Source organism: Nocardioides fonticola, from assembly GCF_039536805.1.
Taxonomy (GTDB): Bacteria; Actinomycetota; Actinomycetes; order Propionibacteriales; family Nocardioidaceae; genus Nocardioides; species Nocardioides fonticola.
The window spans coordinates 1-57,671 of the sequence record NZ_BAAAZH010000026.1 but is presented as its reverse complement, the minus strand read 5'-3'; the positions used below and the strand labels follow the sequence as shown (position 1 = coordinate 57,671).

Here is a 57,671-nt window from a genome sequence, read left to right as displayed (position 1 = left end):
CGACCTCGTGGCGCTGCGCGACGCCGGACTCCAGGAGCCGCTGCCGCTGCCGCTGAAGGCCTCGATGTCCTATGCCCGCAAGCGCCGCACCCACACCGCGGTCGCCGAGGCGCTCGACGCGGTCACCCGGTACGAGTGGGCCGACGGCCGGTTCCCCGGCGAGTGCTCCGACCCGGCGCACGCCCTGCTGTGGCCCGACCGCGCGTTCCCGGGGCTGGGCCCCGCGCGCCCCGGCGAGCAGGCCGACGGCGAGACGACCCGGTTCGGGTCGCTGGCTCTGCGGGTGTGGAGTCCGCTGCTGATCGCCGAGCAGGGGAGCTGGTGAGATGAGCGCCCCCGAGACGTCCGCCGAGACGTCCTCCGAGCTGCCGGTCTTCGACCTCGCCGGCGACCTGCCCGCCCCGGCGGCCACCACGCTGCTCGAGGCCAGCGCCGGCACCGGCAAGACCTACACGATCGCCGGCCTGGTCGCCCGCTACCTCGCCTCGGGTCTGGTGCGCATCGAGGAGGTCCTCGTCGTCACCTTCGGCCGCGCCGCCAGCCAGGAGCTGCGGGCCCGGGTGCGCGAACGCCTCGTCGCCTCCGAGCGGGTGCTGGCCGACCCCGAGGCGGCTCCCGACGGCCGCGACGTCGTGCGCGATTGGCTGCTCGCCTGCGACCCCGCCGAGCGGGCCGAGCGGCACGACCGTCTGCGCACCGCCCTGGCCGGGTTCGACGCCGCCACCATCGCCACCACCCACCAGTTCTGCCAGCAGGTGCTGCGCTCGCTCGGTGTCGCCGGCGACACCGAGCCGGGCGCGACCCTGGTCGACTCCCTCGACGACCTCGTCATGGAGGTCGTCGACGACGTCTACCTGCGGTTCTTCGGCGAGCGGCAGGGTCCGCCGCCGTTCACGCTGCTCAGCGCGCGATCGCTGGCGCGGGCGGTGATGGGCGACTCGCTCGCCGACATCGCACCGCCCAGCCCCGCCGAGTCGGCCGATCCCGACGCCCCGGGCGCGCTGCGGGTGGCCTTCGCCCACGAGGTGCGCGTCGAGGTCGAGCGGCGCAAGCGCGAGCGCGGCATCCTCAGCTACGACGACCTGCTCGCCCGGGTCGCCCGCGCCCTGGCCGACGACGACGCCCCCGCCCGCGCGCGGCTGCGCTCGCGGTGGCGGGTCGTGCTGGTCGACGAGTTCCAGGACACCGACCCCACGCAGTGGGAGGTGCTCGAACGCGCCTTCCACGGGCACGCCACCCTGGTGCTCATCGGCGACCCCAAGCAGGCGATCTACGGCTTCCGGGGCGGCGACGTCGTCACCTACCTGCGGGCGGCCGGCCTGGCGCACCACCGCGCCACCCTCGGCTTCAACCACCGCAGCGACGCTGCGCTCGTCGAGGCGCTCCAGGTGCTGCTGGGCGGGGCCGCGCTCGGCGACGACGAGATCGTCGTGCGGCCGGTGCGTGCCCGCATCGAGGAGCGCCGGCTCGAGGGTGCGCCCCATCCGGCACCCGTGCGGGTGCGGCGTCTGGCCCGCGAGGGCCTGCCGCAGACGAAGAAGCGGGAGATCCGCGCGGGCGACGCCCGCGAGGCCATCGCCGCCGACTGCGCCGCCGACATCGCCGAGCTGCTCGCCGCCCGCCCCCGGTTCGCCGGCCGCGAGCTCGAACGCGCCGACATCGCGGTCATCGTCAGCACCCGCGACCACGGCGTCCTGGTGCAGACGGCGCTGGCCCGGCTCGGCGTCCCCGCGGTCGTCGCCGGCGGCGGCCACCTCTTCGCCACCCCGGCCGCCGACGCTTGGTCGACCCTGCTGGAGGCGCTCGAGCAGCCGCATCGCGGGCCCCGGGTGCGCGCCGCCGCGCTCACCTGCTTCCTGGGACACACCGCCGCCGAGCTGGCCGCCGACCGCGTCGCCGGCGAGGCGGTCGCCGACGCGGTGGCCGACCGCCTGCGCGGCTGGGCCGCCGTGCTCCGATCCCGCGGCGTGGCCGCCCTCGTCGAGGCCCTGGAGTCGGCGGGGCTGACCCCCCGTGTGCTCGCCCTCGAGGGCGGCGAGCGGCTGCTCACCGACCTGCGCCACCTCGGGCACCTCCTGCACGAGACGGCGGTCCGCGAGCGGATGGGCCTCACCGCGCTGCTCCAGTGGTTCCGCGAGGAGCGTCGGCGCGTCGAGGTCGCGGGCGGTGAGCGTCCGCGGCGCCTCGACTCCGACGCCGCCGCCGTCCAGATCGTCACCGTGCACGGCAGCAAGGGCCTCCAGTACCCCGTGACCTACCTGCCCTTCGCCTACCAGACCTTCCGGCACCCCACCGAGGTCGCGCGCTACCACCACGCCGGACGCCGCACGCTCGACGTGCGCGGGGCCGGCGCGGCCTGGCCCGAGCATCTGGCCCGCCACGTCGCCGAGGAGTCCGGTGAGGATCTCCGCGAGCTCTACGTCGCGCTCACCCGCGCCCAGGCCCAGGTCGTGGCGTGGTGGGCGCCCACCCAGAACACCGTGGCCGGTTCGCTGCACCGCATGCTCTTCGGACGCCGCCCGGGTGCGGCCCACGTGCCCGACGAGATGCTGGTGCGCGACGACGACGGCGCCGTCGAGGTGCTCGCGGCCTGGGCGGCCGCCGGTGCCCTCACGCTCGAGGACGCCGCACCGCACCGCACGCCGTCCGCCCCGCCCGCCGCCGCCGCCGAGCGTGCCCTCGGCGTCCGCACCCTCGACCGCCCCATCGACACCGCCTGGACCCGCACCTCCTACTCCGGCCTCATCCGCATCGAGGAGCAGGCGCCGCCGCAGGTCGGCACCGAACCCGAGACGCCGCTGCGCGACGACGAGCCGGTCGCCGACGAGCCCGCCGTTTCCGGGTCTGCCGTCTCCGAGACCCGGCCCGACCTGCCGCTGGCCACCGCACCGGCCGGCGCGACCTTCGGCAGTCTCGTGCACGCGGTGCTCGAGCACACCGACCCGGCGGCACCGGCCACCGGCGGCGACCTCGAGGCCGAGCTGCGCCGCCACATCGTCGAGCAGCAGCGGTGGTGGCCCGTCGACGTCGACGCCGACGAGCTCGCCGCCGGGCTGCTGGCCGTTCACCACACCTCGCTCGGGCCGCTGTGCGAGGCCCGCACGCTGGCGCAGATCGCCCGCACCGACCGGCTCTGCGAGCTCGACTTCGAGATCCCGCTGGCCGGCGGCGACCGGGTGCGCGGCGCCGAGCGTCCGGTGCCGCGGCTGCGCGACCTCGTGCCGGTGCTGCGCGCGCACCTCCCGGCCGACGACCCGCTGGCCGCCTACGCCGACCGGCTGGCCGTGCCGCCGCTGGGCGACCAGCCGCTGCGGGGCTACCTGTCGGGGTCGATCGACGTCGTGTTGCGCGTACCCGACCCCGAGGTCGGTCACCGCTACGTCGTCGCCGACTACAAGACCAACCGGCTCAGCGCGCCGGGCGTCGTCCCGGTCGCCGCCGACTACGCCGCGCCGCGCCTGGCCGAGGCCATGCTGCACTCGCACTACCCGCTCCAGGCGATGCTCTACTCCGTCGTCGTGCACCGCTACCTGCGCTGGCGGGTGCCCGACTACCACCCCGAGGGCCACCTCGGCGGCGTCCTCTACCTCTATCTGCGCGGCATGGCGGGCCCGGCCACGCCCGAGCACGACGGGCATCCGGCCGGCGTCTTCTCCTGGCGCCCGCCGGCCGCCCTCGTCGTGGCCCTCTCCGAACTGCTCGACGGCGAACCCGCATCGGCCGTAGGAGGGCACCCGTGATCGAGCGTTTCGAGGCCCTCGACGCCCACGACCCGCGGCTGGCGGCCGGGGCCACGGGCGTGCTGGCGCAGTTCAACACCGCGGGCGTGCTGACCGCCGCCGACGTCCATGTGGCCGCCCGCACCTGCGCGCTGGCGGGGGAGAGCGACGACGCCGTGGCCCTTGCCGTCGCCCTGGCGGTGCGCGCCGTCCGGCACGGGTCGGTGTGCGTCGACCTCGCCGAGCTCGTCGCCGACGATCCCGATCTGCCCTGGCCCGCGGGCCTCGACCTCGATCGGGTGGCGGCCAGCCCGCTGGCGGCCGCCTCGGTGGTGCGGGTCGAGGGGCACCTGCTCTACCTCGACCGGTACTGGCGCGAGGAGGGTCAGGTGCGCGACGACCTCGTGGCGCGCGCCGCCGCCGCGCCGCCGGTGGTCGACGCCGCCGCGCTGGAGGCCGGCGCCGCGCGCCTCTTCCCGGCCGGCTTCGAGGAGCAGCGGGCCGCCGCGGTCGCCGCCGCGGGCCAGGCCACCACCGTGCTCACCGGCGGCCCGGGCACCGGCAAGACCACCGCCGTCGCCGGACTGCTGGCCCTGCTCGCCGCCGACGCCGAACGCGACGGACGTCGGCTGCGCGTGGCGCTGACCGCGCCCACCGGCAAGGCGGCCGCGCGCCTCCAGCAGTCGGTCGAGGAGGCGCAACGCGCCGACCGGTTCACCGACGCCGACCGCGCCGCGCTCGCCGGCCTCACCGCCTCCACCCTGCACCGCCTGCTGGGCTGGGTGCCCGACTCCCGCACCCGGTTCAAGCACCATCGCGGCAACCGGCTCCCGCACGACGTCGTCGTGGTCGACGAGACCTCGATGGTCTCGCTCACGATGATGGCCCGCCTGCTCGAGGCGGTGCGCCCCGACGCCCGGCTCGTGCTCGTCGGCGACCCCGACCAGCTCGCTTCGGTCGAGGCCGGCGCCGTCCTGGCCGATCTGGTCGCCGGTCTGGCCGACCATGCCCCCGGCGCGGTCCAGGCGCTGCGCACCGGACACCGTTTCGGGGCGCGCATCGGGGCGCTCGCCACCGCGCTGCGCGACGGCGACGCCGACACCGTGCTCGACCTGCTGGCCGCCGGCGGCGACGACGTCCGCTTGCTCGACCCCGACGACGCCGGCGACGCCGCGCTGCTGCGGGCCGAGCTGCGCGACCATGCGCTGGCGATCCACAGCGCCGCCAGCAGGGGCGAGGTGGAGGCCGCGCTCGCCGCGGTCGACCGGCACCGCCTGCTGTGCGCCCACCGCGACGGCCCGTACGGCGTCACCCACTGGAACCTCGAGGTCGAACGGCTGCTGGCCGACGCCCTGGGTCGCGGCATCGGACGGGCCGGCGGCGGCGAGTGGTACGCCGGCCGGCCGCTGCTGGTCACCGCCAACGACTACGGGCTGGGCCTCTTCAACGGCGACACCGGGGTCACGGTGGCCGGCGACCAGCTGAGCGCGGTCATCGCCGGGGTCGGCAGCCACAGCCGGTTCGCGCCGTCGCGGCTCTCCGACGTCGAGACGATGCACGCGATGACGGTCCACAAGAGCCAGGGCAGCCAGGCCGACGAGGTCACCGTCGTCCTGCCGCCGGAGGACTCCCCGCTGCTGACGCGCGAACTGCTCTACACCGCCGTCACCCGTGCGCAGTCGCGGCTGACGATCCTGGGGCGGCCCGACGCCGTCCGGGTCGCCGTCGAGCGGCGCGCCCTGCGAGCCTCGGGGCTGCGGGCGCGCTTCAGCGGCTGAGCGCCTCTGCCCTCACCCCAGGGCTGCGGCCACGACCTCCCGCGCCTCGGCCTGCACCCGGGCGAGGTGCTCGGGTCCGGCGAAGCTCTCGGCGTAGATCTTGTAGACGTCCTCGGTGCCCGAGGGGCGGGCGGCGAACCAGGCCGAGGCGGTCACGACCTTGAGGCCGCCGATGGGCGCGCCGTTGCCCGGGGCGGCGACGAGCCGGTCGAGGATCGGCTCGCCGGCCAGCTCGGTGGCCCGGACGTCGTCCGGCGACAGGGCGGCGAGCTTGGCCTTCTGGGCGCGGTCGGCGGGGGCGTCGATGCGCGCGTAGGCGGGGTCGCCGTAGCGCTCGACCAGTGCGGCGTAGCGCTGGGACGGCGTCTCGCCCGTGCGGGCCAGGATCTCCGAGGCCAGCAGGGCCAGGATCAGGCCGTCCTTGTCGGTGGTCCACACGCGGCCGTCGCGGCGCAGGAACGAGGCACCGGCCGACTCCTCGCCACCGAAGCCGAACGAGCCGTCGATGAGGCCGGGCACGAACCACTTGAAGCCGACCGGCACCTCGACCAGGTCGGCGCCCAGGCCGCCGGCGACCTTGTCGATCATCGAGGAGGAGACGAGCGTCTTGCCGATCCGCGCTCCGGCGGGCCAGTCGGGGCGGGCGCCGCCGAAGAGGTGCTCGATGGCCACGGCCAGGAAGTGGTTGGGGTTCATCAGCCCGTCGGGGGTGACGATGCCGTGCCGGTCGGCGTCGGCGTCGTTGCCGGTGGCGAGGTCGAAGGCGGCGTCGGCGCCGTCCATGCGCGCCACGAGCGAGGCCATCGCCGAGGGGGAGGAGCAGTCCATGCGGATCTTCTCGTCCCAGTCCAGGGTCATGAACCGCCAGGTGGGGTCGACGAGCGGGTTGACCACGGTGAGGTCGAGGCGGTGCCGTTCGGCGATCGCGCCCCAGTAGTCGACCGAGGCGCCGCCGAGCGGGTCGGCGCCGATGCGCACCCCGGCGGCGCGCACGGCGTCGAGGTCGACCACCGCGGGCAGGTCGTCGACGTAGGTGCCGAGGAAGTCGTAGGCCTCGGCGGCTGCCCGCGCGCGGCCGAAGGGGATGCGCTTGACCTCGGCCAGTCCGCCGCGGATCAGCTCGTTGGCGCGGGCCGCGATGACCTTCGTGGCGTCGGTGTCGGCGGGGCCGCCGTGGGGCGGGTTGTACTTGAAGCCGCCGTCGCGCGGCGGGTTGTGGGACGGCGTCACGACGATGCCGTCGGCGAGGCCGGGGCCGGTGGTGCGGCCGGCGTTGGCACGCAGGATCGCGTGGGAGACCGAGGGGGTGGGGGTGTAGCGGTCGGCGGCGTCGACGAGCACGGTGACGTCGTTGGCGGCCAGCACCTCCAGGGCGCTGGCCCAGGCGGGCTCGGAGAGGCCGTGGGTGTCGCGTCCGATGAACAGCGGACCGTCGAAGCCCTGGCTGCGCCGGTAGTCGCAGATCGCCTGCGTGGTGGCCAGGATGTGGGTCTCGTTGAACGCGCCGTCGAGGGCGGAGCCGCGGTGGCCGCTGGTGCCGAAGGCGACCTGCTGGTCGACGTCGTCCGGGTCGGGCACCGTCGTGTAGTACGCCGTGACGAGGTGGGCGATGTCGACGAGGTCGGCGGGCTCGGCGGGCTGGCCGGCGCGGGAGCTGGTCATGGCGGACATCATGCTCTCCCGGGCGGGTGCGCGGGGGATACTCCTGCGGTGAGCAACGTGACCTGCACCGTGCGCGACGGCGTCGCCCATGTCCGGCTCGACCGGCCCGAGAAGCTCAACGCGTTGACGTTGGACATCCTCGACGATCTCGTCACCACCGCCCGCATGCTGCGCCGCGACCGCACGCTGCGCGCCGTCATCGTCGCCGGCGAGGGCGACGCCTTCTGCGCGGGGCTCGACTTCGCCACCGTGCTGCGCGAGCCGCGGCGCATCCTCACCAGCTTCATCCCGCGCCCGTGGGCCGGCACCAACACCTTCCAGGAGGCGTGCTGGGCGTGGCGTCGCCTGCCGGTGCCGGTGATCGCCGCCGTGCACGGGCACTGCCTGGGCGGCGGTCTGCAGCTCGCGCTCGCCGCCGACTTCCGCATCGCCACCCCCGACTCCACGTGGTCGGTGCTCGAGGGCAAGTGGGGGATCATCCCCGACATGTCGGGGGTGCGCAGCCTCTCCGAGCTCGTCGGCATCGATGTCGCCAAGCGGCTGACGATGACCGCCGAGCACCTCTCGGGCAAGGAGGCGCTCGACCTGGGCCTGGTCACCGAGCTGGACGCCGACCCGGTGGCCGCGGCCGAGCGGTTGGCCGCCGCCCTCGCGCTGCGTTCGCCCGACCAGCTCGCCGCCGCCAAGCGGCTCTTCGACGACACCTGGTTCGCGGGCTCGCGCCGCACCTTCGCCCGGGAGCGCATCGAGCAGGCCCGTCTGCTGGTCGCCCGCAACACGAAGATCGCCCGCGAGGCGGCCTTCGCCAAGGCGGTGCCGCAGTTCGGCCCGCGCGGCCGCTGAAGCGCGTCCTCGGGGTCGCCGGGCTGCTGCTCCTGTGGTGGCTGGCCGGCCCGTTCGTCGTCCTCGTCGCGGCGGTCGCACCGCTCGTCGTCCCGTGGTCGCGGCGTCGGTGGACCGGGTGGTGGGCCACCGGCTGGTCGTCGTGGCCCTGGCACCTCTCCCTCCGCGGCCGGCGGATCGCTGTCGCCGCGGCGCCGGCGCTGCTCCTCGCTCTGGTCGCGACCGTCCTCGTCGTCCCCGACGGGCGGCTCGGCATCCCGCCGGGTGCGGGGCGCTGGGTCACGCCGTCCTACACCGGGCGGCCGGTGGAACCCGCGCCCGTGCCGGGCGGCACGCCGGGGGAGGCGCCGGTCGGTGACACCACCCGCGTCAGCACCGGATGGTCCGGTCTCGACGCGTGCCGTCGCACGCTGCTGGACGCCGAGGGCCGGATCGCCGCCGTCTGCACGAGTCCGCGCGGCACCCGCCTCCAGCTCATCGACCCAGGTTCGCTGCACCCTGACGCCGTCCGCGATCTGCCCGACCCCGGCCGGTGCGGCCGCGGCGTGCTCGCGCTGCGGGACGACGGTGTGCTGGTGGCCGGCTCCGCCCGTCGGCTGCTCCTGCTGCGTCCCTCCGGCGACGGGCTCACCACGGTCGACGCCGTCGACCTCGAGCTCGCCGCCGACGACTGCCTCCGCGACGTCGCGACCTCCGGCGCCCGGGTCTGGTTCGTCAGTGCCGACGGCGTCGTCGGCGCCCTCGACGCCGGCCGGGTGCGCACCCGCGCTCTCGGCGAACCGGTCGTCACCGGACTCGCCGTCGACGCGACCGACCTCGTCGTCGCCACCACCCGCGCGGTGCACCGACTCGGCCCCGATCTGCGCCCGCGGTGGCGCGCCCCGTACGACGTCGGCAGCCGCACCAAGGTCGGCCAGCCCGGGCCCGGCACCGGCACGCGTCCGGTCGTCCTGCCCGGCGGGCTCGTCGCGGTCACCGACAACGCCGACCCCCGCGAGCAGCTCGTCGTGCTCGATCGTTCGGGCGAGGAGCTCTGCCGCACCGAGCTGTTCGACGACGGCAGCGCCACCGGTGTCGATCTCGTCGCCGTCGGCTCCTCGGTCGTCGTCCTCGACACCGCCGGGTGGTCGCGCTGGCGCACCGCTCTGGGCCGCGCCCCCTCCGGCGCGGTCGCCCGCGTGCTCGTCGAACCCGGCCCCGACGGCGTCCGCTGCCGCGTCGCCTGGACGGCGTCCGCCTCGCCCGCTCCCGTCGTCCCCGTGGTCGCCGCACGCACCGGGCTCGTCTACGTGGTCACCAAGCGGCGTTCGTGGTGGGGCGTCCAGGCCTGGTACCTCACCGCCCTCGACGTCCGCTCCGGGCGTCCGGCGTTCGCGGTGCGCCTCGGGCTCGGGGAGGCCCTCCGTCCGGTCGCCGACCGGCTGCTGCTCGCCGACGGCGATCTCCACCTCGCCGTGCGCCTCGGGCAGGTGCAGGTGGGTGACCGACCGCCCGGCCGCGCTCGATAGCAGCACGACGGGCCCGAACCCGGGTGGGGTTCAGGCTGTCGTGGTGAGCTGCGTGGTGCCGGTGGGTGTGCGGAGGTACTGCTGGCCGTGGGGGCTGGTCCAGCGGTAGCTGCCGGGTGGGCCGCTGGTGTCGTTCGGATCGACGGGTGTGTAGGTCCAGCCGTGGTGGGTCTTGATGCGGTGGTGATGTCTGCAGAGCGCGGCGAGATTCTCTGTACTGGTGGTTCCGCCTTCGTCCCACGGGACGATGTGGTCGATGTCGGCGCTGCGTGCCGGCCTGGTGCAGTGGGGGAAGACGCAGGTGACGTCTCGGAGGATCACCTGTTCGCGGAGCCGGGTGGGGATCTCGTAGGACTCGCTCGACCGGTGTTCGGCGAGGTCGAGGACGGGTCGGACGTGGAGTTGGGTGTCAGCGTCAGCGCACCAACTGCGCAGGGTGTCGAGGTCGAGGACGGTGCGGGTGTTCTCCACACGAGCGGCCGTACCGAAGGGGTTCTGGCCGGGTGCGTGGCTGATGTGGACGTAGAGCTGGAGGGTCCGCTTGGACCGCGCCGGCGGCCCCACCTCGCCAGCCGCGTCGAAGGTCAGGGGTGTTTCGCGTCGGGCGAGTTCGCCGAGGGCCATGGCGCGTCGGGCGTCGAGGGATTCGGTGCAGCCGAGGTCCTTGAGTTGGGCGGCGATGGCGGCGAGGGCGTCCTCGAGGTCGAGGGCGTCGGCGAGGTCGAGGGCGCCTTCGATGTCGACCCTGCCGTGGAAGTCGACGTGCCGGGAGTAGATGGTCACGTGCCGCTTGTCGTCAGCCGCTTCGCGCCTCGCACGCAGGACCTCGGGGTCGACTTCTGCTTCAGCTGCTCTCACTGTCTGCTCGATCCCGCGTCCACCGATGGAGTGCGCGAACGACGCCAACCGCTGGTCGACCAACGCGACGGCTTCGGGTGAGAGGAGGCGGGTGGCTTGGGCGATCTTGCGGGCCCGCCACACCGGCACCTGACCAGCCTCCACCCGTCGCCAGCACCGGGGAAGGCGAGCAGCGAGTTCGAGGGCGTCGCCGATGTAGTAGTGCCCGGCGTCGGTGGACAGGCCGATGGCGGCAGCGAACTCGTCGATGCAGAACTCCGCGACCAGGGGTGCTCCTTGGCCGGCGATGGCGAGTTCGCGTTCGGTGCCGGGAACACACGCACTGTCCCATTCGTCAGCCGCGGGGTGGGCGAGTGCCCAGCGTGCGGCGGCGATGAAGACCTCGCGACCGTGGGCCTCCTCGGCGGCACGCGCGTCGCGTGCGTGGACCAGGAGGGACCGCGGGTCACGCGGGTCCAGTTCTTCCTGGTGGGGGGTGGAGGCCATGCCTCAGTCTACTCGAACATGTGTTCGAAGACAAGGGTTCTGGGCGACTGAATGTCGCGGGTTTCGGCTGCTGTGCGGCTTGCTGGGCTTCGAGACCCTCGCCTGGGGGCTCGGGCACCTCAGCCACCGGCCGGGAGCCGTAGATCGTCCCTACTGCGAGCGGTCGTCTTGCTGGGTCTCGCGGCTCGGCGCCGGGGCGCCTCGCACCTCGACCACCGGAAGCGATCGGTGGTCGAGGTGCGAGCGCATGCGAGCCGCGAGACCCCCGCACCCGAGAGTCAGCGGCAACCGCCCACCTGCGTAGCTGGCGCCTTTCAACCCAATGCCGACGGCGACCCGAACGCCGAGCGCAACCGCCCGCCCACGTAGCCAGCGCCTTTCAACCCGGAGCGAACGGCGACCCGAACACCGAGAGCCACCCGGCACCGCCATAGCCAGCGTCTTTCACCCGAAGCGAACGCCGTAGCCGGGAGCCGACACCGAGCGACGACGGCGTCCCCGCCGTCAGCGTCCACCTCGCCGGGTCTCGCGGCTCGGCGCCGGGGCGCCTCGCACCTCGACCACCGGAGCGGCTCGACGCCAGAGCACCCCGCACCTCGACCACCGCAGCACCCCGGCGCCAGGGCCCCCCGGGGAAGCGCCCCTACCGCTCCCCCCGCAACCTCGCCCACACCCCCCGCCGCGGCTCTGCCTCATGGCCGGCGCAACGATCGGCCTTCGGGACGCCCGCCATCACCTGGGCGACATGCTGGCCGCAGCCCGACCAGGTGGTCTTGCCGCAGCGGCGGCATCGGACGGCTCGACACATGGGTGACTCCTTCGTAGGTCGATCGATCAGCCGTGGGAGAAGTGGATCTCGGGCAGCACGCGGCGCAGCCAGCCGGGCACGGCCCAGGCGGCGGTGCCGGTGAGGCGCAGGAGCACCGGCAGCAGCACGAGCCGCACGAGGAAGGCGTCGAGCAGGACGGCGGTGCCGAGCACGATGCCCATCTCCTTGGGCGGCAGCGGGCCGGCGAGGGAGAAGGTGAAGAACACGGCCACCATGACGGCGCCGGCGGCGAAGATGACGCGGCCGGAGTGGGCGACGGCGCCCACCATGGCCTCCTTCGGGTCGCCCGAGCGCTCGTAGTGCTCCTTGGCCGAGGCGAGCAGGAACACCGTGTAGTCCATCGCGATCGCGAAGATCATCGCGAAGAAGAACACCGGGGCCCAGGCGTCGAGGAAGCCCTGGTGCTCGAAACCCATGAGGCCGGTGCCCCAGCCCTCCTGGAAGACGAGCCGGGCGACGCCGAAGGCGGCGGCGGTCGAGAGCAGGCTGACCAGGGTGCCGAGCAGGGCGATGAGCGGTGCCTGCAGGGCGATGAGCAGGAGCAGGAACCCCAGGGCGAGGACGACGCCGATGACCAGCGGCGTCGAGGCGTCCAGCTGGGTCTTCAGGTCGAGGTTCTCCACCGCGGCGCCGCCCACCTGGGCGCCGGACGGCAGGTCGGCGCGGAGGCGGTCGACGGTCGCGGCGAGCCCAGGGTCGGAGGGGTCGACGGTGGGCACGGCCTGGATCAGCACGAGTCCGGAGTCGTCGGCGGCCGGCATCGCGGGCATGACGCCGGCGATCCCCGGGTCGGCGGCCAGGGCGGACGCCGTCGCGTCGGCCTCGGCGGCCGGCGCGATCACCTGGAGCGTGCCGGGGGCGCCGTCCCCGAAGGCGGCCTGGACGACGTCGTACCCGACGCGGGCGGAGGCGTCCTCGGGCAGCACCTTGATCGAGGGCATCGCGGTGCGCAGGCCGAGCACCGGGGCGGCGAGCGCGACCAGCACGACCAGGGCCGCGGCACCGAAGAGCACCGGACGACGCCAGAGCAGCTCGCCCCAGGCCTCGAAGCGGGGCGAGCGGTGCTCGCCGGTGTGCACCCAGGGCAGGGCGAGCTTGTTGATCCGGTCGTCGAGACGGTGGAGCACCAGCGGCAGCAGGGTGAGCGTCGCGGCGAGCACGAAGACGACGGCGAGCATGATGCCGGCGGCCATCGAGCGGAACGCGGGGCTCGGCACGAGCATCACGGCGGAGAGCGAGACCAGCACGGTCAGCCCGGACAGCAGCACGGCCTTACCGGCGGTGTCCATCGTCTCGGCCACGGCGTGCGCCCGGTCCTCGTGCGCACCCATCCGGGCGGCGCGGTACCGGACGACGAGGAAGAGCGCGTAGTCGATGCCCAGGGCGAGCGCGAACATCATCGCGAAGTTCATCGCCCAGATGGAGACCGGCACGACCTGGTTGATGAGCACGAGCGAGCCGGCGGAGGCGACGAGGCCGGCGAGGGTCAGCAGCAGCGGCAGTCCCGCGGCGACGAGCGCGCCGAAGGCGAGCACGAGGATCGCCAGCGTGACGGGCCAGGAGATCATCTCCGAGCGGAGCATGGCCGACAGGTTCGCCTCGTTGAAGTCCGACCAGAGCATCGACGATCCGGTCGGGTTCACCGTCACCGAGCCGGCCGAGAGGTCCTCGAGCTCGCCCTTGAGGTCGGTGGCCGCGCGCACCATCTCGTTGGTGTCGGCACCCGCGCCCGCGAGGATCACCGCGGTCGAGCCGTCGGCGCTGATCGACATGCCCGGCTGGGGTGCGACGATCTCGCCGATGCGGTCGTCGCGGCCGAGGATGGCGGTCGCCTCGGCGATCACGCGGGCCCCGGTGCCGGTGGTCACGTCGCCGGCGGAGTCGTGGACGACGACCTGGATCGCCGACCCGCCGGTGCCGCCGAAGTGCTGCACGGCGAGCTCGCGGACGCCGACCGACTCCGAACCGTTCGCCTGCCATCCGGCGCCGGACAGCTCCGCCTCGACCCGTGGCGCGAAGACGCCGAGCCCGACGACGAGCAGCGCCCAGATGATCGCGACCATGCGGCCGTGACGCGTGACGCCGATACCGATCCGGCCGAGCAGGCCGTACTCGGTCAGTGGCGGCAGGTCGGAGGGGGCACCGGCCGATCGGTCGGACGGGGAATGGATGGTGGTCATGACGACGCTCCTGATGGATGGAGATACGTGCTGCGGTGACGGCTACCTGCCGTCCCCGCGGGAAGGTTCTAACCCCCCCTGGGGTTTGGACATTAACCCCCCCGGGGGTTATGGTCAATTCATCGAGGCGCACCCGCGCCGCCACCACGAGGAGGGCCGTCATGGCCGCCGACGCCACCGCCACCGTCACGCTCACCGCTGCCAACTTCGAGCAGACCGTCACCGATAACGAGGTCGTCCTGGTCGACTTCTGGGCCGCCTGGTGCGGTCCGTGCCGCCAGTTCGCCCCCGTCTTCGAGCGGGCTGCCGAACTGCACGGGGACGTCGTCTTCGGCAAGGTCGACACCGAGGTCGAGCGCGAGCTCGCCGGCGCCGCGCAGATCACCTCGATCCCGACGCTGATGGCCTTCAAGAAGGGCCATCTCGTCTTCGCCCAGCCCGGCGCCCTGCCGCCGGCCGGACTCGAGCAGGTCATCGCGGCCGTGCGCGAGCTCGACGTCGACGCCGCCCTCGCCGAGCACGAGGCGCGCGAGGGCGGACCCGCCCCCGAGAAGGAGTAGTCAGATGACCCAGGCCGCCACCGGCGCACCCCGCCGCCGCCATCTCATGGACCCGAACAACCTCCAGCGCGACGAGTCGAACAGCGCGAGCATCTCGCGGGTGCAGACCTGGGTGATGTCGACGCTCGCCGTCACGAGCATCCTCCACATGAGCGGCGGCCTGCTGGTCGCGGCCTGGTTCATCGACCCGGCCTTCCAGGCCTCACGAGTCGGCCTCGCGGTGATCGCCGGCGCCTTCGGCGTCCTTGCCGTCGTCGCCGGACTGGCCATCCACCGCCGTCCGGTGGTCTCGCCGTGGCTGCTCCTCGGGGTGCTGCCGACCGTCATCGGCCTGCTGGTCCTGAGCTGAGGCGGATCACCGTGACCATCGATCGCGCCGTCCTCGCCCTCGCCGGGACCCTCGTCCTCATCAGCATCCTGCTCGCCGTCCTGACGTCTGCGTGGTGGCTGCTCCTCACCGGCTTCGTCGGACTCAACCTGCTCCAATCGAGCGTCACCGGGTTCTGCCCGGCCGCACTGATCCTCGCCCGGATCGGCGTCCCCGCGGGGTGCGCCTTCCCGAGTGGGCGGTGAGCCTCAGCCCACCGGCAACCCCGCCAGCCCGGCCACCAGGCCGAGCCCGGCGCACAGCCCGAGCACCCGCAGCGGCGACCACTCCCGGCGCAGCAGGAGCCACGCCGCCACCACGGTGAGTGCCACCGCGACCCAGCGCACCGACGACGGGTCGGGCACCTCGAGGCCGAAGGGTCCGCTGCTGCGGCGCTCGACGTCGGCGAACAGCGTGTGGGTGGCGAAGTACAGGCCGAGGTGGGCGATGACGCCGACGACCGCGGCGGTCACGCCGCCGAGCGCGGCGGCGAGCGACCGGTTGCCGCGCAGCCGCTCCATCCACGGGGCACCGAGGAAGACGAGCACGAAGCACGGCACGAAGGTCACCCACGTCGTGAGCAGCGCCCCCAGTACCGCGGCGACCCACGGGTCCAGCGACCCCGGATCGCGGTAGGCGCCGACGAAGGCCACGAACTGCACGACCATGATGAGCGGGCCCGGCGTCGACTCGGCCAGCGCCAGCCCGCGCACCATCTCGCCGGGCGCCAACCAGCCGTAGACCTCGACGGCGCGTTGGGCGACGAACGCGAGCACGGCGTAGGCGCCGCCGAAGGTCACCAGCGCGGTGCCGGAGAAGAAGAGGCCCTGCTCGGCGAACACGCTCGAGCGCCCGGTGAGGGCGATGACCAGGCCGAGCGGCACCGCCCAGGCGAGGAGCCCGACCCCGAGCACCCGCAGCGTGCGCCCGCGGGAGGGACGGTCGTGGTGGAGCGCGTCGTCGGGGATCAGCGGCGTGCGCGCGTCGTCCGGCTCGACGGTCGTCGGAGCTGCCGGACGTCGTCGTCCGACGGCCCAGCCGATACCGGCCGCCACGCCGATGACGAGGGGGAAGGGGACCGTGGTCACCGTCAGGACGCCGAAGGCGGCGACGGCCAGCCCGATCGCCGTGCGATCGCCGAGGCTGCGCCGACCGATGCGCACCACGGCCTGGGCGACGATCGCCACGACCGCCGGAGCGAGACCGCCGAGCAGCGAGACGACGGCGGTCGTCTCGCCGTACCCGACGTAGAGGGCGGAGAGCGCGAGCAGCGCCGCGACACCCGGCAGGACGAACAGGACGCCGGCGATGAGGCCGCCGCGGATCCCGTTGAGCAGCCAGCCGGTGTAGATGGCCAACTGCTGCGCCTCCGGGCCGGGCAGGAGCGTGCAGAAGGAGAGGGCGTGCAGGAACCGGCGCTGGCCGATCCAACCCCGTTCCTCGACGAGTTCGCGCTGCATGACCGCGATCTGCCCGGCCGGTCCGCCGAAGGTCTGCAGGGAGATGCGGAACCACGCCCGGGTCGCCTCACGCAGCGGGACGGCGTCGCGAGAGCTTGGCTCGCGCGGGTCGGGGTCGCGGGGCACGGGGCCACTATCCCTGCTCCGCGCCGGAAGACCGCTCCCACCCCGCCGGGCGATGGGATCCGCAGGGGGTTCCTGTCCGCCACGCGGCCGGTCCGGTCCACGTGACGAGCCTCATAGCGCCGCCCCGGGCTGCGGTCGTCGGCCCGGCCGACAGGAGGATCTCCGGACCGAACGTCCCGGGACGAACGAACCTCCCGGTGGCGCCTCGTGGCCCGCCGCAGCACCCACGGCGCGCCGCCCGGCCGTCCCGCCCGGGAGGTCGACGGCACCCGGGGGTGTAGACCAGTGCCCGATCGGGCATGTGACAGGCCTGGCACCCGGAGCCCTAGGATGCCGACCGAGAACATCGGTGCCCCGACTCCCTCCCCCACAGTCTCGGGATCGCAGCCGGGTCACGATGCTTTCCCAACCCCCCTGGTGGCTGTTCGTGGGGACATCCACCACACGAGAGGAATGTTCATGAAGAAGACGGGCATGAAGGTTGCCGCGACCGGCCTCGCCGCCGGCCTGCTGGTGGCCGCTGCCGGCCCCGGCTACGCGGCGACGATCGTCGCGCAGTCCAGCGCCACCGCGCTGACCCTGTCGATCGCGGGCTCCGGGTTCGACACCGGCACCTACGCGGCCACCGACGACGGCACGGGCGAGAAGGTCACCGGCGAGTCCAACCCGCCGGTCGACGTCCTCAACAACCAGAACCTCGTCGACGTCGGCGTGCTGGCCCAGGAGGCCTCCACCAAGATCGTCGGCAAGGACGGCACCTCCAAGGCGTGCTCCGGTGTCGCCGGCCAGGGCGGTGCGGTCGGCCAGATCGGCGAGTCGGGCTGCCTGACCCCGGGCAACTCCTTCGGCGTCAACTTCGCCAACCTCGACCTCTCCGACGTCGTCACCATCGACCCGGCGTCCGCGCTCGGCCCGCTGGCCCAGCTGAACCCCGTCGTCCAGGCCCTGCTCGGCCCGCTGACCTCCGCGCTGTCCAGCGCTCTGGGCGGCACCCCGATCGGCGACCTCAGCATCGGCGGCACCTTCGGCGCCATCCAGGCCGTCTGCTCGGCCACCCCGGGTGCGGCCACCGGCGCCGCGAACATCACCGACGCCACGCTCGGCGCGACGATCGCCGGCCAGAGCGTCAACCTGGTCACCCTCCCGACCCGCCCGGCGCCCAACACCGAGGTCGTCACCGACCTCGACAAGGTGCTCGACGTCGTCCTCGACGGTGTCAAGACCGACGTCACCGAGTCGCTCAACGGCGTGCTCTCGCCGCTCGGCACCCTCACCGACGCCATCAAGACCCAGATCGTCGACACCGTCGTCGCCCAGGTCGCCGACCAGCTCGCGCCGCTGGAGGACAACATCCTCCGGGTCACGCTGAACAAGCAGTCCAGCTCGGGCAAGGGTCAGATCACCGTCACCGCGCTGCACGCCGAGGTCCTCCCGGCCGCCGCGCAGGTCGCCGGCAGCCCGCTCGTCGAGGGCGACATCGCCACCGTCAACTGCGGTCCGAACGCCCGCGTCACCGGCGGCAACCCGACCCCGGGTCCGAACCCGACGCCCGGTCCGAACCCGAACCCGAACCCGGGTCCGAACGGTCCTGACGTCCCGACCGTGATCGACGCCGGCGGCACCGCCTCGGCGCCGTGGGGCGCGGGCCTGCTCGCGCTCGGCGCGATCACCGCGGGCACCGCGGCCGGCCTGGTCACCCAGCGCCGGATGGCCACCGCTCGCCGGTGACCGATCCCGACACCACGCCGTCCGGCCCGGATCACTCCGGGCCGGACGGCGCGTCCGTCTCCGAGGGCCTCCCGGCCGATCCCGGCCCCGTGGGCGACGACGCTGACGCCGTCGCCGACGGCGAGGAGGAGGCCCTGCCGGTCTCCTTCGTGCGACGTCACCTGCCCTGGCTCGTCGGCGCCGGCACCGCCCTCGCGGTGGTCCTCGTGGCGCTCATCGTCTCCCTGCTCACCGGGGGTGAGGATGCGCCCGCTCCCGCAAGCCCGGAGAGCTCCACCGTCGCCTCCTCGGAGCAGCCGCGCAGCCTCGCCGTGCCCTCGATCGGGCTGAAGGCGGCCGTGGTCCCCATCGCGATCGACCCCGCCGGCGTTCTGACGCCGCCGGCCAGCCCGCTGGTCGGATGGTGGATGCGCAGCGCCGTCCCCGGTCAGGCCACCGGCCAGATGCTCATCACCGGACACACCATCCACGACGGCTACGGGATCATGAACCGCCTCGGCGAGGTGAAGCCCGGCGACCTCGTGAGCGTCACCAACGACGAGGGCACCACGCGCTACGAGACCGACAAGGTCGAGGTGCTCTCCAAGCAGGAGCTCGCCGACAACGCCCAGGAGCTGTTCGGCCAGGACCACGGCGACGGCCGCCTGGTGCTCGTCACCTGCGACGACTTCGTCGACGGGGAGTACCTCTCGAACATCGTGCTGTTCGCCCACCCGGTCGACGACGAGGAGGACTCCCCCTCCGACGCCACGGCCGCCGGGGCCCGCTGACCCGTGGCGGCACGCGAGGACATCCGCTTCGCCAGCGGCGACGCCGACTGCGCGGGCTGGTTCTACCCGCCCGTCGGCGACGACCGCGCCCTGACCGTGGTGATGGCCCACGGGCTGTCGGGGGTCAAGGAGATGCGCCTGGACGCCTACGCCGAGCGCTTCGCCGACGCCGGATACGCCGTCGTGGTCTTCGACTACCGCGGCTTCGGCGCCAGCGGAGGCGGGCCGCGGCAGGTGCTCGACATCGGTCGCCAGCACGACGACTGGCTCGCCGCCGTCACCTACGCGCGCACCCGCACCCCGGGGTCCCGGCTGGTGCTGTGGGGCAGCTCCCTCTCCGGCGGCCACGTTCTCGCCCTGGCCGGTCGCGCCGGCGCCGACGCCGTCGTCGCCCAGGTGCCCCACGTGAGCGGGCCCGCCTCGGTGGCCGCGCTGCCGGTGCGCCAGGCGCTGCGCCTCAGCGCCCACGGCACCCTCGACCTCGCGCGCGCCGCGCTCGGGCGCACCCCGCACTACGTGCCGGCGTACGGGCGGCCCGGTGAGCTGGCGCTCATGACGGCTCCCGAGGCGATGCAGATGGCCGGGCTGGCGCCGGCCGGCCTGGAGGTCGACGACCGCGTGGCCGCCCGCTTCGCCGTCCGCATCGGCACCTACTCACCCGGACGGCGGCTGCGCGGCGTCCGGGTGCCGGTGCTGGTGCAGGTGGCCGAACACGACGAGACCACGCCGCCCGGTCCGGCCCTGAAGCTCGGTCGTCTGGGCCGCCACGTGCAGGTGCGCACCTACGACTGCGGGCACTTCGAGCCCTACGTCGAGCCCGCCTTCTCCGGGGTGGTCGCCGACCAGCTGGAGTTCCTGCGCGGCCTCAGCCGATGACGCTCACCAGATGACGCCGCGATCGACCACCAGGTTGGCCCCGGTGATCGAGGACGCCGCGTCGGAGGCGAGGAAGAGCACGGCCTGCGCGACGTCCGAGGGCGGCATGAAGCCGGGGATCACGCTCTGGCTCTTGGCGATGAGGTTCCAGTCGACGTCGGAGGGCAGGCTGTGCGCCGCGCCCTCGACCATGGGGGTGTCGATGCCGCCGGGGGAGACGCAGTTGACCCGGATGCCGCGCCCGGCGAGTTCGACCGCCAGCGCCCGCATGCCGAGCAGCAGCGCGGCCTTGCTGGCGCAGTAGGCGGCGTTGTACGGCTGCCCCATCAGCGCCGAGATGGAGGCGATCGAGACGACGTTGCCCCGTGCCTGCGCCAGCGCCTCGACGAAGCCCTGGGTGAGCAGCAGCGGGCCGACGGCGTTGATGTCGAGATGGCGGCGCAGCTCGGCGCCGGTGAGCTCGCCGACGCGGGTGAAGCGCTGGACGCCGGCGACGTTGCACAGCACGTCGAGTCCGCCGAGCCGCTCCAGCGCGGTGCCGACGAACCGCTCGATCTGCTGCTCGTCGGAGAGGTCGGCGATCTCGATGTCCTCACCGGGCACGACGTCGGTGGCCACGACCTGCGCGCCCTCGGCGCGCAGCAGCTCGACCAGGGAGCGGCCGACGCCGCCGGCGGCGCCGGTGACCACCACCCGTCGTCCGGCGAAGCGGTGGGCGGAGGCGAGGCGGGCGTCGGTCACGGGGACTCCTGGCTGCTGGTCGGGGGGAGGGGGCTGGACGCCGGCGCGAGGCCGAGCGCGGGGACGAGGGTGCGGTGCAGGAACGCACGCAGGCGCTCGGGGGTCTCGGTCTGCGCGGAGCGGTAGCCGAGCACGGAGAGCAGGAAGCGCAGCAGCACCTCGGCGATCTCGTCGATGCGCTCGAGGTCGGCGGAGGCCAGCCGCGGTCGCAGGAAGCCGCGCGTGATGCCCATCGCCTGGGCCGAGATGGTGCCGGCGTCGACCGTGCCCGGGTGCAGCGTCATCGCGATCACCTGGCGCAGGGCGACGTCGCCGCGGGCGGCCTCGTGGAAGCCGACGGTGATCTCGACGACGGCCTCGGCGAGATCGGCGATCCCCTCGGTCTCGCGGGCGATGCGGTCGACCACCTGGAGCGCGGCGTAGGAGACGGTCTCGTGCAGGAGGGCGTCGCGGTCGGGGAAGTAGGCGTAGACGGTCTGCCGGGCGATGCCGGCGGCGCGGGAGACGTCGGTGAAGGTGAGCCGCGTGGTGCCGGTGGCGCGCATGCAGGCCAACGCCCCCTCGAGGAGGCGGATGCGGGTGGAGTCGGCGGACTCCCGCAGGGACGCGGTCACGAGGCCGCACCCTAGACCAGACCGGCATGTGAGGCGACACATGGGGTGACATGTGTCATGTGCGCCGTCTTGCACAGCAGACCGATGCCGCCCTAGGGTCCCACGTGACCTACCGTCGGTCCTATCTGCCTGCCCGCCCCGCGGTGCAGCACCCCGCACCTGAGGAGCCCGTTCGTGACGCATGCCGACTATCGGCTGAGCCAGCTGGATCAGTTGGAGGCGGAGTCGATCCACATCTTCCGTGAGGTCGCCGCCGAGTTCGAGAAGCCCGTCCTGATGTTCTCCGGCGGTAAGGACTCGATCGTCATGCTGCGGCTGGCGGAGAAGGCGTTCTACCCCGCGAAGATCCCCTTCCCGGTGCTCCAGGTCGACACCGGCCTGGACTTCCCCGAGGTCACCACCACCCGCGACAACTGGGTCAACCGCCTGGGTGTGAAGCTGATCGTGGCCAGCATCGACGACGCGATCGCCGACGGCGTCGTGATCGACGACGGCAAGACCAGCCGCAACCGCCTCCAGATCGGCACCCTGCTCAACGCGATCGAGGAGAACGGCTTCACCGCTGCCTTCGGCGGCGGCCGCCGCGACGAGGAGAAGGCCCGCGCCAAGGAGCGCGTCTACTCCCACCGCGACGAGTTCGGGCAGTGGGACCCCAAGAACCAGCGCCCCGAGCTGTGGTCGCTCTACAACGGCCGCCTGCACGCCGGCGAGCACATGCGGATCTTCCCGATCAGCAACTGGACCGAGCTCGACATCTGGGACTACATCGGTCGTGAGGGCATCGAGATCCCCTCGATCTACTTCTCCCACCAGCGTCGCGTCTTCGAGCGCGACGGCATGCTGATGTCCGAGACGCCGCTCAATCCGACCCGCGACGGCGAGGTCGTCACCGAGCGCACCGTCCGGTTCCGCACCTGCGGCGACATCACGCTCACCGGCTGCGTGGAGTCCACGGCCTCGACCATCGAGGAGATCATCGACGAGGTCGCCGCGGCGCGGGTCACCGAGCGCGGCGCCACCCGTGGCGACGACCGGTTCTCCGAGGCCGCCATGGAGGACCGCAAGAAGGAGGGCTACTTCTGATGGCCGAGACCACCCCCGGCACCAAGCCCCAGATGGACCTCCTGCGGTTCGCGACCGCCGGTTCGGTCGACGACGGCAAGTCCACCCTCATCGGCCGGCTGCTCTACGACAGCAAGTCGATCTTCGCCGACCAGCTCGAGGCGGTCGAGCGCACGAGCGAGGCCAAGGGCCACGGCTACGTCGACCTCTCGCTGCTCACCGACGGTCTGCGCTCCGAGCGCGAGCAGGGCATCACCATCGATGTGGCCTACCGCTACTTCGCGACGCCCAACCGCAAGTTCATCATCGCCGACACCCCCGGGCACGTGCAGTACACCCGGAACATGGTCACCGGCGCCTCGACCGCCGACCTCGGCCTCGTGCTCGTCGACGCCCGCAACGGCCTGACCGAGCAGTCGCGCCGCCACGCCGTCCTGCTCTCGCTGCTGCGCGTGCCGCACCTCGTGCTGTGCATCAACAAGATGGACCTCGTCGACTACGACCAGGCCACCTACGAGCGCATCCACGCCGAGTTCACGCAGTTCGCCACGAAGCTCAACATCCCCGACCTCGAGGTCATCCCGATCTCGGCGCTCCAGGGCGACAACGTGGTCGACCGCTCCGAGCACATGCCGTGGTACTCCGGCCCCACGCTCATGCACCACCTCGAGCACGTGCACGTGGCCTCCGACCGCGACCTGGTCGACGTCCGCTTCCCGGTGCAGTACGTCGTCCGGCCGAAGTCCGACGAGCACCACGACTACCGCGGGTACGCGGGTCAGGTCGCCGGCGGCGTCCTCAAGCCGGGCGACGAGGTCGTCGTCCTGCCCTCGGGCATGACCTCGACCATCGCCGGCATCGACCTCTTCGACCGCGAGGTCGCCGAGGCGTTCCCGCCGATGTCGGTGACCGTGCGTCTGACCGACGACGTCGACGTCTCCCGCGGCGACATGATCGCCCGGGTCAAGAACGCGCCGACGCCGACCCAGGACATCGACGCGATGGTCTGCTGGATGACCACCACGCCGCTCAAGCCGCGGCAGAAGCTGGCCATCAAGCACACCACCCGCACCGCCCGGGCGCTCGTCAAGGACATCCAGTACCGCCTCGACGTCAACTCGCTGCACCGCGACAACGAGGCCGGCGAGCTGGGCCTGAACGAGATCGGCCGCATCCAGCTGCGCACCACGGTGCCGCTGCTGTGCGACCCGTACTCCAAGAACCGCACCACCGGCTCGTTCATCCTCATCGACGAGGCCACCGGCGTCACCGTCGGCGCCGGCATGATCAACGGCTGACCCGACACGCTCAGCTGACCGCGGCCCGGACATCGCCCGATGTCCGGGCCGCGGTGCGTCCGGGGCCGTTGACGCGGGGCGCTAGAACACGTTCTACTCAGCCCTCGTGATGCCCCCTCGCCACGACCGACCGCTGCGCGTGCTGCAGTGGACCACCGGCAACATCGGCAGCCGCTCGCTGCACGCGATCCTCGCCCGCGCCGACCTCGAGCTCGCCGGCGTCTACGCCCACGGCGCCGACAAGGTCGGCCGCGACGCCGCCGAGCTGTGCGGGTGGCCCGAGCCGACCGGCGTCCTGGCCACCGACGACGTCGAGGCGTTGCTGGCCACCGGCGCCGACGCCTGCTGCTACAACCCGCTGTGGCCCGATCTCGACCACCTGTGCCGCCTGCTCGCAGCGGGCGTCGACGTGGTCACCACCGCCGCCTGGATCACCGGCGGCAAGCAGTCACCCGACGACCGCGCGCGGATCGAGGAGGCCTGCCGCGTCGGCCGGTCGACGATCTACGGCAGCGGCGCGCACCCCGGCATCACCAACCTCGTCGGGCTCGTGCTCTCCGGTGCCTGCGAGCGCGTCGACGAGATCCGGATCACCGAGTCGGTCGACTGCTCGACCTACGAGTCCGGCGCCACGATGAGCCACATGGGCTTCGGCCGCGACCTCGGGACGCCGGGGCTGGAGGAGTTCGTGCGCACCGAGAGCGAGGTGTTCGCCGAGTCGGCGGCCATGATGGCCGACGCCCTCGACGTCACCCTCGACCGGCTGACCTTCGACGTCACCTTCACCCCCGCCCACGGCGACTCCGACCTCGGCTTCATGACCATCCCGGCCGGCACGATCGCGGGCGTCTTCGGCTACCACCGCGGCTGGGTCGGCGACCGCAATGTCGTCTCGGTCGGCTTCAACTGGACGATGGGCCAGCACGTGACGCCGCCGAAGCCGCTGGCGCACGGGCACGTCGTCCAGGTGTTCGGCCGGCCCAACATGCGCACGGTGCTGCACTGCCTGCCGCCGCACGACTGGGACGAGGAGGGCTGGATGGGCCCCGGCATGATCTACACCGCGATGCCGGCCACCAACGCCGTCCCCTACGTCGTCGCGGCCCCGCCGGGCATCGTGACGCTCAAGGACCTGCCGGTGGTCACCGGCCGGACCCGCTGAGCCGGATCCCTCGGCGGCGCATCCGGCGGGGCTCAGTCCTCAACCCGCATCGGCCGGTCGATCCGCACGACCTCGGGCGGGAGCCCCCACTCGTTGCGCCCCAGGCGCGAGAGCGGCGCGATCGCCTCGATCGTCGGCAGGTCGTCGGGGCCGAGCGCGTCGGGGTCGATCGCGATCGCCCGCACCAGCCCGAACACCACCGTGCAGTCGCCCTCGAAGGCGGTGGTCGAGTGCAGGCTGCACTCGATCGCGACCGGCGAGGCGGCCACCCGCGGCGGCGCGACGGTGGCGCTCGGCTCCATCGCGATGCCCAGCCGCGTCGCCTCGTCGACGTCGGGAGGGTAGGGCGCACTGGAGTCGTTGACGGCGTCGAGCAGCGCGCGCGGGGTCACCGAGACCGTGAACTCCCCGGTGGCGAGGATGTTGCGCAGCGAGTCCTTCGTGCCGACCGAGGTGAAGGAGACGACCGCAGGGGAGACCGCGGCCACGGTGAAGAACGAGTGCGGGGCCAGGTTGCCGACGCCGTCGGCATCGAGCGTCGAGACCCAGGCGATCGGCCGCGGCACGATCGAGGCGGTCAGCAGGGGGTAGAGGTTGCGGCCGGAATCGGCCCTGATCACCTGACGTTCGCGCGGCACCCCGCCAGCCTAGGCGGCGGGGGTCAGCCCTTCGGGGTGAGCCCGAAGGCGGCGAGCACCGAGCGCGCCGTCCGCGCCTGGCGCAGCGGGCGGACGCCGGCCACCTCGGCCAGCGACCGGGAGAGGCCGTAGTGGTTCAGGCGGGCGCGCACGACCCGGTCGGACCTCTCCAGTGACGGGTGGGCGACGACGGTGAGCACCCGGTTGCCGTGATGGTCGTCGTCCTCGTCGGCCGTGATGACCAGCGCGAGGTCGCCGCTGGTGAAGTCCGGCCCGGCGAGCACCGGTCGCAGCTGCCGCTTCAGCCAGGCGTCGGCGGTGCCCAGTCGGCAGTCGTGGGCGTCGTGGCACAGGTCGGGGATGAGCATGCCGACGGTCGGCAGGTCGCCGGCGGCGACGTCGTCGGCCAGCTGCGCGACCGGGACGTCGTCGGCGGCGCACAGGTCGCGCTCGTCGACGAAGTAGGCCCACGGGTTGTGCTTGACCGCGTAGGGGTAGCTCGGCTCCAGGGCGCACGCCTGCGGCATCGCGTCGGCGTAGAGCCGCGCGGTGCCGCCGGCCGCGACGGCACGGCCGAAGACGCTCGCGCCGGAGAGCCGGTGCGCTGCCGGGGAGGCGTCGTTGCGGACGCCGAAGGTGCTGCCGCCCGCGATGGCCAGGTAGTTCGGCAGCGAGGGATGGACGACGCCGTGGTAGTCGGCCGCGTAGGCGTAGCGCTCCGCGAGCCGGGCCAGCCACGGCATCCCGGCCCGCATCTGGCCGAGCGAGTGGTTCTCGACCATCACCACCAGCACCTTGCCGACCGTGGTGTCGGGGGTGTCGGGGGCGTCGGGGGAACTCGCCGTCGCCTGGGGCGCGGTGACCGACGCCGTGAGCTCTCCGGCGGCGTCCGGTCGCTGGCCTGCGCACCCGGCGGCGGCCGTCAGGAGCACGACGCCGAGGAGGGCGAGGATCTGCCACCGCCGACGACGACCGGCCGTCTGCGGGCGCGACGCGTGCGGGCGTACGGATGCATCGGTTCCCCTCACCCGACCAGCATCTCAGGCCCGGTCGACCTGCGGGCCGGGTCGGGCCGGATCGGGCCGGATCGGGCCGAGGGGGAGCCGGCTCAGAGGGTGAGCAGGCGGGTCAGCCAGGGGCCGAGGTCGCCGCTCAGCGCGCGCAGCCCGGCCTCGTCGGCACCGGCCTCCAGGGCGCGGGCGGCGTGGTAGCGCACGGCGATGGCCGCGGACTCGTAGGCGACGAGCGGCACCGCCTCCGATCCGGGCCAGCGGGCGTCGCGGCGCTCCTTCATGGCCTGGGCCATGGTGTCGACGGCGTGACGGCGTCGGGCCCGGGCCTCGCCGCCCGCGCATTCCATCTCGACGAGGTAGGCGCGTGCCGTGACGATGTCGGCGGCGAGGGTGTCGAAGAAGGCGTCGACGACCAGCCCGATCTGCTCGGGCCACTCCTCGGCGAAGGTGACGGTCGCGAGGAACCGCTGCCCGAGGACGGAGACGAACCGCTCGTAGGCGGCGAAGAGGCAGTCGTCCTTGTCGGTGAAGCAGCGGTAGAACGCGGACGTCGAGAGGTGGGCCTCGCGGGCGATCTCGCGGATGCCGATCTCGCGTAGCGGCATGACCGCCAGCAGCTCGGTGACCGCGATCATCGCGCGCTCGCGCTGGGCCCGGACCACCTGCTCGCGGGCCAGCCCGTGCGGGCCGTGGGGCAGCTCGGGCGGAGCGGTGAAGAAGACACCGTCCCGGATGCGCTGCAGCTGCCGGGAGCGGCGAGGCGCGGGGTCCCGTTCCGGTCGCCCGAGGGCGTCGGTCGGAGGGGCGGGCGGCGAGATCAGCACGGTTGTCTCCTGGGGGGGAACTGCGCGTGGGGAGGGCGGTTCGTCGTCCCAACGAGATCCACCGCCCGGTGTTACGCGCCCCTCCGTGTGAACTTCACCCTTTCAGGTGAACGAGGCTCCGTGAGTCACCTGAGGTGATCGGCCTGAGGTGATCGGCCTCAGGTGATCGCTACCGTGAACGCCCGCTGCGTGGTCGCGCCGGCCGCGTCGGTGGCCTTCAGGGTGAAGGTGAAGGTCCCGCGGCTGACCGGACGACCCGAGAGCGTGACCTGGCCCGGCGCGGAGACGGTGAGCGAGAGGCCCGGCGGCAGGGTGCCCGAGTAGGAGTAGCGGTAGGGCTGGGTGCCGCCGGCGACCAGGATGGTCGCGGCGTAGGAGACGGCGTACCGACCGGCGGCGATCGCGGTGGTCGGGATGCTCAGCGTCGAGGTCGGCGCTGCCGCCACCACCAGGGTGAGGGCCGAGGACGTCGCGGTCTGCCCGGCGGCGTCGGTCACCTTCACCACGACGCTGCTCGTGCCGGCCGCGCTCGGCGTGCCGGTGATCTGACCGGTCGTCGCGCCGATCGCGAGACCGGCCGGCAGACCGGTGGCGCTGTAGGTGTAGGGGCTCGCGCCGCCCTTCGGGGTGACCGGCGTGGCGGTGTAGGCCTGGCCGACGGTCCCACCCGGCAGGGCCGTGGTGGTCAGCGTGACCGGGGTGGACGGCGTCACGCCGGTGCTGCCGGTGGTCAGAGCGATCTGGTAGTTCCCGAGGGAGGAGTAGTCGCTGTAGGAGCCGGCGCTGGACGGCGATCCCTGACCGACGCCGTCGACATAGGCCAGGTACGTCGCGCCCGCCGACGGTGCGGTGAAGGTGTAGGTGGCGCCCAGGCCGGTCGCGACCGAGGGGCTGCTCGCCGCGGCGGTCGGGTTGACGGTGGCCAGCGTCGTGCCGGCGGCGTCGGTGATGCGCAGGCTGGCGTCGAGGTTGGCGTAGTCGGCCGGGGTCACCGTGACCGTGGTCGTCCCGGCGGCGGTGAAGCGCCAGGCGTCGACGTCGGTGCGGGTGCTGATCACGCCGTTGGAGGCGTCCTGCGGCCACAGCATGCCCGCCGTGGCGGCGGTGTCGCCGACGTCGTCGGTGCGCAGGGGAGCGCCCGTCGCGATGACCGCCAGGTCGTCCTGGGTCTGGTTGGCCCCCGGGTACTCGCCCTTCGACCACTGCGTGATCGGCTGGTAGTACCCGGCGCCCATGATCGGCGCCCACGGCGTCGCGCCGCTGTAGTAGCCCGAGGTCGCGGTGCCGTCGTGGTAGAGGCCGAAGAGGTGACCGGCCTCGTGGCTGGCGGCCTCGGCGATGTTCTTGCCGCTCGTGCCCACGCCGCCGGTGAACACCCACGCCGGCTGGTAGTAGTCGTGGTCGGTGCCGCTGAGGTTGAAGACCCCGACGTAGGCGATGCCGCCGCAGCCGCACGAGGTGTAGATCGGGTTGTTGCCCGGGGCGATCACGACGCGAGCCCCGTAGACGGTGTCGGACGCCGAGCTGCGCTGGAGGGCGGCGGCGCCGGGGTCGGCGGTGGTGACGTTGACGTCGAAGGGTGCGTAGTCCTCCGAGACGATCTGCCACACCCGCTGGATCTCGGTGAGGTCGACGGTGGAGAAGGTGGTGGTGTCGGCGTCGACGGAGTACGGCGCGACGGCGATCGGTGCGCCGCCGGTGTAGGAGGCGTTCCACGCGGTCGAGGCGACGCTGCCGCCGCGGAAGTCCAGGTAGATCGTGCGGGCCGCGCCCGGCCGCGAGTTCAGCGTGAAGGTGTTGGCGAGCGGCTGGAGGGCGGTCGCGGCGACGCGGCCCGACCACCCCGAGGACGCCTGCGCCACGATCGCGCTGCCGCGCGCCCCGTGACCGCGCTTGCCCTTGCCCTGCCCCTTGGCCTGCCCCTTGGCCTGGCCCTTGCCCCGGTGCCCGCTGGTGTCGCGTGCGATCGCCCGCTCGGAGCGCGCGATCGCCCGGGCGCTCAGGGTCGGCTCGGCGTAGAGCGGTCGGCCGCAGCCGTCCAGCCAGAGGGTGTGGTCCTCCGCCAGACCTGCGAGGCCCTCCTGACCCTGCGACGTGCGGCGGGCCGCGGTCGCGAACAGCGCGGGGTCGCTGCTCTCGACGGCCGAGGCCGCGCGCGGCCGGGCGCCGGACTGCGCGCATCCGCTGCCCGCGGCCACGGCGGGCGCATCGGATCGCCCGACGTCCAGGGCGGTCGAGGCGCTCGGGGCGGCCAGGACGGCGCCGACGACCGCGGCGACCAGCGTCAGCGGGACGGACAGGGAACGAGGGGTACGGCGCACGGCGTCGCCTCTTTCATGCAGGGGGGTCTGCTCGTGCGGGGGGCACGAGCAGCGGGGGTTTCCCCTGCTATCGGCGGCGCTCGGGTCGGGTTGAGGGATCTGCGCGAACGGATCCGGCCGACCGGCGGATCACGCGGTCAGATCCAGCCGCGGCGCCGGAACACGAGGTAGAGCACCAGGCTCACCACGCCCATCATCACCAGCGCGAACGGGTAGCCGTAGGTCCAGTGGAGCTCGGGCATGGAGTCGAAGTTCATGCCGTAGACCGTGCCGATGAGCGTGGGCGCGAAGAGGATGGCCGCCCAGGCCGAGATGCGCTTGACCTCCTCGTTCTGGTCGACGCTGACCGCGCTGAGCGCCTTCATCTCCTCGTTCTGCTGCTGGGCGACCAGCGTCGCGTTCACGGTGAGGATGTCGCGCAGCAGCTGGCGGAAGCCGTCGACCTGCTCGATGACGACCGTGAGGTGGTCCTCGACGTCGCGCAGGTAGCGCTGGAGCTCCTCGTCGGTTCCGTACTTCTCGAAGCCGGCCGTCAACGCCGCCACCACGGCGGCGAGCGGCCGGGTGGCGCGCTGGAACTCGATGACCTCGCGGGAGAGCTCGTAGATGCGCCGCGACACCCGCGGGTCGCCCTGGAACACCTCGGTCTCGATCTCGTCGATGTCGTTCTCCAGACCGGCGACGACCGGCGCGTAGCCGTCGACGATGCGGTCGAGGATCGCGTAGAGGATGGCCTCGGGGCCCAGCCGCAGCAGGTCGGGGTTGCTCTCCAGGCGTCGCCGCACCGCCGAGAGGTCGGGAGCCTCGCTGTGCCGCACGGTGATCACGAAGTCGGGGCCCACGAAGAGGTGCACCTCGCCGAACTCGACCTCCTCGACGTCGTCGAGGTAGCGCGCGGCCCGCAGGACGACGAACAGCGTCTCGCCGTAGCGCTCCAGCTTCGGGCGCTGGTGCGCCGTGATCGCGTCCTCGACGGCCAGCTCGTGCAGGTCGAACTCCGAGGCCACCTGCGCGAGCTCGTGGTGGTCGGGCCGATAGAGGCCGATCCAGCCGACGGCGTCCTCGGTCTCGCGCAGGGAGGAGAAGGTGTCGGCGAGGGTCGCGGGGCTCGCGACCCGATCGCCGTCCACGTAGACGGCGCTGTCGACCAGGCTGAGCCGCGCCGGCGTGTGCGCGGTCATCGGCGGCGAGGGGATCGGGGTGGTCGGGTCGGGGGCGCGACGCACCCGACCGGCGAGCGAGCGGATCGGGGTGCGCAGCGCGGTGAACGGACGCTCGGACATGACGCTCTCCTGAGGGCTCCTGAGGGCGGCAGCGACCCGGGCGCAGGTCGCTGCGAGGGACGACGGAGGGCCCGGTGCGAGCCGGGCGGACGCGTGCACGCGTCGTGGGTGATCGTGACCCTGCCGCAGCCGACGGCCGGCCTCATGAGGAGGTGGTGCCGGAGATCGGCTCCCGAGAACCGGTCAGGGCCGGTTAGGGCCGGTCAGGGGTCTGGCCACGGGTCTGGGACTGGGAGGTTCGCCGTCCACGGATCGCCACCCCCTTCGCCGCCGGTGCGGCCCGTCGTCGTGGGCCGTCTGGTCCGTTCGGAACCGCTGACCAGCCTAGCCCCGCCGACGCGCGGCGGCGAACCCTCGAGCGGGACGTCCGTCCCGGGGTGGGCATGGCCGGCTCGGGTCAATCCCCAGGGGTGGACGGCGACCGGTCGTCCCCGTCGTCCGCCTAGGCTCCGCAGGTGCCCGACGCCCTCTTCCGCCACGCCGGCGCGCTCGTCGACGACTACGCGGCGGTCGACTGGTCGGCCACCGCCCTCGGGTCGCCCGCGGCGTGGTCGACCACGCTGCGCAACACGGTCGCGCTCATGCTGCGCACGCGGTTCCCGGTGACCCTCATCTGGGGGCCCGAGCACGTGCTGGTCTACAACGAGGCCTACGTCGAACTGATCGGCGACAAGCACCCGGCCGCGCTCGGATCGCGCTGCGAGGAGATGTTCGACGAGGCCTGGCCGGTGATCGGGCCGCTGGTCGACGGCGTGATGACGCACGGCGAGGCGTTCTTCCTCGAGGACGCCGCCGTGCCGCTGCACCGGCACGGCTTCCTCGAGGAGTGCTACTTCACCTACGCCTACTCGCCGGTGACCAATGCGGCCGGCGAGGTCGAGGGGCTGATGGACATCGCCACCGAGACCACCCGCTCGGTGATCGCGCAGCGCCGGATCTCCCTCCTGGCCCGGCTCGGCGACGTGCTCGCCGATGCCACCGAGCCCGGCGTCGTGCTCACCGAGGCGTTGCGCCTGCTGCGTGAGGCGCACGACGACGTCGCGGCGGTCGACCTGCGGCCGGCGTCCGGCGACCCCGACCCGCGCGTCCCTGCGTCCCCGGGGACCCCGCTGGCCCACCGCGACCTGCTCGTCGAGGAGCGCGCCGGTACCCGGGTCTGCTGGTTGGCGCTGACCCCGGGGGCCGAGTTCGGCGCGGCGCTGCGGCTGCCGCCCGAGGAGGAACGGCCGGCCCTGGCCGTCGTCCCCAGCCCGATGCTGCCGATGGACGACGAGCACGAGAGCTTCCTGCGGCTGCTCGCCGCCACCATCGGCGCCGCCCTCGACCGGGTCGATGCCATCTCGCGCGAACGCCGCACCGCCGCCGCCGAGCGGGCGCTCTCCACGACCCTCCAGCGCAGCCTGCTGAGCGAGCCCATCCGCACCGAGCGGGTCGAGGTCGTGGTGCGCTACCAACCCGCGCTCGACATCGCCCAGGTGGGCGGCGACTGGCACGACTCCTTCCTGCTCACCGAGGGCACGCTGGCCCTGGCCGTGGGCGACGTCGCCGGTCACGACAGCCAGGCCGCCGCCGCGATGGCCCAGATCCGCAATCTGTTGCGCGGCATCGCGATCGCCGCGCCCGGCAGCCCGGCCGGCGTCCTGGGGGCGCTCGACCGGGCGCTCGACGGGCTCGGTGTCGTGGAGGTCGCCACCTCCGTCTACGCCGGCGTGCAGTCGCTGCCCGAGGGGCACCGCCTGCGCTGGTCGAACGCGGGCCACCCGCCGCCGGTGCTGCTCGGCCCCGACGGTGACGTGCGGCTGCTGGAGACCGAGCCCGACCCCCTGCTCGGACTCGTGCCCGAGATCGAGCGCACCGACCACGAGGAGCTGCTGTCCGACGACAGCCTCCTGGTGTTCTTCACCGACGGCCTGGTGGAGCGCCGCGACACCGGACTGGGTGCGGGCCTGGAGTGGCTCGTCGGCTGGATCGCCGCCTGGGCGGCGGAGAACCGGGTGCGGCGGCTCGGCGACGACGACCCCGACCGGCTGGCCGATGCCCTGCTCGCGGCTGTCGAGCCGCACGCCGAGGACGACATCGCGCTCGTCGTCGTCCGCACGCGCGCGCCGGCCTGATCAGCCCCGGCGGGTGTCGGGTGGCGGGTCGCCCGCCAGCTCGCGCAGGGCGAGCTTCCAGGCCTCGACGATCGCCGTGGTGCCCGCGCGCGGCGCGAGGATGCCGGCGAGGTGGGAGCCGGTGAGCAGGTCGATGGTGAACTGCACCAGCAGCCCGGCCCGCGGATGGTCGGCGCCGACGAGGTCGGTGACGCGGCGGTGCACGGTGGCGAAGATGCGGTCCTGGAGCGGCAGCAGGGCCTCGCGCAGGTCGGGGTCGGTGCGGGCCGCGACCCACAGTTCGAGGGCGGCCGCGTAGGCCGGCGAGCGCAGCTCGCGCCAGACGAGGTCGACGACGTCGTCCCAGCCCGCCGCGCCCGTCGCGGGGCTGACGGCCGGGTCGTCGCCGGCGCCGGTGATGACCTCCAGGCGGCGCTCGATGATGTCCTCGACCACCCCGGCCATGAGCGCGCTGCGGGTCGGGAAGTGGTGGAGCAGGGTGCCGCGGGCGACCCCGGCGCGCTGCTGGACGGCGCCCACGGTGGTGGCGGCGTAGCCGCCCTCGACCAGGCACCGGTAGGCGGCCTCGAGGAGCCGGGCGCGGGTCGCCGCCGAGCGGACCTGCTGCGTGCGACGGGGGGCGGCGGCCATGGGGTCAACCTAACGGCCGTAGCGTCCGAGCAGCGGTCACGGCTTGCCGGACCGGGGCGGATGCCCCACCATGGCGAAATCAGTCTGATCAGACGGAAAGTGATCCCGATGGCTCCCACCCCCGACCGACGACCGCGCGCCGGTCTCCCGCGCCGCCTCTCCCGCACCGTCGCGACCGTGCGCACCCTGGCCCCCGTCGCCGCCCAGACCGCGCGACTCGGGGTCGAGGGTGCGCTGGCCCGGGTCCGCCCGGGTGCCGCCGCACCAGCCGGGGACGGGCCCGCGGCCGCCGTCGAGCTGCCCGCACCGGCCGGCGTGGCCGACTACGCACGCCAGGTGAGCGCCAGCCGCGCGCTCGCCGCGACGCCGGAGGCGGTCGTCGACCTGGTGGCCGACCTCGACCGCGCCCACGAGTGGTTGACCCTGCACCTGGCGTGGCGCGGCGAGCGGCCGGCCCGCATCGAGACCGGCGCCGAGTTCACCCAGCAGATCAAGCTGATGGACATCCCCGCCCAGGCCCGCTGGCGGGTCGAGCGCGCCGACGCCGAGGGCTTCGCCCTGCGCGGCACCGGCCCGATGGGCATCACGGTGGGCCTGTGGTGCACGATCGCGCCCGCCCCCGGCGGCTGCGTCGTCCGTCTCGACGGTGCCCTCGACGGTTCCCCGGTCAAGGGACCGGTCGGCCTCACCGCGGTGCGCAGCGTCGAGGTCGCGCTCACCGATTCCCTCGCCGCACTCGCCGACCTGCTCGAGGACGCCGGCGGCCCCGCGCGGCTGCGGGTGGCCGACGAGCCCGTGCTCCACGCGGCGAGCGGCCGCCTGCTCGATCCCTCGACCCCGGTGGTCGTCGGCGTCGGGCAGGTCGTCGAGCGCACGCCCGATCTCGCGCACCCGGTCGAGCCGGTCGAGCTGGCCGTCCGCGCCCTGCGGGCCGCCGCGGCCGACGCCGGATCGACGCTCGGCGAAGGCCTGCTGGCCAATGCCGACCTCGTCTACGCCGTCCCCAGCGCCTCGTGGGTCTACCCCGACCAGGCCGGGGCGGTCGCCGCACTGGTAGGCGCCGAGGGCGCCTCGACCGTGCAGACCTCGCCCTACGGCGGCGACGGTGCCCAGCTGTCGGTCAACGACGCCGCGCAGCAGGTCGTCGACGGTCGCGCGCACGTCGTCCTCATCAGCGGTGCCGAGGCCGGGGCCACCGTCTCGGCGCTCCAGCGCGACGGCCGCCAGCCGGCATGGGACCGGCAGCCCGACGACGCCGCACCCGACCGGGTCATCGGCATCGACCGCCCGGCCAACAACGAGGCCGAGACCAGCGTCGGCCTCTCCGCGCCGATCTTCGTCTACGCCCTGCTGGAGTCGGCCCTGCGCGGCGCCTGCGGCCTCAGCGTCGAGAAGCACCGGGCGCGCATCGCCGACCTCTGGTCGCGCAACAGCGAGGTCGCCGCGGGCAACCCCTTCGCATGGGACCGCACGGCGCGCACCGCCGAGGAGATCGCCACCCCGACGCCGGCCAACCGCTGGGTGAGCGACCCCTACACGAAGCTGATGTGCGCCAACTTCACCGTCGACCTCGGGGCGGCGGTCATCGTCACCAGCGTCGCGGCCGCCCAGGCCGCGGGCATCGCCCAGGAGAAGTGGGTCTTCCTGCACGCCGGGGCCTCGGCCACCGACGAGTGGTTCGTCTCCGAACGGGCCGACCTCACCCGCAGTCCCGCGATCACCGCGGCGGCGTCCGCCGCCCTCGGGCATGCCGGCATCACCGCCGCCGACCTCGGCCCGGTCGACCTCTACTCCTGCTTCCCGGCCGCGGTGCAGCTGGGCGCCGAGGCCCTCGGCCTTCCCTGGGACGACGCCTCCCGGCCGCTGAGCGTGACCGGCGGGCTGACCTCGGCCGGCGGACCCGGCAACAACTACGGCCTGCACGCCGTGTCCAGCCTCGTGCCGCTGCTGCGCGAGCGGCCGACCGAGTACGGCCTGTCGAGCTCGCTGGGGTGGTACGCCACGAAGCACGCGCTCGGCATCTACGCCGCCACCCCGCCCGCCCAGCGCTTCGCCCACCTCAAGCCGGCCTTCGACCGGCCCCCCGCGCGTCCGGCGCGCACCGAGCTCGAGGGCACCGCCGTCGTCGAGGCGATCACGGTGCCCTACCGCCGCACCGGCGCCGCCGAGGCCGTGATCGTCTCGGCCATCACCGACGACGGCGCCCGGGTGCTGCTGCGCCGCGAATCCCCCGAGGACGTCGCCCTGCTCACCGGCACCGACGTGCTGCGCCGCCGCATCGCGCTCACCGACGGCGTCCTGACCCTCGTCGGGGGCGCGCGCTCGAAGCGGGTCGACCTGCCGCCCCCGCCGCCCGCGCCGCTGCGCACCGAGCGGCGGGGCGAGGACGGCGAGATCCTGCTCATCACCCTCGACCGGCCGCACGTGCGCAACGCCGTCGACCGGCCGATGGCGCTCGCCCTCGAGCGGGCCGTCGACGACGCCGAGGCCGACCCGACCGTGCGGGTGATCGTGCTGACCGGTGCCGACGGCACCTTCTGCGCCGGCATGGACCTCGCGGGCGCCCACCGTGGCGAGGTGCCGGTGACCGACCGGCGCGGGCCGCTGGGACTCACCGCCGAGCCGCCGGTCAAGCCCACCATCGCCGCGGTGGAGGGCGCCGCTCTGGCAGGCGGCTTCGAACTCGCGCTGTGCGCCGACCTCGTCGTCGCCGCCGAGGACGCGATCTTCGGGCTGCCCGAGGCCAAGCGCGGCCTGCTCGCCGCCGCCGGCGGTCTGTGGCGCACCGCGGTGCGGCTGCCGCGTCCGGTGGCGCTCGAGCTCGCCCTGGTCGCCGACCCGCTGCCGGCCGCGCGCCTGCACGAGCTCGGCCTCGTCAACCGCGTCGTCCCCACCGGGGGCGCGCTGGACGCCGCCCTCGATCTCGCCGCGCGGATCGCCGCCAACGCGCCGCTCTCGGTCAGCGTGGGCAAGCAGATCGTCGACACCGCGCCGACCTGGAGCCTCGCCGAGGGCTTCGAGCGGCAGAGCGAGATGGCGAGTCCCGTCGTGCTCTCCGACGATGCCCGCGAGGGCGTCGCCGCCTTCGCTGAGAAGCGCGCACCGCGATGGACGGGCCGATGAGGACGCCGCTCGCGACCCGGTCGGTGGTCGAGGTGGGAGGCGCCGTGGCGCCGAGCTGTCCGGTGATCGAGGTGCGAGCGCCAGCGAGCCGCGAGATCCCCGCACCGGTGCATGGCGGTGGGTACGGCGGGTGCGGTTCTCGCCGGGTCTCGTGGCTCCTCGCTGGCGCTCGTCGCACCTCGACCACCGGGTTCCCTGCGGTGGTCGAGGTGGGAGGCGCCGTGGCGCCGAGCTGTCCGGTGATCGAGGTGCGAGCGCCAGCGAGCCGCGAGATCCCCGCACCGGTGCAGGGCGGTGGGTACGGCGGGTGGGGGTCTCGCCGGGTCTCGTGGCTCCTCGCTGGCGCTCGTCGCACCTCGACCACCGGTGGCGCGGAGGTGACGCGATGAGCGGGCCGGTGCTGCCGCGGGTGGTGGCGTTGGGGCCGCGGCGGGTGGGGGAGGCGGTCGAGCGCGGACTCGACATCGCCCGCGCGCTGCGGGTGCTCCAGCGTGAGGGCCTGCTGGAGCCGCTGCGCCTGGACCGCACCCTCCGCAACAGCCGCGAGACGGTGCACCTCGGCCCCCTCACCACCGCGGTGCGGGTCGCGCGCCGTCGTACGCCGGACGCCGTGGCGCTGGCCGACGACCGCGGCGAGGTGACCTACCGCGAGCTCGACGACCGGGCGGCGTCGGTCGCGCACGGTCTGCTGGCCCTGCTCGGCCGGATCGAGCGCGAGCCCGAGGCGACCCCGGTCGTCGGCATCCTGTGCCGTGACCACCGCGGACCGGTGATCGCGCTGGCCGCGGCCGGGTACGCCGGGGCGCGTGCGGTGCTGCTCAACACCGGTTCGGCGGCGCCGCAGCTGGCCACGGTGCTCGCCCGCGAGGGCGTCGAGGTGCTGGTGCACGACGCCGACTTCGCCGACGTCGTCGCGCAGGCGTGCTCGGAGTCGGGTCAGCAGCTGCCGACCGTGGTCGCCGACGCGGCGCCCGCGGGTGACGTGCTCACCCTCGACGGCCTGGCCGACGCCGGCCCGACGTCCCCGCCGCCGTTGCCGGCGACGTCGGGCGGACTGGTGATCCTCACCAGCGGCACGACGGGCGTGCCCAAGGGGGCGCCGCGGTCGCGGATGAACCCCCTGCAGAGCGCCCAGGTGCTCGACCGCCTGCCCTTCCCGCACGGATGCACCGTGCTCATGGCGGCGCCGATCTTCCACGGCACCGGGCTCTCGCAGCTCTGCCTCGCCCTGGCGGCCGGCTGCCGCATCGTCCTCGCCCGCCGCTTCGATGCCGCGACGGCGGTCGCGACGATCAGGGCGGAGCAGGTGCGGGTGCTCGTCCTCGTGCCGACGATGCTGCACCGCATCCTCGCGCTCGACCCCGATCCGGCCGACCTCGCGAGCCTGGAACGCATCTACGCCGCGGGTTCCGCGCTGCCCGCGGCCCTGTGCGTGCGCACCCGCGAGCTGCTCGGCGACGTCCTCTACAACATGTACGGCTCGACCGAGGTGGGGGTCGCGGCGGTGGCGACCCCGCAGGAGCTCGCGCTCGCCCCGGGCTGCGTGGGCCGTGCGCCCGCGGCCGCGCGGGTGCTGCTGCTCGGCCCCGACCGGCGTCCGGTGCCGGACGGCGAGCCGGGCATCGTCTTCGTGCGCAGCGCACTGGCCTTCACCGCCTACACCGACGGCTCGGGCAAGGAGGTCGTCGACGGCTACGTCTCGACCGGCGACGTCGGTCGCATCGACGAGTACGGGCTGCTGCACATCGAGGGTCGCGAGGACGACATGATCGTCTCCGGCGGCGAGAACGTCGTCCCGGCCCAGGTGGAGGCGTTGCTCGCCGAGCACTCCGGGGTCGACGAGGTGGCCGTGGTCGGCGTCCCCGACGAGGAGTTCGGTCAGCGTCTGCGGGCGGTCGTCGTCCTGCTGCCCGGCGCGGTGGTCGAGGCCGAGGAGCTGCGCGCCCTGGCCCGCGAGCGCCTCGCGCGGCACGAGGTGCCCCGCGAGGTGTGGTTCGTCGCCGCGCTGCCGCGCAACCCGACCGGCAAGGTGCTCAAGCGGGTGCTGGCCGCGGCGGACTCGGTGGAGGGGATCGGCGGGTTCTGAGCCGGCTCCGCAGCCTCAGACCCCCGCCACCCGCTGCGGCAACCCGAAGATCGTGTGGACGCCGGGGCTGAAGGCGATGTGGTCGGGCTCGGTGTCGGTCAGGCCGGGGAAGCCCACGGAGGCCACGAGCTCGTCCTCCAGGCGCACCACCCGGGCGTCGTGGAGGGGCCAGGGCTCGTGCTGGTTGGGCACCCGCAGCGTGCGTCCGGCGATGCTGGTGTGCAGGCGCCACCGCGCGGAGAGGAAGTCGTCGAGCGGCGTGGCGGGCCGCGGGTCGCCGACCTCGACCTCCACCAGGCTGCGCGCCCGGACGCCGGGCCAGCGCAGCCGGGCGCGGTAGGTGTGGCGGACGCCGCCGGGGACGACGCGCGCGCCGTGCGACATCGAGGCCCAGCGGTACGGCACGCCGAAGCCGGCCCGCGCGGCGAGCACGACCGCCAGCCGGTCGGCGTCGAGGCTGAGGAAGACGACGCCGCGGCGGCCGTCGGCGTCGACGCTGTAGAGGCGCACGTTGGTCTCGAGGAAGGTGCCGAAGTAGGGCACCTCGCTGCGGCGTCCGAAGCCGGCGTCGACCATGTGGAACAGCACGAGACCCACGTAGGTCGCGCCGTCGTGGACGTCGGGGCGCACCCCCGGCGGCATGCGGTCGGCCACGCGCTCGGGGTCGACCGCCCAGTGCAGGTAGGTGAGGTCGCGCCAGTCCTGGTTCATCAGCACCGGGCCGCGCAGGACGGGCGCGTGCCGGTCGACGGGTTCGACGAGCGCGAGAGGGTCGAGCGGTTCCACGGGCACGCCTCCATGCTGACCGGCCCAGGCAAACCGCGGTGGCGTGGCGGTGCTGCGCCGGGGTGTTAGCTTCGCGCCCATGCTGCGCTTGAGCATCATCGCGCCCGCCGACCTCACCTCCCGCATCGTCGATGCGCTGGAGGACGACGAGGCCGTCTCGGCGCTGCTCGTGCAGCGCGGCGCGGCGGTCAAGCCCCCGGGCGACCTCATCACCTGCGACCTCGCCCGCGAGGGCGCCAACGAGGTGATCGACTTCCTGCGGGAGTGGCGGGTGCACGAGCGCGGCACGGTGCACATCGAGCACTCCTCGACGTGGATGTCGCGGGCGGGCTTCGAGGCCGAGCGGCGCACGCCGGGCAGCAGTGCGGACGCCGTGGTGTGGGCCGACGTCACCCAGCGCGCCTACGACGAGTCGGAGTTCAACTGGACCTACGTCTCCTTCATGACCCTGGCGACCCTCATCGCCTCGGTGGCGATCGTGCTGGACTCCCAGGTGCTCATCATCGGCGCGATGGTCCTCGGCCCGGAGTTCGTGCCGGTGGCCGCGATCGGACTCTCGGTGGTCCGGCGGCGCTGGAACCTGCTCCAGCAGGCGGTGAGCACGCTGTTCGGCGGGTTCCTGGTGGCGATCGTCCTCACCGCGCTCATCACATTGCTGGGGCGTTCGTGGGGATGGATCACGGTGGAGGACCTCGTGGTCCGGCCCGACACCGCGTTCGTCTACACCCCCGACCGCTGGTCGTTCGTGGTCGCGGTGATCGCCGGCGCCGCCGGGGTGCTTTCGCTGACCTCGGCGAAGGTGGGCGGTCTGGCGGGGGTCTTCATCTCGGTGACCACCGTGCCCGCGGCCGGCAACATCGCGCTCGGCATCGCCTTCGGGCTGCCGGAGGAGATCTGGGGCAGCACGCAGCAGCTGTTCCTCAACATCGCCGGGATGGCGATCGCGGGCTGGGTCACGCTCACGGTGCAGCAGGTGGTGTGGCACCCGCTGTCGGTGCGGCGGGCCCGGTTCATCGCCCGCCGCGGGCGGGCGGATCGTCCGGTCGACTGACCTGGGCGGCGGCATCCCGGGTCGCTGTGACGGCGCGGGCGAGCCAGCCTTCCACGACGGCGACCTCGTCGGGCGTCATGCCCTCGAGCGACCGGGAGAGCGAGGCGGCGAGCGGGCCGAAGTACTCGGTAGCGAGCTCGCGGGCGGTCGGCTGGAGGTGCAGCAGCTGGCGACGTCCGTCGTCGGGGTCGGGTTCGCGGACGACGTGCCCGGTGTCCTCGAGGCGGTGCAGGAGCGCGGAGGTGGCGGGCGCACTGAGGTCGAGGGAGGCCGCGAGCCGGGACGGCGTCATGGCCTCGCCCCGCTGCTCGGCCACCGACAGGTGCCCCAGGGCGTCGACGTCGGTCTGGTGCATGCGGTGGCGGCGTCCGAACCCCTGGGCGAAGCGGCCGAGTTCGACGGTGAGCTCCTGGAGCAGCATCGGGACGGCCGTGGGCGGCTGCTCCGCGTGCTCTTGGGTCATGCCTCTATCCTTCCATCATGGAACAATCCCGTACGGAGACGAGACTGCTCCCCTTCCTGCGTCCGCGGATCGCCTGGATCCTTCCGGTGCTCTACCTCATCATCGGCGGAGCCCTCATCGGCGCCGTCGGCACGGCACCGGTCGACCGCGGATCCACCGATCAACTGCCCGACGGATACGACTCCACCGCCGTGGTGAAGGCACTGGACTCCTTCCCCTCCGGCGACGACCAGGTGGCCGTGGTCCTGTTCTACTCCGACGCTGGTGGGCCGGGCATCGACGCCGCCGACCGCGCGTCGCTCCAGAAGAGCTTCGCCGCCGCCACCGACGGCACCGGCACCGGCACCGAGCTCCAGCCCTCCGAGGATGGCACCGCGCTCGTGGGCATCGTGCCGACGTCCACCACCGACGCCGCCGAGCTCGCCGACGAGATCGACGCCCTGCGCGCCGCGGTGAAGAAGGACCTCCCCGAGGGTGTCAGCGCCGCCGTCACCGGGCCGGCCGCGATCCAGGGCGACCTCGCCCGGGTGTTCGACGGCGCCGACGTCTCCTTGCTGATGGTCACCGCCACCGTCGTCGCGATCCTGCTGATCGTCACCTACCGCTCCCCGTTCCTGTGGCTGGTGCCGCTCATCGTCGTGGGCGTCGCCGACCAGGTCGCCGCCGTCGCCGCCACGCACTCGCTGAGCACGCTCGGCGTGGCCTTCGACGAGTCGACCACCGGCATCCTCTCGGTGCTCGTCTTCGGCGCCGGCACCGACTACGCGCTCCTGCTCATCTCCCGCTACCGCGACGAGCTGCGGGTGTTCGCCGACCGCGGGGAGGCGATGGCCAAGGCCTGGGTGCGCACCGCCGAGGCCGTGCTGGCCAGCGCCGTCACCGTCGTCCTCTCCCTGCTCGCGCTGCTGCTGAGCGCCTTCCCGACCACCCGCGGCCTGGGTCTGGCCTGCGCCATCGGTGTTGTGGTCGCCGCCGTCGCCGTCATGGTGGTGCTGCCGCTGGCCCTCGTGGTGTTCCCGCGCGGGATCTTCTGGCCGCGACGCCCCGAGGTCGGCCAGACCGTGCTCTCGGAGGGCCACACCGTGTGGCGCCGCATCGGCGACGGCGTCGCGCGGCGTCCGGTGCCGGCCGCCGTCGCGGGCGTGGTGGTGCTCGCCGCCCTCGCCAGCGGCATCCTCTCGATCCGCAGCGGGCTCTCGGAGTCCGACCAGTTCATCGACACCCCCGAGTCGATCAGCGCCTCGGCCCGGTTGGCCGAGTCCTTCCCGGCCGGCAGCGCCGACCCGGCCGTCGTGCTCACCCCCGACTCCCTCGTGCGGCCCGTCACCGGCATGATCCGCAGCGTCGAGGGCGTGGAGTCGGTGAGCATCGCCGGCACGCACGACGGACTCACCCGCCTCAACGTCGTCCTCGACTCCGCGCCGGGCACCCCGGCGGCCCGGGACGACGTCGAGCAGCTGCGCGCCGCGCTCGACGGCCAGCCCCGCACGTTGGTGGGCGGCACGGACGCCGACGACGTCGACATCAACGCGGCCACCTCCTCCGACCGCGGTCTCATCGTGCCGCTCATCCTGATCGTGGTGCTCGCCGCCCTGGGCGCCCTGCTGCGCTCGGTCGTCGCGCCGGTGGTGCTGGTGCTCACGGTGGTCGCCACCTACCTCGCGGCCCTCGGCGCCGGGTGGCTCATCAGCACCCACGTCTTCGGCTTCGACCGGCTCGACGTCGGCGTACCGCTCCAGGCGTTCCTCTTCCTGGTGGCCCTCGGTGTCGACTACAACATCTTCCTCGTCACCCGGGCCGCCGAGGAGGCCCGCGGCCACGGCGCCCGTGAGGGCATGCTGCGGGCCCTGGCCTCGACCGGCGGCGTCATCACCAGCGCCGGTGTGCTGCTCGCCGCGGTGTTCGCGGTGCTCGGCGTCCTGCCCCTGGTGGTGCTCGCCCAGCTCGGCATCGTCATCTGCATCGGCGTCCTGCTCGACACGCTGCTGGTGCGCACGGTGCTGGTGCCGGCGATCGCCGTCCGCCTGGGCGACCGGTTCTGGTGGCCCCGGAAGGTCGGCTGACCGGGGCCGCCCTCGGCGGATCCACCCACAGCAAGGTCACAGGTCCACCACCCCGGCCGCTCAGCCGGGCTCCGGAGAGTGGTGCTCGGCGCCGATCCGCGCCGAGCACCACGACTCCAGGAGAACGACCATGAGCGAGAGCCAGACCCCCAGCGGCAACCGGTGGGAGCCGAGTGGCGCCGACACGCAGCCCGTCGGCGCGGTCTCGGACGACGCCGCCTCCGGCAGCGCCATCGGCGCCGGCACCGCGACCGCCGTCGCCGATCCCGCACCGGGCGGCTGGGCGGCGTCCGATGCTGGGCCCGATGCCGCATCCGATGTCCCGTCCGACGCTGCGACGGCGCCCGCTGCGGCGTGGTCGCCGGCCGCGGCGTCCGGTGGGGGACTGCGCGAGCGCTGGAGCAACGCCGGCACCGGGGCCCGGTGGGTCGCCGGCGGTCTGGCGGGCGCCGTGGTCGTGCTCGGCCTGGGCGGCGGCGGGTTCGCGCTCGGTCGGGCCACCGCGCCCGACGGCACCGCTCCGGGCGACGGCTTCCCCGCGTTCCAGCGTGGCTTCGACCGCGACGGTGATGGAGACTTCGGTGGTGGACAGCCGGGACAGCTCGGCGAGCAGGGCCAGTTCGGCCAGTTCGGCCAGCAGGGTCAGCAGGGCTTCCCCGGCGGCGGACTCGGCGGCGGAATCGGACAGGGCCCCGACGGCGACGCCGACGGCTTCGCCCCGCCGGGCACCGACTCCGGCACCGGCACCGACTCGGGCACCGGCGACGGCACGAACTCCTCCTGGTACGTCGTCGACGGCTCGGCTCCCGTCAACTCCTGACGCGGATCCCGACGCGAATCCCGAGGCGACCATGACGACCCTCGTCCCGCAGCCGCGCACCGGAGACCCGGCTCCGGCCGCGCCCGACCGCACGCCGTCCGCGCCCCGGCTCGCCGCACCGCGACGCGCCCGCCGCGGCGTCCCGATCGGGGTGCGGGCCCGCCGCGACGCCGCCGTGCGCCTGGGCGCGCTCAGCGTGCTGTGGCTGGCCCTGCTGCTGGTCACCTACTGGTGGACGGCGGCCGGCGGCGTGCTCGACCTCGGCGGCTGGGAGACCGGCCTCACCTCGGTCGGCCGCGTCACGGGGCTGTGGTCGTCGGTGCTGCTGCTCGCCCAGGTGCTGCTGATGGCCCGCGTGCCGGTGCTCGAGACGGCCTTCGGTCAGGACGAGCTGGCGCGCGTGCACCGGCTGGTCGGCTTCACGTCCTTCAGTCTCATGCTGGCCCACATCGTCCTCGTCACCTGGGGCTACGCCGCCGGGTCGCTGCTCGCCAGCCCGAGGATGCTGTGGGACCTCGTGGTCGACTACCCCGGCATGCTGCTCGCGGCCGCCGGCTCGCTGGCGCTCGTGATGGTCGTGGTCACCAGCATCAAGGCGGCCCGCGCGCGCCTGCGCTACGAGTCCTGGCACCTGCTGCACCTCTACGCCTACCTCGGCGTCGGACTCGCGCTACCGCACCAGCTGTGGACCGGCACCGAGTTCGTCTCCTCGCCCGGCCGCACCGTCTTCTGGTGGACCGCGTGGGCCCTCGCCGCCGGTGCCGTCGTGTGGTGGCGGATCGCCGTCCCCGTGCTGCGCACGCTGCGCCTGGGCCTGCGCGTCACCTCGGTGGTGCGCGAGGCGCCGGGCATCGTCTCGGTCTACCTCGCCGGTCCGGGCCTGGCCCGGCTCGACGTCGCGGCCGGCCAGTTCCTCACCTGGCGCTTCCTGGGCCGCACCGGCTGGACCCGCGCCAACCCCTACTCCCTCTCCGCCGCCCCCGACGGCGCCAGCCTGCGCATCACCGTGCAGTCGGTCGGCGACGGGTCGGCCGCGGTCGCCGCCCTGCGGCCCGGGCAGCGCGCGCTGGTGGAGGGCCCCTACGGCCGCCTGACCGAGCGGGCGCGCACCCGCCGCCGGGTCGCCCTCATCGGCGCCGGCGCGGGCATCGCCCCGCTGCGTGCGCTCGCCGAGGGGCTCGCCTACGAGCCCGGCGAGGCCGCCGTGCTCTACCGCTTCACCCGCGACCCGCTCTACCGCCACGAGTTCGAGACCCTGGCCCGCGAACGCGGCCTCCAGGTCGTGCCCCTGCCCGGTCACCGCCGCCACCCGGCGTCCTGGCTCGGCGAGCACCTGGGCGGTCCGGCCGACGACCCCGCGCTGGCCGGCGTCCCCGACCTCGCGGTGGCCACCCGATGGGTGCCCGACCTCCTCGAGCGCGACGTCTACGTCTGCGGGCCCGCCGTGTGGGCCGACCTCGTGCGCACCGACCTGCTGCGCGCCGGCCTGCCGGCCGCGCAGCTCCACCTCGAGACCTTCGGATGGTGATCTGATGCGACGCATCGTGCTGTGGAGCCTGAGCACGCTCACCGTGCTGGTGCTGCTGTTCGGCTACCACACCTCGACCTCCGGCCGGCTGGACGCCGCCCCGGCCGCCGTCGCCGCGCCCGTCACCGGGGCAGCCGCGCCCGAACCCGGGGCCTCCGACGAGACGCCGTCCGGCGGCACCGCCGACGACGAGGCGGCCGCGGGATCGGCGGACGCCGGGAACGATGCCGGGAGCGACGCCGGAAACGACGCCGGATCGGATGCGGGAACCGCCGCCGGATCGGGCGATGCGGCCGACGGCAGCTACACCGGCGACGTCGCCTCGACCCGCTGGGGTCCGGTGCAGGTGGCGATCACCGTGGCCGACGGTCGCATCACCGAGGTCGCCGTGCCGCAGTACCCGGCGGGCAACCCGCGCGACGTCGAGATCAACAACTACGCCCTGCCGGTGCTGGTGCAGGAGACGCTCGATGCCCAGAGCGCCTCGATCGACATGGTCTCCGGTGCCACCGTCACCAGCGAGGGCTACCTGACCTCCCTCCAGAGCGCGCTGGACCAGGCGGGCCTGTGAGCACCCCAACCGGTGCGACGGCCGCACCGCCGACCTGGCGGGCCGTCGAGCAGATCATGGGGATGCCGGTCAGCGTCGCCCTGCGCGGGCGGCACGCCGGCGACACCGGCGCCCGCGACGCGTGGGCCGCCGTGGTCGCCGAGCTGCGTGAGGTCGACCGCGTCTTCTCGACCTACCGCGACGACTCGGTGGTCAGCCGGCTCGGCCGCGGCGAGCTGACGTTGGCCGAGTGCCCGCCCGAGATGGCCGAGGTGCTCGCGCTGGGGGAGCGCGCGGAGCGTGATTCGGGCGGGGCCTTCGCCGTCCGTCGTCCCGGTGCGGACGGATCCGAGCGCTTCGACCCCAGCGGTGTGGTGAAGGGCTGGGCGATCGAGCGGGCCGCCCGCCACCTGCACGCCCTCGCCGACACCGACAGCTGCCTCTCCGGCGGCGGCGACCTCGTGTGCCGTGTCGCGGGGCCGGACTCCCCGGACTGGTCGATCGGCATCGAGCACCCCGACGACCCCACCCGCCTGGTCGGCCGGGTCCCGATGCGCGACGGGGCGGTGGCCACCTCCGGCCTCGCCCACCGGGGCGCGCACATCGTCGACGCCCGCACCGGTCGCACGCCGCAGCTCGTCGCAGCGGTCACGGTGGTCGCGCGCTCCCTCGTCGACGCCGACCTCGATGCCACCAGCGCCTTCGCCCTCGACGAGGACGCCGCCCGCTGGCTCGCCGGGCGCACGGATCGCACCGGTCTGGTGGTCTGGCGCGACGGTCGGGTCGAGACCGTCGTCGGTCGGGTCGCCTGACCCGCCCGCCCCGCCCCGGCTCGGCCGGGGCGTCGGCCTCACTCCCGGAGCGAGGCGACCGCCGAGGCGTTGACCCGGTGCAGCAGGTCGCGCAGGGTCGCGACGTCCTTCTCCGGCAGGCCGAGGATCTCGCTGACCCGGCACTGCACGTCGCCGAAGTGGGAGGCGACCTCGCGACCCTGCTCGGTCAGCGCGATCTCCACCGACCGCTCGTCGGTCGCCGATCGGGTGCGGCTGAGCAGGCCGGCCGCCTCCAGGCGGCGCAGGAGCGGCGTCAGCGTGGCGTGGTCGAGGTGCAGTGTGTCGCGCAGGTGCTTGATCGGGACGGCGTCGGTGCGGCCCGCGAGCACCACCAGCACGAGGTACTGGGGGTAGGTGAGGTCGAACTCGGCCAGCACGGGGCGGTAGGCGGCGGTGAGGCTGCGCGAGGCCGCGTAGAGGTCGAAGCAGAGCAGCGGCTCGAGCGGGTCGTCCGACGTCGACGGTGTGGCCTTGCTCATCTCGTCTCCTTCCCCGTTCGGGAATTATCGTGTATACAAGTATCTTGTAAACACTGTAAGTCATCCGACGGCGAAAGGATTCCCGCCATGCCCACTCGCACCGCCCGTACCGCCTGGAACGGTAGCCTCACCGAGGGCTCCGGTCAGGTCGAACTGACCAGCTCGAAGGTCGGCACCTACGACGTCTCCTTCCCCAAGCGGGCGGCCGACGAGGCCGACGGCACCACCTCGCCGGAGGAGCTCATCGCCGCCGCGCACAGCTCCTGCTACGCGATGCAGTTCTCCGCCCTGATCGCCGAGGCCGGCGGCACGCCGCAGGCCCTCGACGTCACCGCCGACGTCTCGCTCGGCCCCGACCCGGCCGGCGGCTTCCGCCTCACCGGCATCACCCTCACCGTCCGCGGTGAGGTCGACGGCCTCGACGAGGCCACCTTCCTCCAGGTCGCCGAGGCCGCCAAGGCCGGCTGCCCGGTCAGCAAGGCGCTCACCGGTGTCGAGATCACCCTCGACGCCTCCCTGGAGTCCTGACCCCCACGCCGACTCCGCGCCCTCCCCGGCGTGGAACCGAGCCGGCCCCGCCATCTGTGAGCCAGGTGGCGGGGCCGGACGTCTTCCGGGCAGCGCCGGTGGCGCCGGTGGATCAGTTGGGCTGGAAGACCAGAGCGGAGACCGAACCGTCGCCGGTCGCGAAGCCCCAGTTGTTCTCCTGGTTGTTGATCGCGTACCCGCACATGCCGATCTCGAGCGTGCCCGAGAGGCCCGAGGCGATGGTCGTGAGCGTCGTCGGGATGATCGAGGCGGCCGATCGTGTGAACTGACCGGCGAGGGTCCCGCTCAGCGGCGTCGGCGTGCCGCCGACGGTCCGCGTGCAGATCGCCAGGTACAGACCGCTGGCCGCCGCGTAGCTCTCCACCGGGCTCTGGGCGGAGATGAAGACCCGGGTGCCGACGGGGATCGAGATGGTCGTGGTCGCGTTGACGAAGTCGATGTTGTTGGCGTTCGGCGGCGCGAAGGCGTTCGAGGTCGTGCCCGTGCCGTTCGCCGAACGCACGATCGGGGACGTGCCGGCGGCCCCCGCCGGGCCGGCCGGTCCCTGCGGTCCCTGCGGGCCGATCGCGCCCGCCGCGCCCGCGGGCCCGGCAGGCCCCGCGGGTCCGGTCGCGCCGGCGGGCCCGGTCTCACCGGCCGGTCCAGCGGCGCCGTCCTCGCCCTGGGGGCCGGTGACCGACCAGGTGACGCGCCGTTCGTCGGCGTCGCACGCCTTCGAGGCGCGCACGATGCGGGTGTCGCCCCCGCGCTTGGCCACGCACGCCGTGACCTGGTCGTCGCCGCCGCGGGCCGCGGCGATCGCTGCTCCACCGGTCACGGCGAGGCCGGCCACCAGGCCGACGACGACGCCGCCGACGGCGGGACGGGAGATGCTGAGCATGGGGTCCACCTCTCGGGTCGTGGCCGCGACCTGCGGCCGTCGCCGACGCTAGGCAGCAGGCGCCCCGGCCCTCATCGGTGGAACCACCCATCCGTCCGTTGCCGCACCTGGGTGATCTCCTCGCCGCGACCCTGCGCGACCCTGCGCGACCCTGCGCGACCCAGAGCGACCCAGAGCGACCCAGAGCGACCCAGAGCGACCTGCCGTCAGGGCGACGCGCGACGCCCGGCCGAGGCCTGGCTCGCCCAGGCGGCCGCCGCCGCCCGGGAGGGCAGCGCGAGCTTGGTGAGGATGTTGCTCACGTGCCGGTCCACCGTGCGGTGGGAGAGGAACAGCCGTCCCGCGATCTCGCGGTTCGTCGCCCCCTCCGCGACCAGGGCGAGCACCTCGCTCTCGCGCGGGGACAGCGGGGAGGAGGCCGTCGGGCTCGACCCCACACCGAGGTCGTCGAGCAGTCGCGCGGCCAGATCGGTCTCCTCGGCGGCCGCTTCCGGGACGCCGAGGGCCTGCTGGGCGGCGGCCGCGAGCAGATGGGTGCGCGCGCGTTCGTAGGGCATCCGCAGGACGCCGAGGGTGCGGCCGGCCCGGGCGGTCCTCCCCAGGGCACCGGCAGGATCGCCCGTCGCGAGCAGCAGACGCGCTCGACATTGATCGGCCCTGGCCCGCAGCAGGCGCGTCCCGATGCGGTCCGCATACGCCTCGAACTCCTCGGTCCATGCGGACGCGTCGGCCAGGTCGGTCTCGGTGACCGCGACGCCGTCGCGGCAGACGAGCTCGACGGCGGCGGGCAGCAGGCGGGCCCGGGCGCCGGGCTCCGTCACGTGGGTCAGGGCGACGCGCAGCTGGGCGACGGCGTCCGAGCGCCCGGCCGCCGCACGGGCCGACGCCCGCCCGGGCAGCGGATCACGACCGGCCTGCTCGGCGTTCGCGTAGGCCTCCTCCGCCTCGCCGAGCTGGCCGCGACGCCGGGCGATCTCGCCGCGCAGGTACCACGCATCGCCGAGCACCAGCGGGTCCTCGATCTTCTCCGCCTCCCGGACGGCGGCGTCCCAGTCGCCGGCGGCCTCCAGCAGCTCGGCGCGGTAGAGCCGGCGTACGTCGTCGGCGGATGCGGGTGCGCCCCGCCGCTCATCGCGCTGCGCCACGGTGTTGTGCCACTCGCGCAGGCGCTCGAGGTCCTGGGTCTCGCGGTAGCCGGCCATCGCCGAGCTGGCGACGAGGAGCTCCACCAGCGGCGAGGTGAGGCGGCCCGAGGACGCCGCCAGCATCGCGTCGTCGAGCATCGCGACACCCTCGTCGACCCGACCGACCCGGATGAGGAGGTGGCCCAGCGTCTGCCGGATCAGCGCGGCGGCGTCCACATCGCCGGTGCGGACGGCGATCGCGAGCACCTCCTGCGCGGTCGCGATCGCGAGGGCGCGGTCGGGCGTGCGGTCGTTGATGATCGGGGCCATCTGGAGGTAGGCGCTTGCGGCGCACTCCCCGATGGCGGCGACGAGCTCGGCCGCTCGGGTGAACCACGCGGTGCGATGGCCGGTCTCCCCGCGCAGATGGTGCATGATCCCGAGCCAGGCCGCCGTGCGCGCGGCGCGCTCGGGGTCGGTCGGCACCCGCTGGCGGTAGGCGTCGTTGGCGTCGGCGAAGTAGCCCGTGACATCGCCGACGAGATAGCGCAGCGTCGCACGGAACTCCAGGTCGTCGGCGCCGAGATCGTCGGCCCCCTCGATCACGTCGAGGGCAGGGCTCCACCGTCCGGCAGCGTAGAGCGCTCGCGCCCCCGGGACGTCGGCCACGTTCCCGATCCTGGCATGCACGCGGGTCCGGTCACGACGGTTCCGCGTGAATCGGGGCTGAGCCTGCTCGGCGGGGCGCACGCCCGCCCGCGCTCCGGTGGGGGCGGAACGCGCGGGCGGGCGAACGGCCAGCCTAGGCAGCGACCTACCCCCGGGGGCATGGTCGAACGTCCCGAAGCCCTCGATTCGGCGCAGCGGTTCAGACCAGGGGCTCAGGCCAGAGGCTCAGACCAGAGGTACGGACCAGGCCAGGTGCGTGCCGCGGTCGTGCTCGGAGGTCACCTCGAGCCGGCCTCCGCGCCGCTCGGCGCGCGAGCGCATGTTCGACAGCCCGCTCTCGACGACGGTCTCGGGCAGTCCGCGGCCGTTGTCGACCACGACGAGCTCCAGGCGGGCGTCGCCCTCGGCCTGGACGACGCGGAGCACGACCTGCACCGCGGTGGCGTCGGCATGCCGGCTGGCGTTGGAGAGCGCCTCGCCCAGCACGGCGAGCAGGTCGGGGGCGAGCTGGCCGTCGACCACGGAGCGGATGGGTCCCTCCAGGCGCAGCGTCGGCCGGAACTTCAAGGTGGCCGCGGCCCGGTCGACCAGGCGGGTGACCTCGGTCTGGAGGTCGTCGGAGGTGCCGATCGCCCCGAGGGCGAAGATCGAGCGCCGGATGTCCTTGATGGTGTCGTCGAGGTCGTCGACGGCCTGGTCGAGCCGCTCCTTGAGCTCCTCGCCGTCGATGGCGCGGGCGACGCCCTGCAGGCCGAGGCCGACGGCGAAGATGCGCTGGATCACCAGGTCGTGCAGGTCGCGGGCGATGCGGTCGCGGTCCTCGAAGAGCGCCAGCAGCTGCTGGTCCTCCCGGGCCCGCGCGACCTGGAGCGCGAGCGCGGCCTGCTCGGCGAAGCTCGCCGGCATGGAGGGGTCGATGGCGTGGAAGTCGGCCTCCCGGCCCCGCTCCCACCCCAGCGACAGCGTGCCCTCGGTACCCGAGGTCGACCCGAGCGGGACGACGACCACCGGCCCGAGCGGCGGCCACCCCAGTCGGCGCGAGGGGTCGACGGCGTGCTCGGTGCCGCTGATGTCGGCGGTGCGCACGGGCTCGCCCGTGCGTACGACCGTGGCCGACAAGGAGTCCTCGAGTTCGATCTCACGCATGGCTCCGGCGTCGGTGGTGTAGCCGGAGACCACCCGCAGCTCGAGGTCGGCGGGATCGGCGCCCACGACCACCCAGGCGACGTCGGCGTGGGCGCTCTCGCGGGCGCGGTCGGCGATCAGCTGCAGCGGGTCGCGGCCGAGCTCGGGCCGCGACAGCAGCGAGGTGATCTCGGCGGTGGCCTCCAACCAGCTCTCGCGCCGCGCGGCCTCCTCGTAGAGCCGGGCGTTCTCGATGACCACACCCGCCGCGGCGGCCAGGGCGACGACCACGGCCTCGTCCTGCTCGGTGAAGTCCTCGCCCGACACCTTCTCCGTCAGGTAGAGGTTGCCGAAGATCCGGTCGCGGGTGCGCACGGGGACGCCGAGGAACGAGCGCATCGGCGGATGGCCCGGCGGGAAGCCGTAGGACGCCGGGTGGGCGGCGATGTCGTGCAGCCGCAGCGGTTCGGGCCGGTCGATGATCTGACCGAGCAGCCCGTGCCCGGCCGGCAGGCTGCCGATGCGGGTGACCTCGTCGTCGTCCAGGCCGGTGTGCACGAAGGTGCGCAGGCGCCGTTCGGTGCTCGCGGGGTCGACGACGCCGAGGGCGGCGTAGCGCGCGTCGACCAGGCGGCTCGCGCTCGCCACGATGCGGCTCAGGACGCCGTCGAGGTTGAGGTCGGCGCCGAGCGCGACGACCGCGTCGAGCAGCAGTTGCAGCCGCTCCCGCTCGTCGACGACCTCCTCGACGTGGTCGAGGACCTCGCGGAGCAGCGCGTCGAGCTGCTTGCGGCGCTGGGGCACCGCGTCAGATCTTGTGCTTGGTCGCGAAGATCGCCGCCTGCGTGCGGCTCGTCAGCCCGAGCTTGCCGAGCAGCGAGGACACGTAGTTCTTCACGGTCTTCTCCGCGAGGAACATCCGCTCGGCGATCTGGCGGTTGGTCAGGCCCTCGCCGATGAGCTCGAGGATCTTCTGCTCCTGGCTGGTGAGCTGGTCGAGCTCGGGGTCGGACGCCGGCCCGTTGCGCACGCGGTCGAGCACCTGGGCGGTGACGTGGGGGTCGAGGGTCGACTGTCCCGAGGCGACGCGGCGCACGGTGTCGATGAGGTCGTGGCCCCGTACCTGCTTGAGCAGGTAGCCCGCGGCGCCGGCCATGATCGCGGCGAACAGGGCGTCGTCGTCGTCGTAGCTGGTCAGGATGAGCGCGGCGATCTCGGGGTTGCGGGACCGGATCTCGCGGCACACGTCGACGCCGGACCCGTCGGGCAGGCGGCCGTCGAGGATCGCCACGTGCGGGCGGACGGCGGGGATGCGGCGCATGGCCTCCTCGGCCAGCCCGGCCTCGCCGACGACCTCGATGTCGCCCTCGCTCTCCAGCAGCTCGCGGATGCCGCGACGCACGATCTCGTGGTCGTCGAGGAGGAACACCCGGATGGTCGGGCGTGCGTCGGCGTCGGAACCGGTGGGAGTCGAGGGGTCCATGCTGCCCACGGTAGTGCGCGGTCGAGGGTCTGGGAACGTGGCGGAGGGCCCTCAGGCCACGGGACCTCTGACCCTGCGCCCGCGGCCCGCGCGCGAGGCACCCTGGAGACACGCCACCGGGAGTGGTCCGCGCCGACACCGCCGGTCGGCGTGGCAGCGAGGAGAGGAGGCGGAGGATGAGCATCCGTTCCGGCCTCGGATCCGGCCTCGGCTACGACATGCGCCAGGCGCACGCCCGCATCGTCGAACTCGCCACCCTCGCCCCGAGCGTGCGCAACAGCCAGCCCTGGCACTGGGTGAGCGACGGGGAGTCCCTGGACCTGCGGGCCGACCGCAGCCGGGTGCTGCGCGCCGGCGACGAGGACGGCCGCATGCTGACCCTCAGCTGCGGCGCGGGGCTCGACCACGCGCTCGTCGCCGCCCGCGCTCTGGGGTTCGAGGTCGAGGCGCACCGGTTCCCGCGCTCCGACGACCCCGACCTGCTCGCCCGGCTGCGGCTGCACCCCGGCGTGGTGCCGGCGACGGCGACCGCCGACCTCCAGGCGCTCACCGACCGGCGTACCGACCGCCGCCGCTTCACCTCCTGGCCCGTCTCCTTCGACCAGCTCCAGGACCTCGCCGCCGTGGCCTCGGCGCGCGGGGCGACCGCGATCCCCGTCGTCGACCTCGCCGACCGGGTGCGCATCGATCTGCTGCTCGGCCGGGCAGGCGATCGCCAGGCCCGCGCCCAAGCCCGGCTCGGGGCGCGCGGCTTCCGCTCGCCGTTCGCCGACACCCCCTACGTCGCCCCCGACCGCGACCTCGAGCCCGCCGACGGTCTCCTGGTGCTCGGTGGGCCGCCCGATGCCGACGGTCCGGCCACGTGGCTGCGGGTCGGCGAGGCGCTCAGCGCCCTGTGGCTCGAGGCCACCCGGGCCGGACTCTCGATTGTGCCGCTCAGCGTCGTCTGCGAGGTCGCCGAGACCCGCGCCGTCCTCCAGCACGAGGTGCTCGGCGGGCTGATGACGCCGCAGACCCTGGTGCGGGTCGGCTGGCAGGCCATCGGCCGGCCGCGCCGCACCCCGCGTCGTCCGCTGGACGACGTCTTGGACCTGCGGTCACCCGGCGCCTGAGATCCCGCTCATCGCGGGTCGGCCGGCCAGCCGGTCAGCCGGCGATGCCGTAGAGCCGGTCGCCGGCGTCGCCGAGACCGGGCACGATGTAGCCCTTCTCATTGAGGCGCTCGTCCATCGCGGCCGTCACCACCGTGACCGGCACGTCGAGGTCGGCGAGCAGATCGTCGAGCCGCTGGCACCCCTCGGGGGCGGTGAGCAGGCAGATCGCGGTGATGTGGTCGGCGCCGCGGTCGACCAGGAAGCGGATCGCTGCGGCCAGGGTGCCGCCGGTGGCCAGCATCGGGTCGAGCACGTAGCACTGGCGGCCCGAGAGGTCCTCGGGCAGACGCTCGGCGTAGGTCGAGGCCTCGAGGGTCTCCTCGTTGCGCACCATGCCGAGGAAGCCGACCTCGGCGGTGGGCAGCAGGCGCATCATGCCGTCGAGCATGCCCAGGCCCGCCCGCAGGATCGGCACCACCAGCGGCTTGGGAGAGGCCAGCCGGACGCCGGTGGTCGGCGCGACCGGGGTGACGATGTCGGCCGGCTCGACCCGCACGTCGCGGGTGGCCTCGTAGGCCAGCAGCGTCACGAGCTCGTCGGTCAGCGACCGGAACGTCGGCGACGGCGTGCGCTCGTCGCGCAGCGTCGTGAGCTTGTGGGTGACGAGCGGGTGGTCGACGACGTGCACGCGCATGGCGTCACCCTAGTGGGGCGCCGGACGCCGCGTGATGGGCCGGCTCAGGAGCCGGCGACGTCGAGCACGACCTCGAACTCCAGCAGATCGGCGCCGGTGGAGACCGGGCGCTGACCGGTGCCGGCGTGGGCCGCGCGCGCGTCGCCGTCGCGCCAGGCGGCGAAGGACTCCTCGTCGGCCCACTGGGTCACGACGAAGTACCGCTCCTCGCCGGCGACGGGTCGCAACAGCTGGAAGCCGAGGAACCCGGGGGTGCCGGCCATCGAGCCGGCCCGCTCGCCGAAGCGGCGCTCGAGCTCGGCGCCGGCCTGCGGGGGCACGCTGATCGCGTTGATCTTCACGATTGCCATGCCGTTCACAGTAGGCGCATCGCGGCGCCGCGCCAGGGCCGGGAGTCCGGCGTCCGTCGGGCCGGGCGCCCGAAGGCGTGAGGAGAAAGGGGATTGGCGCTCCGGGCCCGGTGTGTCACGCTGGCGGAGGCCGGAGCCGTCAGCGCCCCGGATCAGCGAGGAGGGGACGCCGGTGGCCGAACAGCTCGACGCCATCGACTTCGCGTTCGTGGCCTACCGCGAGGGCCTGGACTGGGTGCTCGACGACCTCGCCGACGAGTTCCTCACCGACGTCGAGACCATTGCCCACGCGCTGCGCCGCCTGCCCGGCGACCGCGGCGCGATCGCGCTGATCGGCGTCGACGAGGACTTCTTCCTCATCGTGCGCGTCGAGCAGGAGCGCACCTGGGTGCTGCTCTCCGACGTCACCGCCGCCGACGAGTGGGAGCTGGCCGACTCCGCGATCGAGTTCCTGGGGCTGCCCGACCTCGACGACATCGGCGACCTCGCCGATCCCGACAAGCCCGCCCCTGCTGGCGATCTGGCGCTTCTGGCCGACCTCGGTGCCCCGGCCGTCGAGGTCGCCGAACTCGTCGACGACCCCGACCTCTACCCCGACGAGGCGCTCTCCGACATCGCGCGCATGCTCGGCTTCGGCGAGCTGTTCGACGAAGCCCTCGACTTCGCCTCGGCCTGATCACCCCGTCTCCACCGTGCTGCATCGTCCGTGGGAGGCGCCCATGCGCGCCGCGCTCGAGGAGGCCCGCCAGGCCCCGGCCACCGGCGACGTCCCGATCGGGGCGGTGGTCGTCGACGCCGACGGCACGGTGCTGGGCCGCGGGCGCAACGTGCGCGAGGCGCAGCACGACCCCGCCGGGCACGCGGAGGTGGTGGCGCTGCGGGCGGCGGCAGCGGCACGAGGCAGCTGGCACCTGGAGGGCTGCACGCTGGTGGTCACCCTGGAGCCCTGCACGATGTGCGCCGGTGCCGCGGTGCTCGCCCGGGTCGACCGGGTGGTCTTCGGGGCGTTCGATGCGAAGGCCGGTGCGGTCGGCAGCCTGTGGGACGTCGTCCGCGACCGGCGGCTCAACCATCGGCCCGAGGTAGTGTCCGGCGTGCTGGACGACCAGTGCTCCGCTCTCCTCCTCGGGTTCTTCGATGACAGACGCACCACCGGCTGAGCCTGCCGCGGCCGCCGCGCCGCGGCACGCGCTGCGCCATCGCGACTTCCGGCTGCTGTTCGCCGGCGGGTCGATCAACAGTCTCGGCAACGGCATCGCCCCGGTGGCGCTTGCCTTCGCCGTCCTCGACCTCGGTGGCGACGCCGCCGAGCTCGGCCTGGTCGTGGGGCTCTACGCGCTGACCGACGTCCTCGTCACGCTCTTCGGCGGCGTCGCCGGCGACCGGTTCTCGCGGCGCCTCGTGATGACCGGCAGCATGCTCGCCGCGGCCGTCCTCCAGGCGGCGGCCGGCGTCTCGCTGCTCCTCGACCGGTCGAGCATCGCCGTCCTGGCGCTGCTGGGCGCGGCCCTGGGCGCGATCACCTCGCTGGGCAACCCGAGCATGTCGGCGATCCTGGGCCAGACCGTGCCGGCCGAGACCCTCGGCCAGGCGGTGGTGTGGCGCCGCCTCGGCAGCACCTCGGCCGCGATGATCGGCAGCGGCATCGCCGGTCTCCTCGTCGCCACCGCCGGCAGCGGCTGGGCGCTGCTCGCCGACGCCGCCACGTTCCTCGCCGCGGGGCTGCTGTTCGCCGGCATCCGGGTGGCGCACGAGCCCGCGCCGCCCGGCGCGAGCCTGCTCGGCGACGTCGCCGACGGCTTCCGCGAGGTCATGCGGCACACCTGGCTGTGGCTGCTCATCGCGCAGGCGCTCCTCTACCACCTCGTCTACGGCGGCGTGCAGGGCGTACTCGGCCCGATCGTCGTCGGCGACGACGTCTCCCGGGCGGCGTGGGGCTACGCCCTCTCGACCCTGATGGCCGGCTTCGTCGTCGGCGGCCTGGTGTGCACGCGGTGGAAGCCGCGCCACGCGCTGTCCGTCGGCGTGTGGTTCCTCGGGCTCACCGCCGCGTTCCCGCTGGCGATCGCGCTGTCCGACCACCTCGCCGTCATCCTGCTCGGCGCGTTCCTCCACGGCTTCGGCCTGGAGATCTTCTCGGTCGGCTGGGACCTCTCGATCCAGGAGAACATCGCCCCCGACAAGCTGGCGCGGGTCTACTCCTTCGACGCCGTCGGCTCCTTCGTGGCCCGCCCGATCGGTCTCGCGCTGACCGGCCCGATCGCCGCGGCCGTCGGCTACGACACCTGGCTGATCACGGTCGCCGTCGTCCTCGTGGCCAGCGTCGTCGCCGCGACGTTCAGTCGGGATGTGCGGGTGTTGACGCGGCACTGACGGTGGGGGCGGCGGCTGCAGGTTTCCCCGCGCGGTTCCTGGGGGTGAGTGCAACACCGGCCGAGTGAGGGGTGTGTTGCATGTCGGGTCTGGTGTTC

49 protein-coding genes (1 of these 49 running past the window's edge) are annotated in these 57,671 nt (G+C 73.9%); 28 read left to right on the top strand and 21 right to left on the bottom strand.

The genetic code is table 11. The features are described 5' to 3' along the window. The 3 genes in view from recC to recD are tightly spaced (at most 1 nt apart) and all read left to right on the top strand, a layout consistent with a single transcriptional unit that may run on beyond the window. Positions 1-325, top strand: the end of a protein-coding gene (recC, locus tag ABD671_RS16845) for an exodeoxyribonuclease V subunit gamma (protein ID WP_344734599.1). It extends 3,104 nt beyond the left edge of the window; the window shows 325 of its 3,429 coding nt (coding positions 3,105-3,429); the start codon falls outside the window, past its left edge; it ends in the stop codon at positions 323-325. 1 nt (position 326) lies between these two features. Beyond that, a complete protein-coding gene (locus ABD671_RS16840; RefSeq protein ID WP_344734598.1) occupies positions 327-3,740 on the top strand; it encodes a UvrD-helicase domain-containing protein in 3,414 nt (1,137 codons plus the stop codon). Beyond that, a complete protein-coding gene (gene recD, locus ABD671_RS16835; RefSeq protein ID WP_344734597.1) occupies positions 3,737-5,497 on the top strand; it encodes an exodeoxyribonuclease V subunit alpha in 1,761 nt (586 codons plus the stop codon). The genes ABD671_RS16840 and recD overlap by 4 nt, the downstream gene beginning before the upstream one ends. Positions 5,498-5,509: 12 nt before the next feature. On the opposite strand, the gene pgm is transcribed toward recD, so the two are convergent. Next, the gene (gene pgm / locus ABD671_RS16830) at positions 5,510-7,159 is read right to left on the bottom strand and encodes a phosphoglucomutase (alpha-D-glucose-1,6-bisphosphate-dependent) (RefSeq protein WP_344734596.1); all 1,650 of its coding nucleotides are present in this window, start codon (positions 7,157-7,159) and stop codon (positions 5,510-5,512) included. A 48-nt stretch (positions 7,160-7,207) separates the two neighbouring features. Between pgm and ABD671_RS16825 the strand changes: the two genes are divergently transcribed. Further along, positions 7,208-8,002, top strand: a complete 795-nt coding sequence (locus ABD671_RS16825) for a crotonase/enoyl-CoA hydratase family protein (protein ID WP_344734595.1) — start codon at positions 7,208-7,210, stop codon at positions 8,000-8,002. A 305-nt stretch (positions 8,003-8,307) separates the two neighbouring features. Then, positions 8,308-9,510 (top strand): hypothetical protein, encoded by a 1,203-nt coding sequence (locus ABD671_RS16820; RefSeq protein ID WP_344734594.1) that lies wholly within the window; start codon positions 8,308-8,310, stop codon positions 9,508-9,510. Positions 9,511-9,540: 30 nt separating this feature from the next. Here the strand turns inward: ABD671_RS16820 and ABD671_RS16815 are convergent, their stop codons facing one another. Next, a complete protein-coding gene (locus ABD671_RS16815) occupies positions 9,541-10,854 on the bottom strand; it encodes an HNH endonuclease signature motif containing protein (protein WP_344734593.1) in 1,314 nt (437 codons plus the stop codon). Positions 10,855-11,688: 834 nt separating this feature from the next. Continuing rightward, positions 11,689-13,863, bottom strand: a complete 2,175-nt coding sequence (locus tag ABD671_RS16810) for an MMPL family transporter (RefSeq protein WP_344734592.1) — start codon at positions 13,861-13,863, stop codon at positions 11,689-11,691. Between the two features lie 161 nt (positions 13,864-14,024). Between ABD671_RS16810 and trxA the strand changes: the two genes are divergently transcribed. Genes trxA through ABD671_RS16795 form a run of 3 tightly spaced genes read left to right on the top strand, consistent with a single transcriptional unit; the run spans position 14,025 to position 14,996 of the window. Continuing rightward, positions 14,025-14,423, top strand: coding sequence for a thioredoxin (gene trxA, locus ABD671_RS16805; protein ID WP_344734591.1), 399 nt, complete (start codon positions 14,025-14,027; stop codon positions 14,421-14,423). Positions 14,424-14,427: 4 nt separating this feature from the next. Further along, on the top strand, positions 14,428-14,772 hold the full coding sequence (locus tag ABD671_RS16800; RefSeq protein WP_344734590.1) for a hypothetical protein: 345 nt from the start codon (positions 14,428-14,430) through the stop codon (positions 14,770-14,772). 11 nt (positions 14,773-14,783) lie between these two features. Then, positions 14,784-14,996, top strand: coding sequence for a YgaP family membrane protein (locus ABD671_RS16795; protein ID WP_344734589.1), 213 nt, complete (start codon positions 14,784-14,786; stop codon positions 14,994-14,996). Between the two features lie 3 nt (positions 14,997-14,999). Here the strand turns inward: ABD671_RS16795 and chrA are convergent, their stop codons facing one another. Then, positions 15,000-16,376, bottom strand: a complete 1,377-nt coding sequence (gene chrA, locus ABD671_RS16790; protein WP_344734588.1) for a chromate efflux transporter — start codon at positions 16,374-16,376, stop codon at positions 15,000-15,002. Positions 16,377-16,835: 459 nt separating this feature from the next. On the opposite strand from chrA, the gene ABD671_RS16785 reads away from it, so the two are divergent. The 3 genes from ABD671_RS16785 to ABD671_RS16775 are packed head-to-tail and all read left to right on the top strand — an operon-like array spanning position 16,836 to position 19,750. Next, positions 16,836-18,104, top strand: coding sequence for a hypothetical protein (locus ABD671_RS16785; RefSeq protein ID WP_344734587.1), 1,269 nt, complete (start codon positions 16,836-16,838; stop codon positions 18,102-18,104). After that, positions 18,101-18,874: a class F sortase gene (locus ABD671_RS16780; RefSeq protein ID WP_344734586.1), complete on the top strand. Its 774-nt coding sequence runs from the start codon at positions 18,101-18,103 to the stop codon at positions 18,872-18,874. Before ABD671_RS16785 ends, ABD671_RS16780 begins: the two co-directional genes overlap by 4 nt. 3 nt (positions 18,875-18,877) lie before the next feature. Continuing rightward, on the top strand, positions 18,878-19,750 hold the full coding sequence (locus ABD671_RS16775; protein WP_344734585.1) for an alpha/beta hydrolase: 873 nt from the start codon (positions 18,878-18,880) through the stop codon (positions 19,748-19,750). A 3-nt stretch (positions 19,751-19,753) separates the two neighbouring features. On the opposite strand, the gene ABD671_RS16770 is transcribed toward ABD671_RS16775, so the two are convergent. Both ABD671_RS16770 and ABD671_RS16765 read right to left on the bottom strand, forming a co-directional pair. Beyond that, a complete protein-coding gene (locus ABD671_RS16770) occupies positions 19,754-20,491 on the bottom strand; it encodes an SDR family NAD(P)-dependent oxidoreductase (protein ID WP_344734584.1) in 738 nt (245 codons plus the stop codon). Then, positions 20,488-21,105, bottom strand: coding sequence for a TetR/AcrR family transcriptional regulator (locus ABD671_RS16765; RefSeq protein WP_344734583.1), 618 nt, complete (start codon positions 21,103-21,105; stop codon positions 20,488-20,490). The genes ABD671_RS16770 and ABD671_RS16765 overlap by 4 nt, the downstream gene beginning before the upstream one ends. A 174-nt stretch (positions 21,106-21,279) precedes the next feature. On the opposite strand from ABD671_RS16765, the gene cysD reads away from it, so the two are divergent. The 3 genes from cysD to ABD671_RS16750 all read left to right on the top strand — a co-directional run bounded on the left by cysD (position 21,280) and on the right by ABD671_RS16750 (position 24,627). Further along, the gene (gene cysD / locus ABD671_RS16760) at positions 21,280-22,188 is read left to right on the top strand and encodes a sulfate adenylyltransferase subunit CysD (RefSeq protein ID WP_344734582.1); all 909 of its coding nucleotides are present in this window, start codon (positions 21,280-21,282) and stop codon (positions 22,186-22,188) included. Then, the gene (locus ABD671_RS16755; RefSeq protein WP_344734581.1) at positions 22,188-23,465 is read left to right on the top strand and encodes a sulfate adenylyltransferase subunit 1; all 1,278 of its coding nucleotides are present in this window, start codon (positions 22,188-22,190) and stop codon (positions 23,463-23,465) included. Before cysD ends, ABD671_RS16755 begins: the two co-directional genes overlap by 1 nt. Positions 23,466-23,574: 109 nt before the next feature. Next, positions 23,575-24,627 (top strand): NAD(P)H-dependent amine dehydrogenase family protein, encoded by a 1,053-nt coding sequence (locus tag ABD671_RS16750; protein WP_344734630.1) that lies wholly within the window; start codon positions 23,575-23,577, stop codon positions 24,625-24,627. A 32-nt stretch (positions 24,628-24,659) separates the two neighbouring features. Here the strand turns inward: ABD671_RS16750 and ABD671_RS16745 are convergent, their stop codons facing one another. From ABD671_RS16745 to corA, 5 genes are all read right to left on the bottom strand, one after another. Further along, positions 24,660-25,265 carry a flavin reductase family protein gene (locus tag ABD671_RS16745; RefSeq protein WP_344734580.1) on the bottom strand — a complete coding sequence of 202 codons (606 nt, stop codon included), beginning with the start codon at positions 25,263-25,265 and terminating at the stop codon, positions 24,660-24,662. 23 nt (positions 25,266-25,288) lie between these two features. Beyond that, a complete protein-coding gene (locus tag ABD671_RS16740; RefSeq protein ID WP_344734579.1) occupies positions 25,289-26,293 on the bottom strand; it encodes an alkaline phosphatase family protein in 1,005 nt (334 codons plus the stop codon). 80 nt (positions 26,294-26,373) lie between these two features. Beyond that, a complete protein-coding gene (locus tag ABD671_RS16735) occupies positions 26,374-27,102 on the bottom strand; it encodes a TetR/AcrR family transcriptional regulator (RefSeq protein ID WP_344734578.1) in 729 nt (242 codons plus the stop codon). 158 nt (positions 27,103-27,260) lie between these two features. Further along, entirely contained in the window at positions 27,261-29,423 is a 2,163-nt protein-coding gene (locus tag ABD671_RS16730) for a putative Ig domain-containing protein (protein ID WP_344734577.1), read from the bottom strand. Between the two features lie 137 nt (positions 29,424-29,560). Beyond that, positions 29,561-30,706 (bottom strand): magnesium/cobalt transporter CorA, encoded by a 1,146-nt coding sequence (gene corA, locus ABD671_RS16725; protein ID WP_344734576.1) that lies wholly within the window; start codon positions 30,704-30,706, stop codon positions 29,561-29,563. Positions 30,707-31,161: 455 nt separating this feature from the next. Here corA and ABD671_RS16720 point away from each other — a divergent pair, with 455 nt between their 5' ends. Further along, a complete protein-coding gene (locus ABD671_RS16720; protein WP_344734575.1) occupies positions 31,162-32,820 on the top strand; it encodes a PP2C family protein-serine/threonine phosphatase in 1,659 nt (552 codons plus the stop codon). Here ABD671_RS16720 and ABD671_RS16715 read toward each other — a convergent pair whose 3' ends face one another. Then, positions 32,821-33,450, bottom strand: a complete 630-nt coding sequence (locus ABD671_RS16715) for a TetR/AcrR family transcriptional regulator (protein ID WP_344734574.1) — start codon at positions 33,448-33,450, stop codon at positions 32,821-32,823. A 108-nt stretch (positions 33,451-33,558) separates the two neighbouring features. Here ABD671_RS16715 and ABD671_RS16710 point away from each other — a divergent pair, with 108 nt between their 5' ends. Both ABD671_RS16710 and ABD671_RS16705 read left to right on the top strand, forming a co-directional pair. Continuing rightward, on the top strand, positions 33,559-36,573 hold the full coding sequence (locus ABD671_RS16710; RefSeq protein ID WP_344734573.1) for a type II toxin-antitoxin system Rv0910 family toxin: 3,015 nt from the start codon (positions 33,559-33,561) through the stop codon (positions 36,571-36,573). Between the two features lie 385 nt (positions 36,574-36,958). Then, the gene (locus ABD671_RS16705) at positions 36,959-38,659 is read left to right on the top strand and encodes an AMP-binding protein (protein ID WP_344734572.1); all 1,701 of its coding nucleotides are present in this window, start codon (positions 36,959-36,961) and stop codon (positions 38,657-38,659) included. 15 nt (positions 38,660-38,674) lie between these two features. Here the strand turns inward: ABD671_RS16705 and ABD671_RS16700 are convergent, their stop codons facing one another. Then, positions 38,675-39,451 carry a YqjF family protein gene (locus ABD671_RS16700; RefSeq protein WP_344734571.1) on the bottom strand — a complete coding sequence of 259 codons (777 nt, stop codon included), beginning with the start codon at positions 39,449-39,451 and terminating at the stop codon, positions 38,675-38,677. Positions 39,452-39,524: 73 nt separating this feature from the next. On the opposite strand from ABD671_RS16700, the gene ABD671_RS16695 reads away from it, so the two are divergent. Beyond that, positions 39,525-40,496, top strand: coding sequence for a DUF389 domain-containing protein (locus ABD671_RS16695; protein ID WP_344734570.1), 972 nt, complete (start codon positions 39,525-39,527; stop codon positions 40,494-40,496). Here the strand turns inward: ABD671_RS16695 and ABD671_RS16690 are convergent. After that, positions 40,456-40,959: a MarR family winged helix-turn-helix transcriptional regulator gene (locus ABD671_RS16690; RefSeq protein ID WP_344734569.1), complete on the bottom strand. Its 504-nt coding sequence runs from the start codon at positions 40,957-40,959 to the stop codon at positions 40,456-40,458. The two genes, ABD671_RS16695 and ABD671_RS16690, sit on opposite strands and share 41 nt — an antisense overlap. Before the next feature lie 17 nt (positions 40,960-40,976). Between ABD671_RS16690 and ABD671_RS16685 the strand changes: the two genes are divergently transcribed. The 5 genes from ABD671_RS16685 (at position 40,977) to ABD671_RS16665 (ending at position 46,732) form a co-directional block, all read left to right on the top strand. After that, entirely contained in the window at positions 40,977-43,022 is a 2,046-nt protein-coding gene (locus tag ABD671_RS16685) for an MMPL family transporter (protein ID WP_344734568.1), read from the top strand. A gap of 130 nt (positions 43,023-43,152) precedes the next feature. Further along, positions 43,153-43,842, top strand: a complete 690-nt coding sequence (locus ABD671_RS16680) for a hypothetical protein (protein ID WP_344734567.1) — start codon at positions 43,153-43,155, stop codon at positions 43,840-43,842. A gap of 31 nt (positions 43,843-43,873) precedes the next feature. Next, on the top strand, positions 43,874-45,370 hold the full coding sequence (locus ABD671_RS16675) for a ferredoxin reductase family protein (RefSeq protein WP_344734566.1): 1,497 nt from the start codon (positions 43,874-43,876) through the stop codon (positions 45,368-45,370). Between the two features lie 4 nt (positions 45,371-45,374). After that, a complete protein-coding gene (locus tag ABD671_RS16670) occupies positions 45,375-45,941 on the top strand; it encodes an FMN-binding protein (RefSeq protein ID WP_344734565.1) in 567 nt (188 codons plus the stop codon). After that, positions 45,938-46,732, top strand: a complete 795-nt coding sequence (locus tag ABD671_RS16665; protein WP_344734563.1) for an FAD:protein FMN transferase — start codon at positions 45,938-45,940, stop codon at positions 46,730-46,732. Before ABD671_RS16670 ends, ABD671_RS16665 begins: the two co-directional genes overlap by 4 nt. A gap of 38 nt (positions 46,733-46,770) precedes the next feature. Here ABD671_RS16665 and ABD671_RS16660 read toward each other — a convergent pair whose 3' ends face one another. Continuing rightward, positions 46,771-47,232 carry a MarR family winged helix-turn-helix transcriptional regulator gene (locus ABD671_RS16660; protein WP_344734562.1) on the bottom strand — a complete coding sequence of 154 codons (462 nt, stop codon included), beginning with the start codon at positions 47,230-47,232 and terminating at the stop codon, positions 46,771-46,773. An 87-nt stretch (positions 47,233-47,319) separates the two neighbouring features. On the opposite strand from ABD671_RS16660, the gene ABD671_RS16655 reads away from it, so the two are divergent. Beyond that, entirely contained in the window at positions 47,320-47,760 is a 441-nt protein-coding gene (locus ABD671_RS16655) for an OsmC family peroxiredoxin (RefSeq protein ID WP_344734561.1), read from the top strand. A 112-nt stretch (positions 47,761-47,872) separates the two neighbouring features. On the opposite strand, the gene ABD671_RS16650 is transcribed toward ABD671_RS16655, so the two are convergent. From ABD671_RS16650 to ABD671_RS16635, 4 genes are all read right to left on the bottom strand, one after another. Further along, positions 47,873-48,661 (bottom strand): hypothetical protein, encoded by a 789-nt coding sequence (locus ABD671_RS16650; RefSeq protein ID WP_344734559.1) that lies wholly within the window; start codon positions 48,659-48,661, stop codon positions 47,873-47,875. 206 nt (positions 48,662-48,867) lie between these two features. After that, a complete protein-coding gene (locus ABD671_RS16645; protein ID WP_344734558.1) occupies positions 48,868-50,454 on the bottom strand; it encodes a LuxR C-terminal-related transcriptional regulator in 1,587 nt (528 codons plus the stop codon). 225 nt (positions 50,455-50,679) lie between these two features. Then, positions 50,680-52,383, bottom strand: coding sequence for a GAF domain-containing sensor histidine kinase (locus tag ABD671_RS16640; RefSeq protein ID WP_344734557.1), 1,704 nt, complete (start codon positions 52,381-52,383; stop codon positions 50,680-50,682). Between the two features lie 4 nt (positions 52,384-52,387). Beyond that, a complete protein-coding gene (locus ABD671_RS16635) occupies positions 52,388-53,062 on the bottom strand; it encodes a response regulator (protein ID WP_344734556.1) in 675 nt (224 codons plus the stop codon). Between the two features lie 176 nt (positions 53,063-53,238). On the opposite strand from ABD671_RS16635, the gene ABD671_RS16630 reads away from it, so the two are divergent. Beyond that, entirely contained in the window at positions 53,239-54,174 is a 936-nt protein-coding gene (locus ABD671_RS16630) for a nitroreductase family protein (protein ID WP_344734555.1), read from the top strand. 34 nt (positions 54,175-54,208) lie between these two features. Here the strand turns inward: ABD671_RS16630 and upp are convergent, their stop codons facing one another. Both upp and ABD671_RS16620 read right to left on the bottom strand, forming a co-directional pair. Next, positions 54,209-54,850 carry a uracil phosphoribosyltransferase gene (upp, locus tag ABD671_RS16625; protein ID WP_344734554.1) on the bottom strand — a complete coding sequence of 214 codons (642 nt, stop codon included), beginning with the start codon at positions 54,848-54,850 and terminating at the stop codon, positions 54,209-54,211. 44 nt (positions 54,851-54,894) lie between these two features. Continuing rightward, entirely contained in the window at positions 54,895-55,200 is a 306-nt protein-coding gene (locus ABD671_RS16620) for an antibiotic biosynthesis monooxygenase family protein (protein WP_344734553.1), read from the bottom strand. Between the two features lie 172 nt (positions 55,201-55,372). Here ABD671_RS16620 and ABD671_RS16615 point away from each other — a divergent pair, with 172 nt between their 5' ends. From ABD671_RS16615 to ABD671_RS16605, 3 genes are read left to right on the top strand one after another with little or no spacing between them, the layout of a single operon-like run. Further along, a complete protein-coding gene (locus ABD671_RS16615; protein WP_344734552.1) occupies positions 55,373-55,876 on the top strand; it encodes a tRNA adenosine deaminase-associated protein in 504 nt (167 codons plus the stop codon). Positions 55,877-55,919: 43 nt separating this feature from the next. Then, positions 55,920-56,360, top strand: coding sequence for a tRNA adenosine(34) deaminase TadA (tadA, locus tag ABD671_RS16610; RefSeq protein ID WP_344734551.1), 441 nt, complete (start codon positions 55,920-55,922; stop codon positions 56,358-56,360). Beyond that, entirely contained in the window at positions 56,338-57,573 is a 1,236-nt protein-coding gene (locus ABD671_RS16605) for an MFS transporter (protein WP_344734550.1), read from the top strand. The genes tadA and ABD671_RS16605 overlap by 23 nt, the downstream gene beginning before the upstream one ends. Positions 57,574-57,671: the final 98 nt, after the last annotated feature.

Bases quoted from the DNA above. Each gene is read 5' to 3' on its own strand.
- ABD671_RS16675 (WP_344734566.1), top strand. From the start codon at position 43,874: ATGACGACCCTCGTCCCGCAGCCGCGCACCGGAGACCCGGCTCCGGCC.
- ABD671_RS16710 (WP_344734573.1), top strand. From the start codon at position 33,559: ATGGCTCCCACCCCCGACCGACGACCGCGCGCCGGTCTCCCGCGCCGC.
- ABD671_RS16785 (WP_344734587.1), top strand. From the start codon at position 16,836: ATGAAGAAGACGGGCATGAAGGTTGCCGCGACCGGCCTCGCCGCCGGC.
- ABD671_RS16605 (WP_344734550.1), top strand. From the start codon at position 56,338: ATGACAGACGCACCACCGGCTGAGCCTGCCGCGGCCGCCGCGCCGCGG.
- ABD671_RS16815 (WP_344734593.1), bottom strand. From the start codon at position 10,854: ATGGCCTCCACCCCCCACCAGGAAGAACTGGACCCGCGTGACCCGCGG.
- ABD671_RS16650 (WP_344734559.1), bottom strand. From the start codon at position 48,661: ATGCTCAGCATCTCCCGTCCCGCCGTCGGCGGCGTCGTCGTCGGCCTG.
- ABD671_RS16810 (WP_344734592.1), bottom strand. From the start codon at position 13,863: ATGACCACCATCCATTCCCCGTCCGACCGATCGGCCGGTGCCCCCTCC.
- ABD671_RS16660 (WP_344734562.1), bottom strand. From the start codon at position 47,232: ATGAGCAAGGCCACACCGTCGACGTCGGACGACCCGCTCGAGCCGCTG.
- upp (WP_344734554.1), bottom strand. From the start codon at position 54,850: ATGCGCGTGCACGTCGTCGACCACCCGCTCGTCACCCACAAGCTCACG.
- ABD671_RS16655 (WP_344734561.1), top strand. From the start codon at position 47,320: ATGCCCACTCGCACCGCCCGTACCGCCTGGAACGGTAGCCTCACCGAG.
- ABD671_RS16750 (WP_344734630.1), top strand. From the start codon at position 23,575: ATGCCCCCTCGCCACGACCGACCGCTGCGCGTGCTGCAGTGGACCACC.
- ABD671_RS16635 (WP_344734556.1), bottom strand. From the start codon at position 53,062: ATGGACCCCTCGACTCCCACCGGTTCCGACGCCGACGCACGCCCGACC.
- ABD671_RS16755 (WP_344734581.1), top strand. From the start codon at position 22,188: ATGGCCGAGACCACCCCCGGCACCAAGCCCCAGATGGACCTCCTGCGG.
- trxA (WP_344734591.1), top strand. From the start codon at position 14,025: ATGGCCGCCGACGCCACCGCCACCGTCACGCTCACCGCTGCCAACTTC.
- ABD671_RS16685 (WP_344734568.1), top strand. From the start codon at position 40,977: ATGGAACAATCCCGTACGGAGACGAGACTGCTCCCCTTCCTGCGTCCG.
- tadA (WP_344734551.1), top strand. From the start codon at position 55,920: ATGCGCGCCGCGCTCGAGGAGGCCCGCCAGGCCCCGGCCACCGGCGAC.
- ABD671_RS16840 (WP_344734598.1), top strand. From the start codon at position 327: ATGAGCGCCCCCGAGACGTCCGCCGAGACGTCCTCCGAGCTGCCGGTC.
- corA (WP_344734576.1), bottom strand. From the start codon at position 30,706: ATGTCCGAGCGTCCGTTCACCGCGCTGCGCACCCCGATCCGCTCGCTC.
- ABD671_RS16680 (WP_344734567.1), top strand. From the start codon at position 43,153: ATGAGCGAGAGCCAGACCCCCAGCGGCAACCGGTGGGAGCCGAGTGGC.
- ABD671_RS16630 (WP_344734555.1), top strand. From the start codon at position 53,239: ATGAGCATCCGTTCCGGCCTCGGATCCGGCCTCGGCTACGACATGCGC.
- ABD671_RS16715 (WP_344734574.1), bottom strand. From the start codon at position 33,450: ATGGCCGCCGCCCCCCGTCGCACGCAGCAGGTCCGCTCGGCGGCGACC.
- pgm (WP_344734596.1), bottom strand. From the start codon at position 7,159: ATGACCAGCTCCCGCGCCGGCCAGCCCGCCGAGCCCGCCGACCTCGTC.
- ABD671_RS16690 (WP_344734569.1), bottom strand. From the start codon at position 40,959: ATGACCCAAGAGCACGCGGAGCAGCCGCCCACGGCCGTCCCGATGCTG.
- ABD671_RS16705 (WP_344734572.1), top strand. From the start codon at position 36,959: ATGAGCGGGCCGGTGCTGCCGCGGGTGGTGGCGTTGGGGCCGCGGCGG.
- ABD671_RS16670 (WP_344734565.1), top strand. From the start codon at position 45,375: ATGCGACGCATCGTGCTGTGGAGCCTGAGCACGCTCACCGTGCTGGTG.
- ABD671_RS16800 (WP_344734590.1), top strand. From the start codon at position 14,428: ATGACCCAGGCCGCCACCGGCGCACCCCGCCGCCGCCATCTCATGGAC.
- ABD671_RS16695 (WP_344734570.1), top strand. From the start codon at position 39,525: ATGCTGCGCTTGAGCATCATCGCGCCCGCCGACCTCACCTCCCGCATC.
- ABD671_RS16620 (WP_344734553.1), bottom strand. From the start codon at position 55,200: ATGGCAATCGTGAAGATCAACGCGATCAGCGTGCCCCCGCAGGCCGGC.